Source organism: Corynebacterium sp. MSK218, from assembly GCF_030232655.1.
Lineage (GTDB): Bacteria > Actinomycetota > Actinomycetes > Mycobacteriales > Mycobacteriaceae > Corynebacterium.
The window spans coordinates 115,343-163,069 of record NZ_JASPGN010000008.1 but is presented as its reverse complement, the minus strand read 5'-3'; the positions used below and the strand labels follow the sequence as shown (position 1 = coordinate 163,069).

General features: G+C 61.4%; 47 protein-coding genes, 2 rRNA genes and 1 pseudogene. 30 read left to right on the top strand and 20 right to left on the bottom strand.

All coding sequences use genetic code 11. The annotated features are described in order from the left end of the window. Window positions 1-131 (top strand): 23S ribosomal RNA (locus QP922_RS08430); the annotation flags it as partial. Between the two features lie 134 nt (window positions 132-265). Further along, window positions 266-383 (top strand): 5S ribosomal RNA (gene rrf, locus QP922_RS08425). 393 nt (window positions 384-776) lie between these two features. On the opposite strand, the gene QP922_RS08420 is transcribed toward rrf, so the two are convergent. Both QP922_RS08420 and QP922_RS08415 read right to left on the bottom strand, forming a co-directional pair. Then, window positions 777-1,025, bottom strand: a complete 249-nt coding sequence (locus QP922_RS08420; RefSeq protein WP_284808876.1) for a hypothetical protein — start codon at window positions 1,023-1,025, stop codon at window positions 777-779. Between the two features lie 124 nt (window positions 1,026-1,149). Then, window positions 1,150-2,202, bottom strand: a complete 1,053-nt coding sequence (locus QP922_RS08415) for a pseudouridine synthase (RefSeq protein WP_284808874.1) — start codon at window positions 2,200-2,202, stop codon at window positions 1,150-1,152. On the opposite strand from QP922_RS08415, the gene QP922_RS08410 reads away from it, so the two are divergent. The 4 genes from QP922_RS08410 to QP922_RS08395 all read left to right on the top strand — a co-directional run bounded on the left by QP922_RS08410 (window position 2,138) and on the right by QP922_RS08395 (window position 4,304). Continuing rightward, entirely contained in the window at window positions 2,138-2,284 is a 147-nt protein-coding gene (locus QP922_RS08410) for a hypothetical protein (RefSeq protein ID WP_168165583.1), read from the top strand. The genes QP922_RS08415 and QP922_RS08410 overlap by 65 nt on opposite strands. Before the next feature lie 41 nt (window positions 2,285-2,325). Next, a complete protein-coding gene (locus QP922_RS08405; RefSeq protein WP_039672662.1) occupies window positions 2,326-3,222 on the top strand; it encodes a universal stress protein in 897 nt (298 codons plus the stop codon). Between the two features lie 144 nt (window positions 3,223-3,366). Beyond that, window positions 3,367-3,627: a GlsB/YeaQ/YmgE family stress response membrane protein gene (locus QP922_RS08400; RefSeq protein ID WP_039672661.1), complete on the top strand. Its 261-nt coding sequence runs from the start codon at window positions 3,367-3,369 to the stop codon at window positions 3,625-3,627. A 68-nt stretch (window positions 3,628-3,695) separates the two neighbouring features. Next, the gene (locus QP922_RS08395; RefSeq protein ID WP_284808871.1) at window positions 3,696-4,304 is read left to right on the top strand and encodes a TetR/AcrR family transcriptional regulator; all 609 of its coding nucleotides are present in this window, start codon (window positions 3,696-3,698) and stop codon (window positions 4,302-4,304) included. Here the strand turns inward: QP922_RS08395 and yidC are convergent. Continuing rightward, window positions 4,261-5,247 carry a membrane protein insertase YidC gene (gene yidC / locus QP922_RS08390; protein ID WP_284808870.1) on the bottom strand — a complete coding sequence of 329 codons (987 nt, stop codon included), beginning with the start codon at window positions 5,245-5,247 and terminating at the stop codon, window positions 4,261-4,263. The two genes, QP922_RS08395 and yidC, sit on opposite strands and share 44 nt — an antisense overlap. 63 nt (window positions 5,248-5,310) lie before the next feature. Between yidC and QP922_RS08385 the strand changes: the two genes are divergently transcribed. Both QP922_RS08385 and QP922_RS08380 read left to right on the top strand, forming a co-directional pair. After that, on the top strand, window positions 5,311-6,078 hold the full coding sequence (locus tag QP922_RS08385; protein WP_284808867.1) for a class E sortase: 768 nt from the start codon (window positions 5,311-5,313) through the stop codon (window positions 6,076-6,078). Beyond that, window positions 6,078-6,230, top strand: coding sequence for a hypothetical protein (locus QP922_RS08380; protein WP_181815411.1), 153 nt, complete (start codon window positions 6,078-6,080; stop codon window positions 6,228-6,230). Before QP922_RS08385 ends, QP922_RS08380 begins: the two co-directional genes overlap by 1 nt. Before the next feature lie 14 nt (window positions 6,231-6,244). Here the strand turns inward: QP922_RS08380 and QP922_RS08375 are convergent, their stop codons facing one another. After that, complete coding sequence (locus tag QP922_RS08375) at window positions 6,245-6,841, bottom strand: DUF2020 domain-containing protein (RefSeq protein WP_284808864.1); 597 nt, start codon at window positions 6,839-6,841, stop codon at window positions 6,245-6,247. Between QP922_RS08375 and QP922_RS08370 the strand changes: the two genes are divergently transcribed. Beyond that, window positions 6,840-8,012: a sensor histidine kinase gene (locus QP922_RS08370; protein WP_284808862.1), complete on the top strand. Its 1,173-nt coding sequence runs from the start codon at window positions 6,840-6,842 to the stop codon at window positions 8,010-8,012. The genes QP922_RS08375 and QP922_RS08370 overlap by 2 nt on opposite strands. A gap of 36 nt (window positions 8,013-8,048) precedes the next feature. Then, the gene (locus QP922_RS08365; protein WP_070673399.1) at window positions 8,049-8,687 is read left to right on the top strand and encodes a LuxR C-terminal-related transcriptional regulator; all 639 of its coding nucleotides are present in this window, start codon (window positions 8,049-8,051) and stop codon (window positions 8,685-8,687) included. Here QP922_RS08365 and QP922_RS08360 read toward each other — a convergent pair. After that, window positions 8,684-9,001 (bottom strand): histone-like nucleoid-structuring protein Lsr2, encoded by a 318-nt coding sequence (locus QP922_RS08360; RefSeq protein ID WP_039672644.1) that lies wholly within the window; start codon window positions 8,999-9,001, stop codon window positions 8,684-8,686. The two genes, QP922_RS08365 and QP922_RS08360, sit on opposite strands and share 4 nt — an antisense overlap. A gap of 353 nt (window positions 9,002-9,354) precedes the next feature. Further along, complete coding sequence (locus QP922_RS08355) at window positions 9,355-9,987, bottom strand: DUF6474 family protein (RefSeq protein WP_039672640.1); 633 nt, start codon at window positions 9,985-9,987, stop codon at window positions 9,355-9,357. A 74-nt stretch (window positions 9,988-10,061) separates the two neighbouring features. Here QP922_RS08355 and QP922_RS08350 point away from each other — a divergent pair, with 74 nt between their 5' ends. Next, window positions 10,062-11,498, top strand: coding sequence for a TM0106 family RecB-like putative nuclease (locus tag QP922_RS08350; RefSeq protein WP_284808857.1), 1,437 nt, complete (start codon window positions 10,062-10,064; stop codon window positions 11,496-11,498). Between the two features lie 126 nt (window positions 11,499-11,624). Here QP922_RS08350 and QP922_RS08345 read toward each other — a convergent pair whose 3' ends face one another. Together QP922_RS08345 and QP922_RS08340 are read right to left on the bottom strand one after the other, a co-directional pair. After that, window positions 11,625-12,917 (bottom strand): copper oxidase, encoded by a 1,293-nt coding sequence (locus QP922_RS08345; protein ID WP_284808856.1) that lies wholly within the window; start codon window positions 12,915-12,917, stop codon window positions 11,625-11,627. An 11-nt stretch (window positions 12,918-12,928) separates the two neighbouring features. Next, entirely contained in the window at window positions 12,929-14,080 is a 1,152-nt protein-coding gene (locus QP922_RS08340; protein ID WP_284808855.1) for an MFS transporter, read from the bottom strand. Between the two features lie 71 nt (window positions 14,081-14,151). Here QP922_RS08340 and QP922_RS08335 point away from each other — a divergent pair, with 71 nt between their 5' ends. Continuing rightward, complete coding sequence (locus QP922_RS08335; protein WP_284808854.1) at window positions 14,152-15,042, top strand: LysR family transcriptional regulator; 891 nt, start codon at window positions 14,152-14,154, stop codon at window positions 15,040-15,042. Here the strand turns inward: QP922_RS08335 and QP922_RS08330 are convergent. From QP922_RS08330 to QP922_RS08315, 3 genes are all read right to left on the bottom strand, one after another. Beyond that, entirely contained in the window at window positions 14,990-15,655 is a 666-nt protein-coding gene (locus tag QP922_RS08330; protein ID WP_284808853.1) for an ArsA family ATPase, read from the bottom strand. The genes QP922_RS08335 and QP922_RS08330 overlap by 53 nt on opposite strands. A 204-nt stretch (window positions 15,656-15,859) precedes the next feature. After that, window positions 15,860-16,114: a replication protein RepA gene (locus tag QP922_RS08325; protein WP_284808880.1), complete on the bottom strand. Its 255-nt coding sequence runs from the start codon at window positions 16,112-16,114 to the stop codon at window positions 15,860-15,862. Window positions 16,115-16,404: 290 nt separating this feature from the next. Next, window positions 16,405-17,007, bottom strand: coding sequence for a superoxide dismutase (locus QP922_RS08315; RefSeq protein ID WP_284808850.1), 603 nt, complete (start codon window positions 17,005-17,007; stop codon window positions 16,405-16,407). A gap of 186 nt (window positions 17,008-17,193) precedes the next feature. Between QP922_RS08315 and msrA the strand changes: the two genes are divergently transcribed. Next, window positions 17,194-17,844 (top strand): peptide-methionine (S)-S-oxide reductase MsrA, encoded by a 651-nt coding sequence (msrA, locus tag QP922_RS08310; protein WP_284808848.1) that lies wholly within the window; start codon window positions 17,194-17,196, stop codon window positions 17,842-17,844. Here the strand turns inward: msrA and QP922_RS08305 are convergent. Then, window positions 17,841-19,682 (bottom strand): alpha/beta-hydrolase family protein, encoded by a 1,842-nt coding sequence (locus tag QP922_RS08305; protein WP_502869596.1) that lies wholly within the window; start codon window positions 19,680-19,682, stop codon window positions 17,841-17,843. The genes msrA and QP922_RS08305 overlap by 4 nt on opposite strands. Window positions 19,683-19,822: 140 nt before the next feature. On the opposite strand from QP922_RS08305, the gene QP922_RS08300 reads away from it, so the two are divergent. The 3 genes from QP922_RS08300 to QP922_RS08290 are packed head-to-tail and all read left to right on the top strand — an operon-like array spanning window position 19,823 to window position 22,425. After that, a complete protein-coding gene (locus QP922_RS08300) occupies window positions 19,823-20,770 on the top strand; it encodes an L-lactate dehydrogenase (protein WP_284808845.1) in 948 nt (315 codons plus the stop codon). After that, the gene (locus QP922_RS08295; RefSeq protein ID WP_284808844.1) at window positions 20,770-21,474 is read left to right on the top strand and encodes a glycerophosphodiester phosphodiesterase family protein; all 705 of its coding nucleotides are present in this window, start codon (window positions 20,770-20,772) and stop codon (window positions 21,472-21,474) included. The genes QP922_RS08300 and QP922_RS08295 overlap by 1 nt, the downstream gene beginning before the upstream one ends. A 21-nt stretch (window positions 21,475-21,495) precedes the next feature. After that, window positions 21,496-22,425: a DUF5926 family protein gene (locus QP922_RS08290; protein ID WP_284808842.1), complete on the top strand. Its 930-nt coding sequence runs from the start codon at window positions 21,496-21,498 to the stop codon at window positions 22,423-22,425. A gap of 18 nt (window positions 22,426-22,443) precedes the next feature. Here QP922_RS08290 and QP922_RS08285 read toward each other — a convergent pair whose 3' ends face one another. From QP922_RS08285 to QP922_RS08275, 3 genes are all read right to left on the bottom strand, one after another. Beyond that, window positions 22,444-23,796: an LCP family glycopolymer transferase gene (locus QP922_RS08285; RefSeq protein WP_284808841.1), complete on the bottom strand. Its 1,353-nt coding sequence runs from the start codon at window positions 23,794-23,796 to the stop codon at window positions 22,444-22,446. A gap of 75 nt (window positions 23,797-23,871) precedes the next feature. Next, the gene (locus tag QP922_RS08280) at window positions 23,872-24,567 is read right to left on the bottom strand and encodes a CPBP family intramembrane glutamic endopeptidase (RefSeq protein ID WP_284808878.1); all 696 of its coding nucleotides are present in this window, start codon (window positions 24,565-24,567) and stop codon (window positions 23,872-23,874) included. Between the two features lie 2 nt (window positions 24,568-24,569). After that, on the bottom strand, window positions 24,570-25,715 hold the full coding sequence (locus QP922_RS08275) for an amidase (protein ID WP_284808840.1): 1,146 nt from the start codon (window positions 25,713-25,715) through the stop codon (window positions 24,570-24,572). 33 nt (window positions 25,716-25,748) lie between these two features. Between QP922_RS08275 and pheA the strand changes: the two genes are divergently transcribed. Beyond that, a complete protein-coding gene (pheA, locus tag QP922_RS08270) occupies window positions 25,749-26,657 on the top strand; it encodes a prephenate dehydratase (RefSeq protein ID WP_284808839.1) in 909 nt (302 codons plus the stop codon). A gap of 10 nt (window positions 26,658-26,667) precedes the next feature. After that, the gene (locus QP922_RS08265; protein ID WP_284808837.1) at window positions 26,668-27,315 is read left to right on the top strand and encodes a histidine phosphatase family protein; all 648 of its coding nucleotides are present in this window, start codon (window positions 26,668-26,670) and stop codon (window positions 27,313-27,315) included. A gap of 33 nt (window positions 27,316-27,348) precedes the next feature. Here QP922_RS08265 and QP922_RS08260 read toward each other — a convergent pair whose 3' ends face one another. Genes QP922_RS08260 through QP922_RS08250 form a run of 3 tightly spaced genes read right to left on the bottom strand, consistent with a single transcriptional unit; the run spans window position 27,349 to window position 29,621 of the window. Next, window positions 27,349-27,696 carry a metallopeptidase family protein gene (locus tag QP922_RS08260; protein WP_284808836.1) on the bottom strand — a complete coding sequence of 116 codons (348 nt, stop codon included), beginning with the start codon at window positions 27,694-27,696 and terminating at the stop codon, window positions 27,349-27,351. Between the two features lie 26 nt (window positions 27,697-27,722). Further along, the gene (locus tag QP922_RS08255; protein WP_284808835.1) at window positions 27,723-28,820 is read right to left on the bottom strand and encodes a septum formation family protein; all 1,098 of its coding nucleotides are present in this window, start codon (window positions 28,818-28,820) and stop codon (window positions 27,723-27,725) included. Between the two features lie 57 nt (window positions 28,821-28,877). After that, window positions 28,878-29,621 carry a GntR family transcriptional regulator gene (locus QP922_RS08250; protein ID WP_284808833.1) on the bottom strand — a complete coding sequence of 248 codons (744 nt, stop codon included), beginning with the start codon at window positions 29,619-29,621 and terminating at the stop codon, window positions 28,878-28,880. Window positions 29,622-29,686: 65 nt separating this feature from the next. Between QP922_RS08250 and serS the strand changes: the two genes are divergently transcribed. The 7 genes from serS (at window position 29,687) to QP922_RS08215 (ending at window position 39,301) form a co-directional block, all read left to right on the top strand. After that, window positions 29,687-30,952 (top strand): serine--tRNA ligase, encoded by a 1,266-nt coding sequence (gene serS, locus QP922_RS08245; RefSeq protein WP_284808832.1) that lies wholly within the window; start codon window positions 29,687-29,689, stop codon window positions 30,950-30,952. 94 nt (window positions 30,953-31,046) lie between these two features. Further along, window positions 31,047-32,807 carry a lysophospholipid acyltransferase family protein gene (locus QP922_RS08240; protein ID WP_284808831.1) on the top strand — a complete coding sequence of 587 codons (1,761 nt, stop codon included), beginning with the start codon at window positions 31,047-31,049 and terminating at the stop codon, window positions 32,805-32,807. A 350-nt stretch (window positions 32,808-33,157) separates the two neighbouring features. Beyond that, complete coding sequence (locus tag QP922_RS08235) at window positions 33,158-34,882, top strand: glycerol-3-phosphate dehydrogenase/oxidase (RefSeq protein ID WP_284808830.1); 1,725 nt, start codon at window positions 33,158-33,160, stop codon at window positions 34,880-34,882. Window positions 34,883-34,957: 75 nt separating this feature from the next. Continuing rightward, entirely contained in the window at window positions 34,958-35,695 is a 738-nt protein-coding gene (locus QP922_RS08230) for an MIP/aquaporin family protein (protein WP_070673360.1), read from the top strand. Window positions 35,696-35,719: 24 nt separating this feature from the next. Beyond that, entirely contained in the window at window positions 35,720-37,267 is a 1,548-nt protein-coding gene (gene glpK, locus QP922_RS08225) for a glycerol kinase GlpK (protein WP_284808829.1), read from the top strand. An 84-nt stretch (window positions 37,268-37,351) separates the two neighbouring features. After that, on the top strand, window positions 37,352-38,188 hold the full coding sequence (locus tag QP922_RS08220; RefSeq protein WP_204099389.1) for an HAD family hydrolase: 837 nt from the start codon (window positions 37,352-37,354) through the stop codon (window positions 38,186-38,188). 45 nt (window positions 38,189-38,233) lie between these two features. Further along, on the top strand, window positions 38,234-39,301 hold the full coding sequence (locus QP922_RS08215) for an HNH endonuclease signature motif containing protein (protein ID WP_284808827.1): 1,068 nt from the start codon (window positions 38,234-38,236) through the stop codon (window positions 39,299-39,301). Between the two features lie 116 nt (window positions 39,302-39,417). On the opposite strand, the gene QP922_RS08210 is transcribed toward QP922_RS08215, so the two are convergent. Continuing rightward, window positions 39,418-41,409 carry an N-acetylmuramoyl-L-alanine amidase gene (locus QP922_RS08210; RefSeq protein WP_284808825.1) on the bottom strand — a complete coding sequence of 664 codons (1,992 nt, stop codon included), beginning with the start codon at window positions 41,407-41,409 and terminating at the stop codon, window positions 39,418-39,420. A 155-nt stretch (window positions 41,410-41,564) separates the two neighbouring features. Between QP922_RS08210 and glf the strand changes: the two genes are divergently transcribed. From glf to QP922_RS08195, 3 genes are all read left to right on the top strand, one after another. After that, the gene (gene glf / locus QP922_RS08205) at window positions 41,565-42,761 is read left to right on the top strand and encodes a UDP-galactopyranose mutase (RefSeq protein WP_284808824.1); all 1,197 of its coding nucleotides are present in this window, start codon (window positions 41,565-41,567) and stop codon (window positions 42,759-42,761) included. An 82-nt stretch (window positions 42,762-42,843) separates the two neighbouring features. Further along, window positions 42,844-43,104: a hypothetical protein gene (locus QP922_RS08200; protein ID WP_284808822.1), complete on the top strand. Its 261-nt coding sequence runs from the start codon at window positions 42,844-42,846 to the stop codon at window positions 43,102-43,104. Window positions 43,105-43,149: 45 nt separating this feature from the next. Continuing rightward, window positions 43,150-43,758: a three-helix bundle dimerization domain-containing protein gene (locus tag QP922_RS08195; protein ID WP_284808820.1), complete on the top strand. Its 609-nt coding sequence runs from the start codon at window positions 43,150-43,152 to the stop codon at window positions 43,756-43,758. A gap of 2 nt (window positions 43,759-43,760) precedes the next feature. Here QP922_RS08195 and QP922_RS08190 read toward each other — a convergent pair. Continuing rightward, window positions 43,761-44,146, bottom strand: a pseudogene (locus tag QP922_RS08190) (IS110 family transposase); the annotation flags it as partial. A gap of 629 nt (window positions 44,147-44,775) precedes the next feature. Between QP922_RS08190 and QP922_RS08185 the strand changes: the two are divergent. Together QP922_RS08185 and QP922_RS08180 are read left to right on the top strand one after the other, a co-directional pair. Next, window positions 44,776-45,279: an ECF transporter S component gene (locus tag QP922_RS08185; RefSeq protein ID WP_284808818.1), complete on the top strand. Its 504-nt coding sequence runs from the start codon at window positions 44,776-44,778 to the stop codon at window positions 45,277-45,279. Window positions 45,280-45,386: 107 nt separating this feature from the next. Next, the gene (locus tag QP922_RS08180) at window positions 45,387-47,633 is read left to right on the top strand and encodes an ATP-binding cassette domain-containing protein (RefSeq protein WP_284808816.1); all 2,247 of its coding nucleotides are present in this window, start codon (window positions 45,387-45,389) and stop codon (window positions 47,631-47,633) included. The last annotated feature ends 94 nt before the right edge of the window (window positions 47,634-47,727 follow it).

Below are 47,727 nucleotides of genomic sequence, written 5' to 3'. Positions count from 1 at the left end.
AAGCGGGAAGCCTGTTTTAAGATGAGGTTTCATTTGAGGTCCCCTACAGACGATGGGGTTGATAGGCCAGACCTGGACGCACCGCAAGGTGTGAAGGCTACTGGTACTAATAGACCAAAACAAACACACCAAACCCAAACAACAAGCAGGGTTTGGAGAAACAACACAAACAACAAAGCAACAGACACGTCACTGTCACTCGCGTCCACTACACAGTATCTGACACAACACACACGACCAGGCACACACAATGCCTCGTGTGTTTGTCGGTGGCCTATAGCAGCAGGGAAACGCCCGGACCCATTCCGAACCCGGAAGCTAAGCCTGCCCGCGCTGATGGTACTGCAACCGGGAGGTTGTGGGAGAGTAAGAAACCGCCGACACCAAACAACAACAAACAACTCAATAAACAACAAAGAGAGACCGTTAAAGCACAACTGCTTTATGGTCTCTTTTTTGGCTTTCCACCACCCCCGCACCCCGCAAGCCCTAACAGGCCGAAAAGACCCGAGCCTAACAGTCCAGACCTGAAAACCGAACGGCGCAGCTGGCGTACCACCCACCCAAAACCCCGGGAAACCCTGACCTGCGGGTCTGGACTTCCACCTCTGGACACATACAAAAGCCAGCCGCCACCGTGAACAGGAATCAGGTTGCGCCTAGAGCTGACCCGAGAGAAGTGGCAAAGCGCGGCAAATGGATACCCGCCAACCCAAAAACGCTGGGCTGGCGGGCTTTTTATATTGAGGTAAAAGCTGGCGATTGGCCTTCGGCTCTTAACCCTTCTTGCATCCGCGGGTGTCATGCAAACCGCACTGAGGAATACCAATGAGCGAAAGTACCATTGATGAGAGCGTGACTGGGATGGCGATGATGTCGTAAATGGGGGAATCGACGACGAGCTCATTGAGATCGGTGGACGAGCCCTGGTTGGTATTGTGGGCTGTGCTGTCTTCAGCGTTCGCAGTGGGGGCTGCTGTCAAAAGCAGTGCGGCGGCGCCGATGATAGCTAGGGGCTTCTTCATCGAGTCAGGTCCTTTCGGATAGGGAAATATAGGGGATTTCCAGGCTATCGGACCGAAAAGTTTAAGGCAATGGGTTGTCGTCGCTATTCCATCGACGCTGAGTGTAGTGGTCTTGTGGCGGAAATTAATGGTCAATCAATCTATGGGTATAGAGGGGCAATTGTGAGGTGAACTCACGGGTGTCGCCGGTAACGGGGTCAATGAAAGAAATGTTAGTCGCCGTTAAGTGCATCGGAACTCGCATGTCTTCGGCCTCGGCGGGGTAGATGACGGGGTAGATGGGGTCGCCAATAATGGGGATGCCCGCTTGAAGCATGTGAAGTCTCAGTTGATGTGTCTTGCCCGTGTGGGGTTTGAGGGTGTACTTCGCTAGATCGGGTAGTGGTCCGTGGATGGCTTCGTAGGGGGCCTTGTCGATTGGTTCGACTGCGGCGACTTCGGTGATGGCGTTGACTTCGCCCTCGACAATGCGCCCTTGTAGTTCGCCCGGGGTCTTCTCCATGCGGGAGCGCCAGAGGGTGCCGGGGTAGACGTCGGCAAGCGGGGCGATGGCTTCGTACGTCTTGGTGACGCGGCGCTCGGCGAAGAGCGTTTGGTAAGCTCCCCGAACGGAGCGGTCTTTGGTGAAGACGAGTATGCCGGAGGTAAGGCGATCGAGGCGATGCGCGGGGGAAAGTTCGTTGTTGCCTGTCTTTCGGCGTAAACGTACGGTGGCTGTCTCCGTAATGTGGCGGGCGCGGGGCATCGTGGCCATGAAGGGAGGTTTGTCCGCGACGAGAAGGTGGTTGTCCTCAAAGAGGATGGGAATGTCGTATGGGACGGGAGTTTCCGGTGCCGGCATGCGGTAGAAGTAAAGGACTGTGTTGGTGGCCAGGATGGAATGAGGGCTTAAGTGGGTGCCATCTTGGCGCACAACCTCCCCGGCATCAAAACGTGCTTGAAGCGCACCCTCGTTGTCTTCGGGGTGGCGATGGCGCTGCGTGAGGATGAGATTCTGCACGAAGTCCCATGCTGATACCGGACCTTCGGTGACGCGAGCCTGGGTGGGATTTAGACCATCACGGATAGGAAGTGGGGTTGCGCCACGCCTTTTTTGGACTATTCTTTCTCCCATGGATTTTAACTCTATTCTCGCGCCCGTCATTGACTTCTTTTCCAATGGTATCGGTGCAGTCATTCGTGACATTGCGGTGACCCTGTACAACGTCCTCTTCCCCGCTAATGCGGATGCTGCTACCACCCCACAGGCCGGCCTATAGGTATTAGACTGGAGGTGTAAGCACGTCGAAAGGATAAGGTCATGGCCAAGGAAGACATTGTCGTCGTAGCCGTTGATGGTTCGGAGGCGTCGAAGAACGCCGTCCGTTGGGCTGCTAACACTGCAATGAAGCGCGGGATCCCGCTTCGCATCGCATCGAGCTACACGATGCCGCAGTTCCTCTACGCCGAAGGCATGGTTCCGCCGAAGGAGCTTTTCGACGACCTCCAGGCAGAAACCCTTGAGAAGATTGAGGCTGCCCGCGCTGAAGCCCACAAGGTAGCGCCAGAGCTGAAGATTGGCCACACCGTGGCTGAGGGTTCCCCGATTGACATGCTGCTGGAGATGTCCAAGGACGTCACCATGATTGTGATGGGCTCCCGCGGCATGGGCGGCCTGTCCGGCATGGTCATGGGCTCGGTCTCTGCGTCGGTGGTTTCCCACGCGTCCTGCCCGGTTGTGGTTGTGCGTGAAGACAACCACGTCACTGATTCCACCAAGTACGGCCCGGTTGTCGTGGGTGTCGATGGCTCTGAGGTCTCCCAGAAGGCTACGGACTACGCCTTCAAGGAAGCGGATGCGCGTGGCGCTGAACTCATCGCGGTGCACACCTGGATGGACATGCAGGTCCAGGCTTCCCTCGCTGGTCTGTCCGCGGCTCAGGCTGAGTGGGCAGAGGTTGAGAAGGAGCAGGCAGAGCTGCTGACTGAACGCCTTGCTGACCTTCAGAAAGAGTACCCGGATGTACCGGTCAAGAAGGTCATCGCCCGCGACCGCCCGGTCCGTGCGCTGACGGATGCCTCTGAAGGTGCCCAGCTGCTGGTCGTCGGTTCCCACGGCCGTGGTGGTTTCAAGGGCATGCTCCTTGGCTCCACCTCCCGTGCCCTTCTGCAGTCGGCTCCGTGCCCGATGATGGTGGTTCGCCCAGACTCTGAGTAACCGTTCTATTACTCCGCAATAACGATTCGGCTGCAGCAGCCTGTGAATGGCCCTGCAGCCGGATCGTTTCGTCGTTTTGTGCGTACACTTGTGGACGTACGCAACAAAATTTCATTAACAAGGACTAACAAGGAGTAGTACATCATGGGACTTGGTCTCGGTTTCTTTAGCTCGATCATCGTCGGTATCATTGCCGGTTGGCTCGCAGAGAAGATTATGAAGCGCGATCAGGGTCTGTTTACCAACCTCATCGTCGGTGTTATCGGCGGTGTTATCGGCGGTGGCCTGCTGGCCCTCTTCAATAAGAACGTGGGCGATAGCTGGTTCCTTATGATCATTACCGCCACGGTCGGTGCATGTATCTTGCTGTGGATCGTGGGCGCAGTGACTGGCCGCAAGAAGTAAAATTTCACATACATACCGGTTTGTCTATATTGTGTAGATGAACCGGTTTTGTCATGTGAGGAGAAGAAATGGCTGAGAAGAAGTCGCGACGCAATCGCCCGAGCCCGCGCAGCCGACTGCTCGATTCAGCAACGCGGCTCTTTACCACTGAGGGTATTCGCGTCATCGGCATCGACCGTATCCTGCGCGAGGCCGACGTAGCCAAGGCTTCGCTGTACTCGCTTTTCGGCTCTAAGGATGCTCTCGTCATTGCCTATGTTGAGGCGCTTGATGAGCAGTACCGTGCCGATTGGCAGGAACGTACCGAGGGCGCTACCGATGCGGAAAGCAAGATCCTCGCCTTCTTTGATAAAGCCATTGAGGAACAGCCCACCATCGAATACCGCGGCTCGCACTTCCTCAACGCAGCGGGTGAGTATCCGCGCCCAGAGACCGATGCCGAGAGGGGTATTGTAGCTGCCTGCGTGGAGCACCGCTCCTGGATGCACTCCACCATTACAGCGCTCCTCAACGCTAAGAATGGCTACCCCTCAGAGGATCAGGCCAGCCAGCTCCTCATCTTCTTGGATGGTGGTCTTGCCGGTGCACGGTTGACCCGGGAATCGGCACCGCTGGTCACCGCGAAGCAGCTGGCTATTCAGCTGTTGTCGGCTCCTCCCGCTGACTATTCGATTTAACAATCTTCCGTGCCTCAGCAAGGATTGCTGAGTGGCGCTTTCGGGAAACGTCGTATTCTTCCTTCTGCTCCGGATTAGCCTTGAATTGAGCCTTCAGGGCCTTCTTGTTTTTCTTGGCTTCCTTCGTACGCCAGCGCTGAATGCTTGCGCGGCGCTGCTCGTGAACGGCCTCCGGAAGTGGATAACGTCGGCGCAAGATTGACTCATAGACAACGGTCTGCACTAGCGAGAAGAGGTAGGAACAACCCCAGTAGAAGATGATGGTCACGGGGATGGGGCCGTGCCACGCCACATTCCACAGCATCCAGGGGATCAGCACCACCATGAGCGCCATGAACCACAGCAGCCGGCGTGGAATCTTCTGATCAAACTGCGTGGTGAGGAAACCGCGGTAGAGCATGATGAGGGTGCTCAAAGAGGTAAACACGAGCGCAGCCACGAGCATGGGTAGCACCAAGTCACGGTGGTCGCGGGCGAAATCCGTGAGGGGGACGCCAAAGACGGTGGAGGTGCGGAAGGAGGAGACGTCGGAAAGCGTCAGCATCCCCACCTCTTCCTGGGTAGAACCGGAGACCCTCAGAACCACCTGGTAGAGGCCAATAAACGCGGGAACAATGATGAAGGACGGGAAACAGCCGAGCATAGGGTTGTGCTTGTAGCGCCGCTTCAACTCGCGCTGCTCGGTGAGGAGAGCTACCGCCTCTTCGACGTCCGTGACGTGGCGCAGCTGTTGATTGAGCTCCGTCATCTCCGGGCGCATAAGCGCACCAATACGCCCCTGCTTGACTGACTGCCAGTTCAGTGGGGCAATGATGCCGCGTACTGTCAGCACGAGGAAGACGATCGTGAGGATCCATGCCATCGAGCCGTCAAGGAACGAGCTAAACAGCAGATGCCACAGCTTCATGATCCCGGAGACGGGGTACATGAAAATCTCGAGCATCGTGGACTCCTCTCCGTCCTCTGAGTGGGGTACTTATACGGTACAGGGGCTAGGGTAGAGAACATGCCACAGCCCACAACGCGACGAAGAACAACGGTGAGCACCGTCATTGGAGAGCTCATGTTGACAGCCGGCGTGCTGCTTTTGCTTTTCGCGTTTTATGAGTCCTATTGGACCAATATCGCATCCGGCCACCTGCAGGAGGAAGCCAACGAAACCCTGCAGGAGGAGTGGCACAATCCGCGTGGACAGGGCCAGGCGCCGAAGCTGGGTGAGGCTTTTGCGCGCCTTTACATCCCGGCGTTTGGTTCTGACTTCGCTTTCGCGGTGTTGGAAGGCACGAATGAAGATGACCTTCTGCGCGGCCCCGGACGGTATACGGATACACAGATGCCCGGTGAGCTGGGGAATTTAGCCGTCGCGGGACATCGTGTGGGCAAAGGCGCGCCGTTTAATGACCTGGGTAACCTGCAGACCTGCGATGCCATCGTGATTGAGACATCTACGGAGTGGATTACCTACCGCGTGCTGCCCATTGACGGAGCACCAGCAGACTGTCTCACGCCTGAGCAGCGTGAGAAGCCGGAGTACCAGCAGATTCAGGGACGCCACATTACGCTTCCGGGTGATGTCAGCGTGCTGGATCCGATACCGGGCACCCCGCCGGACGCAGGCGTTGAGGCTAGTGAGGGGCTGCTCACGCTCACCACGTGCCACCCGCAATTCTCCAATGCGGAGCGCATGATTATCCATGCCATGGAGACCGAACGGGAAGAGAAATCCCCCGACTCTCACGAGAATGACCGCCCCGCCGTCTTGGAGGAGAACTAATGTATCGCGCGCTCTGGAACCTTTTGCCCGGCCCGACTGTGGTGAAAGCTGTGCTGGCGGTGGCCCTCATCGTCGCCGTGTTCTTCCTGCTCATGGAGGTTGTGTTCCCGTGGGTCTCGACCTTGATGCCCTACAACGACGTCGCCGTGTAGCAGCGCTGGGCGCTTTAGAGCCCAAGGTGTGCAATAGTCTCCTGCGCAATGAGCTGCGGCTTCAGGGTTTGTAACTGGTTTGACCACACGAGCACCGCGTGGGTGTCCTTCTGCACGGCGAAGACGGAGTGATCCTCAAATACTCCACGCCCGCCTGACCAGCCGTCGAATTCCGCCAGCTCGGTGTCGTTGATGGGGGCGGCGGCATCGACAACCGCGCGCGCCTCCTCCACGCTGGGCATCTCCCGTACGATGACGGTGGCCTGCGGCTCCTCCGGGTAGGACCAGAATACGCAGGCAGGGGTGCTAAAGCGCTTGTCGACGCCCCACCGGGTCATCCTCTGCCCATTCGTATCTGCGACCCACTGGGTATCCAGGTAAGGGCAGTCTTCCCAGTCGGTGACCTCAGCCGAGGCGTCGACGGGCAGTCCATCGCCGCTGGCGGCAGGGCTCTCCGGAGAGCCAGCTAGGGAACTGTCCGTAGCGGGGGCGCTGTCGTGAGTGTCGTTCGGTGTGGGGTTTGCGGGCTGACCGGAGTCTGCGCAGCCGGTGGTGAGAAGGCCGATACTGATCAGACAGGCAGCAAGAGGGGGAAGTAGGCTGAGGCGCATGACCTCCACACTAGACCAGCGTTCAGTTGACTCGGATGCAATGCGCAACGGGATCCACATCCTGACCGCGACGCTTCTGGTGGTGGCTATCTTCACCACGGTGCGCCTGCCCTTGTGGCAGGGCGTGCTCAATCTGCTGCTGCTCGTGTCCTTCGCCGTGGTCTACTTCGGTGGAACCGCCTACGTCGAGTCGTTGCCCCGCATCGCGCAATATGGTTGGTTGGCTATCCTCACGGTGCTATGGCTGGCGGATATGGCGGTGGCCCCGGCGGCCATCTACCTCGTCTTTTCTTTGTATTTTGTGTATCTCTACGTGTTGGAGATGATTCCTGGCATTATCTGCGTGCTCGTGGCCACGGTGGTGACCGTCGTTGTGCAGATACCAGGCGGGCTGACTTTTGGTGGCATCATGGGGCCGGCAGTCTCAGCTTTGGTGACTATCGCTATCACCTATGCTTTCTCTGCCTTGAGCAGAATGAACCGCGAACTTATGGAAACCCGCTCGCAGTTAGTGGAGTCCGAGCGCGAGGCTGGCATGACCGCCGAACGCCAGCGCATTGCGCACGAGATTCACGACACCTTGGCCCAAGGGCTGTCCTCGATTCAAATGCTGCTCCATGCTGCTGACCGTGACCTCGCCACGGAGAATATCCCCAAGGCGCAAGAACGCATTGAGCTTGCGCGCCGCACTGCAGCGGATAACCTCCATGAAGCCCGCGCCATGATTGCGGCACTGCAGCCGGCCGCACTGTCCGAAACGTCCCTCGGGGCAGCGCTGACCCGCATGGCGGATAATTTTGCGGCCACCGGGGACGTGGACGTTTCAGTGGATGTGGAAGGCGAAGCGCAGCAGCTTCCTATGAAGGTGGAGGCGGCGTTGTTGAGGATTGCGCAGGGCGCGGTGGGCAACGTCGTCAAGCATGCCCACGCCTCCAAGGCCCGAGTGACCGTCACGTATGCGCCGGACGAGGTGCGCGTGGACGTGGTGGATAACGGTCAGGGCTTTGATGTGGAGGCGGTGGAGAATAAACCCGCCGGACTAGGCCATATTGGGCTGGCGGCTATGCGTCGCCGTGCGGAAGAGCTCGGGGGCGAGGTCGTGATTGAATCCACACCAGGCATGGGTGCGGCGGTCTCAGTTAGTGTGCCCTTAAATAACGATGTAGATTAAGAATTTGTCCACACCGTACCAATGAGGAGGAAGCCCGTGATTAGGGTCTTGCTTGCCGATGACCACGAGATCGTGCGCTTGGGTCTACGCTCGGTGCTCGAGGGCGCCGAGGACATCGAGGTAGTAGGTGAGGTTGCCACGGCTGAAGCCGCGGTATCTGCCGCACAAGCAGGCGGAATCGATGTCCTCCTCATGGACCTGCGCTTTGGCGCCGGTATTGAAGGCACTCGCGTCATGACCGGTGCGGAAGCCACCGCGGCTATCCGCTTTTCCATGGATAATCCCCCCAAGGTCCTCGTGGTGACCAACTATGACACCGATGCGGATATTCTCGGTGCTATCGAATCCGGTGCGGTCGGCTACTTGCTCAAAGATGCGCCACCGGCCGAGTTGCTTGCCGCGGTGCGTTCCGCTGCCGAAGGTGACTCGGCGCTGTCCCCCGTCGTGGCGGACAAGCTCATGACCCGCGTGCGCACCCCGCGTACGTCGCTTACGCCGCGCGAGCTGGAAGTTCTCAAGCTCGTCGCCGCTGGTTCGTCCAACCGTGAAATTGGCGTGGAGCTTATGCTCTCAGAAGCCACGGTGAAATCCCACCTTGTCCACATTTACGACAAGCTGGGCGTGCGCTCGCGCACCTCTGCCGTGGCTGCTGCCCGCGAGCAGGGAGTGCTCTAAAGGTTGTTGGCGTCGCGGTAGGCCAAAATGACGTCGTTGCGGATCTTGCCGCGCTCAGCTACCTCGTAGCCGTGCTTGGCTGCCCACTCGCGGACATCAGCGGGCCTGTAGCTGCGCGTTTCCTTCTTGATGGGGTGGCGAGCAGCCTTCACAAAAGGTTCCATTGCGGCGTGAAACTTCTCTGCATTCTCCTTGGAAACATCCAGGAGATAATCCTTCCCGTCAACGCTAAAACGGATGACGGTAAGTTCTTCTTCAGTAAGCGGGCTATTGTCAAGGTCATCAAAGAACTGCGTTACTTCGCGGCGAGCCATGATTCTCCATACGGTAGTGGTGTGTTCCTTCCGGCCTTGTGTGCTGGGCGGGAAGGCGATTGACAAAAGAAGCTATCTTTTGAGGGATGGCTTTAGGGACTATTTATCCTCGCCCCCGACTATATATGAGAAATAGTTTTATCTACACCGGAGAACACTAAAGAATTAGAGCTGTGCGGCAAAACGGGGCGATATTCCGCGCTAGATTCGCCACGTGACTTTTGGGGAATCGGTGAAGAAACTGATTCTCTTTTTAAATCCGTTTTAAAAGGTCTAGGGCGTGGAGGTAAAAATAGCGGTGAAAACACGAAAGCCGCGACCATGGAGGCCGCGGCACAGGCAAGCTGGGTAGATTAAGCGCGCAGCTTGGCCTGGATATCGGCGTTGATGGAGTCAATCTCACCGGAGATGGAGCGGTGTGCACGCTGACGCTGCTGCTCGGTCATGTACTCAGCGTTCTCGATAGCAGCATCGAGCTCATTGAGGCGCTCCTTGACGTCACGCTTGAAGCCGACCGGCACGTTGGCGTCCTTCAGGGAGTTGCGGATGCCGGCGGTGCGGGCCTTCAGCGGTGCGCCGTGGCCAGCAAAGGACGCGAGCTGGTCAGCGGAAACACCCGCCTTCTGGGCGCGATTCTTTTCTACCTCTCGCTGCGCGGCGGTAATACCGCGGTAAATCAGCGGCAGCAGCAACGGGGCCGCGGTGCGCAGGGCGCCAGCGTAACGCTTGACGTTGTTCTTGTTAAAACGGCCTTCCTTGATGCGCTCGAGTTCTTTCTGCGCCATCTTGTACTCGTGCTTGCGGCGCTTCTTCAGACCTTTTTCTTCGGACTTGATGAGGGCCTTCTCTTGCTTGGCCAGCAGCTTCTGCTGACGGTGCCGTGCCTTATCTGCTGCTTTGACCTCGGCCTTTGCGCGGGTCTTGGCGGCCTTGATCTCGGCGCGGGCTTCGCGGCGGGCCTTGCGGATCTTCTTGATCAAGCTCATTGAAACGTCCTTTATTTTTTATCGGTAGGGTCTCGCTACAACTTTAGCAAGGTGGTCTACTAAGCTCACCTGGTGTGAAAGATGTGCTCGTCGCCACGGACCTCGTGGGCTGCCGCTATCGCCTCGTGCAGCGCCGCGCACATCCAGACATCCCGCGCACCCCGACGGGCCAGGCTCGCGCGGAGCGCCATGCCGCAGCCATTGAGGCTGCCCTGGCTCTCGTTCCCCGCAAAGGCCCCGGTCGTTTTCGCCGCATCGACCTTGAAGGCGATGACTTCGAACGCGCCATGGCTACGCTTGAGGCTTTGGCTTACGGTTATACCCACATCACTAACGCGGTTTTCTCTACCAACGAGTGGATGGTTCGGGTGGAGCTCCTCATTCGCGAGAGCGAGAACTACACCCCAGTCATCGTCTCTGATCACCGCGTCGCCCGTCCGAATGACAACGCACGCGCCGTGGTCGTGCCTACGCATCGCCTGGGACTAAGCGAGCCTTTGCCGGCGAAGTACAAAATTAAGCATCATGCCGTCGACGGCTACCGGCTCGCCCTAGCCGCGCGGGGCCTAGAGGAGGTGGGCCTCAACTCGGGGCGCGGGGCGACGATTGGTCAGGATCGAACCCAGGCTTTTGTTACCGATACCGCGCGTTATCCCATCGATGCTGCGCTTGCCCAGCCTCTCCCGGAAGGCCCGCGCCGCGTCAAAGAGTGCGCGTCGTGTCGCTTCTGGCATCTGTGCGAGCCCCAGCTTGAGGCCCGCGATGACATTTCCCTCTTCCTACCGGGCGACCGTGCGAACCCTTACCGGGAGCGCGGGATTGAGACGGTGCAGGCGCTTATCGACGCCTCCCTCGGCTCCCCCTCCACCCTCGCCGCCGCCTGGCGCGAAGGTATTCCGTTGCTGCGCCGTAGCCAGGTCAGCGTGCCTCGCGCCGACGTCGAAGTGGATGTCGATATGGAGGCGTACCTCGACCAAGGCGCCTACTTGTGGGGCGCGCGGCTCAACGGTGAGTACATCCCTTTCGCGACGTGGGAGCCGTTGGGCGGCCGCGCGGAGGCGGAGAATTTCGCCGAGTTCTGGGAATGGCTGATGACCGTGCGTGCCCAGGCACACGAGGAGGGCAAGACCTTCGCCGCCTACTGCTACTCTGCCCACGGCGAAAACCACTGGATGCGCCGCTCCGCCGAGCGCTTCCACCAGCCTGCGCTCCAGGAAGTCGAGGAGTTTATTTCCTCTGAGGAGTGGGTCGACATGTTCGTCCATGTCAAACGCAGCTTCGCCGGGACGTCAGGCTTGAGCCTCAAGACCGTCGCGCCCGTTGCGGGTTTTGAGTGGCCGGAGGACTTCGACGGCGAGGAATCCGTTAACGCTCGCCGCGCCGCATTGGCAGGCGATGTTACTGCCCGCGAGCAGATCCTGCGCTATAACGCCGGCGATGTCACCGCCACCCACGTGGTCCGCGAATGGATGTCTGCCGGCGCGCCGGGCATCCCGCCGTTGGACCCCTAACCGACGGCAGCGTCATCGCCTCGTTCCATTTCCCCAGACCTGGAACACGAAACTCCCTGGTGGGTGGTGGGGCGTCGGCAAGCGCTTGGCGACGCCCTGTAGGTTTCGGGTTCCAGGTCTGGGGGTTTAGATAAAGAAGCTGAGGGCGCCCACGAGGACGAGGAGAGCAAGGGCAATCAGCGCTTGGTTCCAGTCCGTGGTGGTCTCCGGAGCTGGGCCCTCGGCCTTCTTTTGGATCACTGCCTTCTGGGCCTTGACTGCGCGGGCGGTGAGGACCGGGAAGAGTGCCATGGAGCCGAGGCTGAGCAAAGAAGCGACAACCATGGTGAGGGAGCTGGATGTGGCGAGCCACAGCGCGAGGCCGCCGTTGATGAAGACGGAGCGCCCGATTCCCCAGCGGTTGTATTCGCGCAGGCCTGCCCGCACTGCGGAAGGGCCACCGCCCATGGTTGTGGGCATGAGGTAGCTCATGACGCCGGTGAGCAGTTGAGCGGCAAAGCCGACGACGAGCGCGAGCATAGGAATCTTCGGCTCCTCGGTGAAGAAGTGCTGCGCGGTGTAGTAGGTCAGGCCGCCAACCAGCCAGAACGCTGAAAAGAGGGCGGAGAGCGCAGGGAAGGTGATGCGCCCGCGGGGATCCTCGGCCACGGTGAGCACATTGACCAACCAGCCTTGTAGGCTCGCCAACCAGCCCACGCAGTAGACGATGAGCCCCGCTTCAGGGACGTTCCACGCGGAACCGATGAGGGTGGCCAGCACGCCGATGCCCAGCAGCGTGAAGCTGAGGCGCATGCGTGGGTTGACGCCCTTGGTCCGCCAAATGGAGGGGAACAAGATAGTAAGTGACCCTGCCGCGGCAAGGCCTACGAAGCCGCCCACATTGGCGGCTACATGAGCGATGAGCAGACGCGGATGCGCGGGGAAGACCGCGAGCAGCGCGCCGAGGGCCGCGCCCACGGCGAGGGAGACCGCCGAGGCCACGTAGGCGGCGACGACCGGCCGGAAGCGTTTCGATTCCGCCAGGCGCCACAAACCGAAGAGCACTGCGCCGTGCCAGAGCACCGCGGCGCCAACGAAGGTAGCGCCCACCTGCGTCAGAATCCAGTGAGGCTCCCATGCCTCAACGAGCAGCTGACCAATCAGCACGCAGATGACGCCGACGTTGAGCAGATAGATGCGTGCAAGTTGTTGTGGCCGCGCAGAATCCGGGAGCTTGAGCTGCACAAACTTCTCGGTGAGGTGCTGGGACCACACCACGATGCTGTTGGTGAGAATACCCAGCGTAAAGAGGTGGATGAGTACCCAGCGGTAATTAGGGATAAGAATGTGGGAGACACCGGCGAGGAGGAAGACCATCATCCAGATGCTGACTGGGCGGGAGGCTTTCCTATGCCATGTACGTGCTGACCACTTGTCCATAAAACACGATTTTATCCGGTTTTTCTCACAACCCAACTCATGCCCGCAATACCCACGGCCAGCAAGGCGTAGGTGGCGATGAAACCGGGCCAGGGGAGGGCGTCGAAAAGCATGCCGGACACCGCGCCCAATACGGAACTGCCCAGGTAATAGAAGAAGACATACAGGCTCGAGGCCTCTGCGCGGTCATGCGTTGCGATGTGGCCTACCCAGCCTGAGGCCGTCGAATGCGCGGCGAAGAAGCCAATAGTGAGCAGGACGATCCCAAGCAAGGTGGGGATGAGGGAACCTGCGCACAGCGCGATGCCCACGGCAAACAACGCACAGGACAACAGCAACGTGTTGGCATGGCCTACCTGAGTGACGAGCCGACCCGCGCGGGCAGAGGACCACGTGCCCGTGAGATAGAAGAGGAACACTAGGCCAGCCAGGCCGGGCGAGAGGTGGAAATGGTGGATAAGCCTGAATCCCAAAAAGTTATAGAGGGACACGAAGGTGCCCATGGCCACAAAAGCCACGATGAACAGCGGGATGAGGCGGGTATCGCGCCCGTGGCGGAAGATGGCGCTGAGCTCTGAGCGGAAGTGAATTTCCTTCGGTGTGAAATTCTGCTGGTAGGGCAGCAGGATCGCCGCAATGATGGCCAGGATAAGAGTGACCAAGCTGGAGCCGAAAAGCGCCCAGCGCCAGGAGGTGAGCTCGAGCAAGCCAGTGGGGATGAGGCGTCCGGTAAGGCCACCAATGGTGGTGCCGGCAATGTAGAGGCCCATGGCGCGGGCAACGTAGTTGGATTCCAGTTCCTCCGAAATCCAGGCCATGGCGGTGGCAGGTGCGCCGGCAATAACGGCGCCCTGAAGCGCGCGGATGGCAATGAGGAGCTCCGGATTCGGAGCGAGTGGTACGAGCATGCCGATGAGCGTGGCGGCAATGGTGGAAACGAGCAGGAGCTTTCCGCGTCCAATGCGTTCGGAAATGATGGAGACCGGGATGACGCAGACGGCCAGCGCGCCCGTGGCGGCGGAAATGGTCATGGCGGCCTGGGTGGACGACATGCCCATGTCCTCCACCAACGTGGGCAGCATGGCTTGGGTGGGGTAGAGGCAGGAAAAAATCGCCAGGCCCACGAAGAGCATGGCGATGGTGGCGCGCCGGGTTCTCGTCATGCCTATAAGCATGGCCTGCCCGCGGTTATGTGTAAAATGTTCAGAAATGACGTAAACCATGCGAGGTGTGCATGAACCTGGAGGATGTACGCGGTGTCGTCGCCGTGGCCGACCACGGACTGGTGGGAGCGGCGGCAGATTCCCTTGGACTTTCCCAGCCCGCCTTGACCCGCCGCGTACAGCGCATAGAGACCGACATCGGCGCGAGCCTATTCCAACGAAGTGGTCGGCGCCTGCGGCTCAACTCACGTGGCCGCGTCTTCATTGAGCAGGCTCGCCGCATGCTCACCGCCGAAACTGCGGCACGCGATGCCGTGGCGCGCCTCATGGATCCAGAGCGCGGGACGGTGCGGCTCGACTTTATGCATTCCCTAGGAACCTGGATGGTCCCAGAGCTGCTCAAGGCCTATCGCGCCGAGCACCCCCACGTGGATATTCGCCTGCATCAGGGAGCTGCGCGCGTACTGGTGGACCGTGTGCTGGCAGGCGAATCGGACTTGGCCCTTGTGGGTCCGCGCCCAGACCCCGACGCCGCGGTGGGCTGGCACCAGCTCAAACTGCAGCGCCTTGGCCTAGCGGTGCCGGAGGGCCACTGGGCAGCGGGCCGAGACAACGTGCGGCTCGAAGATTTTGCTGATGAGCCCTTTATCGGCATGTTGCCGGGGTACGGAACGCGCATGCTTCTCGATGATCTCGCAGCCCACGCCGGGTTTAGCCCGCGCCTCGTCTTCGAGTCGATGGAGCTCACAACCGTCGCGGGGCTCGTCGCGGCTGGGCTCGGCTCGGCGCTGCTGCCGCTTGATGATCCGTACCTGCAAACCAGCAACCTCATCCCGCTACAGCCCGCGGCCTACCGTGAGCTGGGGCTGGTGTGGCGCATCGGCGATGAGGCACCACCCGTGGAGCGCTTCAAAGACTTTGTGGTAGGGAATCCGCCAGTGCAGTCAGCGCCTCCGGCGTAGAGACTTCATGTGGCAGCCAAGGGATCTCCACGATTGGCTGACCAGGCAACGCCTGTGCCAAGAGTGCGAGTGCCTCGTCCTCGGAGGCGCGGCGCTGTGCTAAGAACGCATCCTGGCTGTCCGGCGTGCGGCGGTTGACCACGAGCCCGCCTACATGTACTCCGTTGGCGGTAAGCTCCTCGAAGAACTCGGATGTTTCCAGCACCGGGGTGCGGTCAGCGGTGAGGACGAGATAGAAGGTGGTCGTCGAGGCGCTCGTCAGTGCTGTGCGCAGGTGCTCAAAGCGGCGGCGGCGCTTCAACAGCGTGGAGCGAATCTCCTGGTTGCGGCGGTCGACCGGGTCCATGGAGCTGGCGGATACCGACTTCTCCGCCGAGGTCATCCCCCTCACCACGGCACCGAACTTATCGGATTTTTCGCGCCGCGCCAGCAGCCCATCGGTATAGGCCGCCATGATGTCCGGCAGCGCCATGAGCCGCGAGGTATGCCCAGAAGGCGCGGTATCGAAAACAATGTGATCGTAGTTCGCACGGTCCTCGATGAGCTCCGCGATGCGCTCCAGCATCGCCGCTTCGTGCGTGCCTGGCGAATGCCGGGCAAGCTCAGAGGCCAATGGCTAGGGTAAAAGCGGATTCCGTACTTTCCACCCTGCAAAATGGAAATCTCCATCCTAATACATGATTCTGCTGTTGAATCTGCCAAATAGAAGGGCTGATCAGGTTCGTAATACCACGTTTCAGGCCCTCCAGCGATGCACTCACCAGTGGAGCGCCCTCATATGGGAAAACAGAAAGACAAAAGCATCAAACGTTGAGTACTAGTTCAACACTTGATGGGTGCACCAGACGTAGATGTCCATTGAGCGAGGTCTGTTGAGCTGGCGCAATACATTGAGGTCGATAGGGATGGGGGATTCAGCTACATGGCGGAAGAACCGGTTCGTTAAAACCAACTCTGATTCCATGAAGCTGCCTTGGTTCGGGTCGCGTGCGTCAAACCAAAGGTTCCAGTCATCCAAGATTTGAGTGTTTGCACCTCGAGCGTGCACTCCATCATCGCTTTGGACGGTGATAATCGAGCTGGCTAGTCGTTTGATTTGCTCACGCAGTAGAGTGACGTTCCCTCGTTTTCCCCGTTAGCGCGGTTATCAATTCCAATTGCTTGGAGGAAGTGACTCATAGAGTGGCCGAGTGGAATGGCGGGCTGAGATTTTCCGTCAGTTAGGGCCCTTGTGGTCAGGCACGGGCCCATATTGCTCAGTCGCAGGCACCTGAAAAACGGCGAAACCGCGCCGGGCCCTCAGAAAATCCGAGGGGCATCGGCGCGGTGTAGCGCTAGCTGGCCCTAAGGCCGGTGAGCTGCTTACTTGGTGGCAGCAGCGTAACGCTCAGCAACGTCCTCCCAGTTGAAGACGTTCCATACAGCCTTAACGTAGTCAGCCTTCACGTTCTTGTACTGGAGGTAGAAAGCGTGCTCCCACATATCCAGCATGAGCAGCGGGGTGAAGTTCACGGAGATGTTGCCCTGCTGATCGGTGAGCTGCTCAATAACCAGGCGGCCAGCAATGTGGTCGTAGCCCAGAACTGCCCAGCCGGAGCCCTGCAGGCCGGTAGCAACAGCGGAGAAGTGAGCCTTGAACTTCTCGAAGGAGCCGAAGGCACGGTTAATAGCCTCAGCCAGCTCGCCAGTCGGCTCGCCGCCACCGTTCGGGGAAAGGTTCTTCCAGAAGATGGAGTGGTTGGTGTGGCCACCCAGGTTGAAGGCCAGGTTCTTGGACAGCGCGCGGATGGCGTCAGCGTTAGCCTCGCCGTTGCGCTGCTCCTCCAGAGCCTCGAGTGCAGCGTTAGCGCCAGCAACGTAGCCAGCGTGGTGCTTGGAGTGGTGCAGCTCCATGATCTCAGCGGAGATGTGCGGCTCCAGTGCGTCGTATGCGTAGTCGAGTTCCGGAAGTTCGTAAACAGCCATTGTTAAAGTCCTTTCTTTCGGGTTCGCGGCCCATGGTAGGGGCAGATTGAGAATTTGGCCACAAAATTTTCTACGGTGCTGACCCTGCAGTGTTGTCCGAGCGCGGACCTCCCTAAACAAAAACTGGCTCCTCCGCAGAAGGGAGGAGTATAAGAGGGTGCATCGACACGTAAAGGAGAATCTTGCATGTTCCTCTACAAGCCAGAACCCGTGCTCGTTTCGAAGGACGACGCACTCCCCGGACGAGCGGAGCCCGTCCTGGCCAACCCGCAGCCTCATGCCGTTCTTGGTACGCCGATTACTGGCCCATGGAAGGAGGGGCAGAAGTCCCTCCTTATAGCCATCGGATGCTTCTGGGGTGCTGAGAAGATGTACTGGGAAACCGAAGGAGTGGAGTCCACCTCTGTGGGCTACGCCGGTGGAATCACCCCGAATCCCACTTATTACGAAGTCTGCCGCGGCTTGACCAACCATGCGGAGGTTGTTCAGATTACGTATGACCCGGAGCGCATCAGCCTGCGTGACCTCGTGGTTAAGGCGCTTGAGGCCCATGACCCTACCCAGGGATTCCGCCAAGGCAATGACGTGGGCACCCAGTACCGCTCCGCCTTCTATCCAGAGACAGAGGAGGAGCGCGAGGAGATTCAGCAGCTGGTGGATTCCTACGCCGAGAAACTTGCCGCGGCCAACTTCGGTGACACCACCACTGAAGTCACCCTCCTCAGTGAGACTGATGCTGGGCAGTACTACCTTGCTGAAGATGAGCACCAGCAGTACCTGCACAAGGTGCCCAACGGCTACTGCCCGCACCACAGCACGGGCGTGAAGTGCGACTAGAGCTGCGCGCGTACCTGCGTCCGGAAGTCGGACGGTTTATTGAGCTGGTCGCGCTCAACAAAGGCGCGCATGCGCTCGGCTAGCTCGGGCGTGAGCTGGGCACGCGTTTGTGAACCGAGGACGGCATCCCAGTACCAGAAGGTTTCCTCAAAATAGTTGTGGCCGTGGCCGCCGGGCACGTTGAGTGAATTGATCTGGTCAAGGGCTACTTGCCAGAAGGTAATGAAGGGATGCCAGTGTAGGTTCTTAAAGGTATCGGCATGCAGCGCCTTCGGGGTGGGCTCGTGAATCCAGTTGGGGCGGGCGTAGATGAGTTTGCTATCCCACCAGACGATGGGGTCGGAGGCATGCTGGCCCACTGCCACGCGCGGGCGCTCCCACGGGCCGTAGGGCTTCCCGAAAGCATCGTGTTCCATGTGTTCGGGTACGGCAGCGAAGCGGAGGTGGCGGCCGCCGTCGATAAGCGGCAGGCGCTCTAGGGAACCACGCTCACGGTGAAGACGACGCATAAAGCTGGTCATGCGGGGCGGTCCGGTGAAGACCGCGCCGTCACACTCGGCGAGGAGATCCTCGAGGTTCTCGTAGTTTTCCACAATGGCATAGCAGCCCAGGGATTCACCGCTGAGGTAGAACCTCGGGCGGTTGTCCTCCGGGAGGAGCTCAAGGCGCTCCCGCACAGCGGTGATGAGCTCGCGGGCAAAGGTAGTGGAGAGGTCTTTGTCCACGAGATAGGAAAACATCGAGGGCAAATAATCGAACTGCAGCGCTACCGTGGCGCAGTTGCCGCGGGTGAGGAATTCGTAGCCGGTTACAGAGTAGTTGTTGATCCAGCCCGAACCGGAGGGTAGCTGCACCACGATGGTGTTGCGGTGGAAGGCTCCCGTGCGGTCCATTTCCGCCACGGCTTGGCGGGCAGCTGCCTGAGGGCCGCGGCCACGAATCAGGCCAATATAGATGCGGATCGGCTCGCGGGCTCGCTCAAAGTGCATGACCTCCCGGATGTCGTCGGCGCGCGGGCCGCGGTCAAGGAAAGCTCTGCCCTGTGAGCCGACGGCCGTCCACGGCTCATGGGACCACGGGCTTCCGGAACGTTCCGGCTCCCACGGCATGGAGGAGCCCGGGTAGACCAGCCTGTTGAGCTCCAACGCGTTGATAGAGGCTGAGCTCAGCATCCGGCGCCACACCATGCGGTCACTGAGGATGGCAGCAGCAAAACCCACCACGCCGCCCGCCAGTGGCCAGGCAATCCACCGGGGAAGCCAACGCTGGACCTGATAGGAGAGCTGCGTGACGGTGAGCTGGGTAGCTTCGCCAAGAATCAAGAGCGCGCCATACCCGGCGGTACCCACAATCATGCCGAGTGCCGCGGTTTGGGGACCGCGGTCATTGAGCTTACTGACCAAACGGGCCTGCTCCGTCTGGTTGCGCAGCGACCGTATTCCCGCCACGAAGGTGCCCAGCCCGAGGACGTAGTAGGAATAGCGGCGAGTGGTAGGGCCGACGTGGTCCTGCGGTCGGCGTCCTGCCAGGCGGAGTGCTTGCTTTGTAGCGAAGGCTGCGGTCGTTGCAGCGAGGTGCCCCGCGCCTTGGCCGATGGCCACATTGGCCGCCGTGACCCACCACGGGCGCGGAAGAAGCGACGGGGAGACAGCCGCCCACGTGGCAACCTCAGCGCCAAAGAGACCGGGCCACATGTTTTGTGGCAGACGTCTCCTCCCCGTCATGCGCACGCCTGGCGTAAGATCGCTGACTAACTCCAAGCCAAAAATTGCAGCGTGGAGGCCATTTTGGGCGGTCTTTAGGGTGATGCGGCGAAGGATTTTGCGCATGGTCGCCATTGAACCAGCTTTAACGCTGCCGTGCAGATATCTGCCAAGAGGTGTCCGATCGGGCATAAAAATGTGAGATCGGACTACTGATTCTGTGAATTCGGGCGCATAACGAGCAAAATTCGGACATTGGGGGCAGAATAGGAGTCATGGGAAATCATGTTGGAAACAAAGTAGTACTCATCGGCGCCGGCGATGTTGGAGTCGCTTACGCCTACGCTCTGGTAAACCAGGGCACTGTTGATCACCTGGCCGTCATCGACATCGACGAGAAGAAGCTCGAAGGCAACGTCATGGACCTCAACCATGGTGTCGTCTGGGCCCCGTCCCGCACCCGCGTGACCAAGGGCACCTACGAGGACTGCAAGGACGCCGCCATGGTCGTCATCTGCGCCGGCGCTGCGCAGAAGCCGGGCGAGACCCGCCTGCAGCTCGTGGACAAGAACGTCAAGATCATGAACTCCATCGTGGGCGACGTCATGAAGAACGGCTTCGACGGCATCTTCCTCGTTGCCTCCAACCCGGTGGACCTGCTGACCTATGCCGTGTGGAAGGCCTCCGGCTTCCCGCACCAGCGCGTCATCGGCTCCGGTACCGTTCTGGACTCCGCTCGCTACCGCTACATGCTCTCCGAGATGGATGACGTGGCTCCGACCTCCGTCCACGCCTACATCATCGGCGAGCACGGCGACTCCGAGCTGCCGGTCGTCTCCTCCGCTAACATCGCAGGTGTGTCCCTGTCCCACCGCTCTGAGAAGGACCCGGGCTACAACGAGCGCATCGAGAAGATCTTCGAGGATACCCGCGACGCCGCCTACCACATCATTGACGCCAAGGGTTCTACCTCCTATGGCATCGGCATGGCCCTGGCCCGCATCACCCGTGCGGTCATCCAGAACCAGGCAGTGGCACTTCCGGTCTCTGCTTACCTGCAGGGCGAGTACGGCAAGGAAGATGTCTTCATCGGTACTCCGGCCATCGTTGATCGCAACGGTGTCAACCGTGTTATCGAGCTGCAGCTGGATGAGCACGAGCAGGAGCGCTTCGAGAACTCCTACAACACGCTGAACACGATTAAGGAAGAAATCTTCGGCTAGTGAAGATTGTCGCCCATAGGGGATACTCCGGGAGATATCCGGAGTTATCCCCTCTTGCCTTTGAAAAGGCGCTCGAGTTGCCCATCCATGGCATTGAGTGCGATATTCGCCTGAGCAGCGATGGCAAAGTGGTGGTCCACCATGATCCCACGCTGGACCGCACCACAAATGGTTCGGGCCGTGTGTCCCGCCAGACGTGGGAAGACCTGCGCCGTCTCAACATTGGGGGCGGCCAACGCATGCTGCTTTTCGACGAACTTCTGGAGATGCTCGACGGCAAGAGCCACCACCTCTACGTCGAAACCAAACACCCCTCGGGGCAGGGCGACATCCTTGAGGAGCAGATGGTGCTGCGGCTGCGCTACGCGGGGCTTATCGACGACCCCCGTATCCACATGATTTCCTTCTCTCACCGCGCCATCCGCCGTATGACCGCTCTTGCTCCCCAGATCGACCGCATTTATTTGCGCCGCGATTGGGAGCGTCACGTCAACCGGCCTGATGTCCTGTTATCCCAGCCCACGGGCTTGGGCATGTCGATTCTCCGCGGCAAGATCCAACCTAATGCCATCGGCGCGCATGGCCTGCCGACGTACATGTGGACCATCGATAAGCCGGAAGACATGAAGTGGGCATGGGCCAACGGGGTAGATATTCTCGCCACGAATGAACCTGTAGTGGCCCTGCACGCCATTGAGCTCTAGCGAACAGGTAAGTTGTTGGGTATGGCCAAGAAGAATAAGAAGAACGAACAGCTCCCGGAGGGCATGTCCCGCCGCCAAGCTAAGCTCGCTGCCCGCGCCGCTGAGCGCGCTGCCCTGGAAAAGGATCCCCGCCCGTTTGGTGGTCTCGCCGCTGAGGCTAGCCTCGTTGCTCTGCAGGAATTCGTTCCTTCCGCAACGGCGAAGCTCTCCGTCAAGGGCTTTGACAAGGACGTCTACGTTGCGACCGTGCTGCCGGGTGCCTCTGCAGCGCTCATCCGTGATGAGGAGTCTGGCGGAGATGCCTTCGTGGGTCTGCAGGTGCAGTCCCATACCCATAACCCGGGCCGCGATCTGGCATTCGCCCTCAACTGGGTAAAGAACAACGCGCCGGGCTCCACCCTGGAGTCCACCGCTGCCGACGGATCTCAGCCGGAGCTCTCTGAGCTTCTCGACGAATCCGCTGAGCTCGACATCACCGTCTACCAGGACTTCTCCTGGTGGATGCCGGAAGGTGCACAGGTCCCGCCGCACATGGCACAGGCTCTGCAGCGCGCCAATGATTCCGTCATCGAGTCCTACCAGGTAGGCCAGGACGCTGAGGGCCTCATCGGCACTGCCTTCTGGGCTAATGCCGGTGGCGGCAAGGCGCATATCCGCTGGGTCCGTCCGTGCGATGATGAGAATGCTTTCCTCAACGCCCTGTCCCGTGTCGCCGCACGCGGTGAGCTCAACCTGGGTGAAGGTACCAAGTTCGCTGGTGTCTTCCGTACCCACGGTCTTATTGCCCCAGTCTTCGACCTTGACCCGGACGTTGCGCACGACTCTTACGAGGCCGAGCTCTCTCGCGTGAACAAGGCTCTGGAGGAAGAAATCTCCAACGATGCCAACCTCAACGCTGACGAGCGCAAGCAGCTGCAGAACATCAAGTCCCGTCAGGTGACCCTGCGCTAGAAACGACCAGTCGAAGTCCTAGCGCATAGAGTCCCATAGGGCCTGTGCGCCGGCGTCATCCCAAAGGACGACGTTGCCCACCACGGTGTCCTGGAAACCGCCAATCGGTACAGTCTCCGTCTCCACTCCAGAGGACATGGATAGCGCCACGCGTGCCAAGTGCCAGACGTGGTCCTTGCGGCCCACGATGAAGGAGTCCGCAGTGTGGTTGACCAAAGAGATGGCCTTAAAAGGGTTCGCGATGGTCGTCGGGGAGGTTGTCTTTTCCAACAGGGCAGCGAAGAATTCGCGCTGTCGCTGCACACGGTCAAGGTCACCCATCGCGGTAGCGCGGGTACGCACATAGCCCAAGGCATCCGGCCCGCGGAGCTTCTGGCAGCCGGCCTGCAAGTCAATACCGGCGAGCGGATCGTTGATGGGCTCCTGCACGCAGATCTCGACGCCGCCGACGGAATCCACCACGTTGGCAAGGCCGCCCATGCCGATCTCTGCATAGTGATCGATGTGCAGGCCTGTGGACTGCTCCACGGTCTGAGCAAGCAGTTGAGGGCCGCCGTAGGTAAACGCGGAGTTGATCTTGTCCATGCCGAAGCCGGGGATATCAACGTAGCTATCGCGCGGGATGGAGACAAGCTTGGCCTTGCCAGACGTCGGGATGTGCAGGAGCATGATGGTGTCCGTGCGGCCCGCGCCTACGTCACCACCGGTGCCCAACTCTGCCTGCTGTTCCTCGGTGAGCCCCTGACGGGAGTCGGAGCCCACGAGTAGCCAGTTAGTGCCGGAAGTCGACGCCACCTGTTCTTCAGGTAGCGCATCGATGCGGGTCAAGCGACTATCCGTCCACAAGGTGAACACCACGGTGAAGACGAGCGCGATGGCAACGAGCCAGCCCGCGCAGCCGAAAACCTGCTTGAGCGGGTTGACCTTCTTGCGGCGGCTGTGCGGGCGGCCTTCAGCACGACGACGAGAGACGCGCTTAGGCGCATCTGGGTTATAGCTGCGTGGCGGCTGCGCAGTGCGGTCCGCGTAGGGGCGAGGTTGTTGGCGCGGCGGGTTCTGGGCCATATAGGCATCGACGTCGAAACGAGTTTCCTCGCGGCGCGACGCTGCTGGGCGGCCGCGGTAGGGCTCTGCGGACCGCGCGCCGGGGCGGCGTGCTTGGGAGGACTGGGGGCGGCGGCGCACTGGGCGGCCATAGCGGTCACGCAGGGGCTGGCCATCGGCACCGAGGACAAACTCGCCCAGATCGGCATCGCTGGCATGGGCGCCAGCAGACTGAGCCGAGCTGCCGGAACCCGCGCGGCGGTAATCGCCGGGGGACTCGCCCGCGCGGCGCGCCTCGCGCTCTGGATCGCGTCCTTGATAGGTCATGGGGAACACTGTACCGCCTAATCACTCCTGCCCCAGAGTTCACAGGGCGTGCGCGGAGCCTTTTCCAGCTACTTTTTAAGCGCCAAAGAGAGCGGCGTAACCGACGAACGCGACAGCGTCGATAAGAAAGTGCGCGATGACCAGCGGCCATACCCGTCCAGTGCGGTGAAAATACCAGCCATAGAGTAGCCCCATGACGATATTGCCACACCCAGCCGAGATTCCTTGATAGAGGTGGTAGGAGCCACGAAGGAGGGACGTCGCCGCCAGCGAGGCGGGAAGAGCCCAGCCGCACTGCTTGAGCCTGGTCATGAGCCAATAAACCACGACGAGCTCCTCCGCCCAGGCGTTAGCGAAGGACTTGAGCAGCAAGACGGGGATTTCAATCCAGGTATCAAAAGCACCCGGAATGACTTCCTTGGTCCAGCCCCAGTGCAGCGCCGTGTAGTAAAGCACCAGCCCCGGCAGGCCAATAACAGCGGCTAACGCCGCGCCATGGAGGCCATCGTGCCAACGAGGTCGCGGCGGCCACGCAAGGAGATAGAGCACGAGCGCGCCCCACGCCACCAAGATGGCGGTGCTGCACAGCTGGAAGGCGAGGTCGAGCAGCGTCGTCGTGGACTGCGAGGAGTTGATGGTGACGGATTGCTCGTTGAGCGGGGCAGGGTTGAGGAGGGAATCCGTAAGTCGGAGGATCGCGCGTACCCCGGAGATGCCGAACGTGATGGTGAGGACGATGAGAATTTCCGCCCGGAGGCGAGAGCGCGTCATGGTCATGGGTGGAGCACCTGGGCTAGGCCGAGAAGGGAGGCGTCGTCAAGCGTGATGCCGCCTAGATGAACGCCGACCGGCGGATGGTCGGGCACCGGCCACGGCACGGAGATAGCCGGAAGCTTGGCCACATTGAACAGTGAGCCCCACGGCGACCAGCGGGTTTGTTCGTCGAAATTCTCCTGATGGTCGCGGGCAAGGAAGTGCCCACGGCGCGGCGGATCGAAGGCCAGCGTGGGGGAGAGGATGGCATCGACCTGCCAGAACTTCCGTAGAACGCCAGGCAGAACGATGGCGTGACTGCGCGCGAGCAAGAGTTCCATCTCCGTGACACGGCGGCCCTGGGCCCGAATCCATTCGGCGTAGCCTTCTGCGAACTCCAGATCCGCCAGACGGTGGGTAAAGATGTGCTGGAAGGCCTCAAACGTTGCGGCCGCCTGCGGGTAAGGCGAGATGGCGACGGTCTCGAACCCGGCGCCCTCCAACCGGGCAGTGGCTTCCCTAACGGCGCGCAGCATGTGTGGAGCCACCTCTACCTCAGCGAAAAGAGGATCAGTGAGCACTCCAACGCGGGCGCGCGGTGTGCGCGGAGTTAGCCCGTGGAGGGTAGCGCTATCAGCCACGGAGCGGGTAATAAAACCGGGCACGGAGAGATCCTCGCCGGCAGGTTTGAAGCCCACGACACCGCAGGCAGCAGCCGGAACGCGGATTGAACCGCCGCCATCGGAGGCATGGGCCGCGCGCAGCAAACCCCGTGCTACCTGCACGGCCGCACCTCCGGAGGAACCGCCCGGTGTATGGCCTGGGTAAAGCGGATTATCTGGATGAGGAAGGCCCACGGGTTCCGTATCGACGCGCAAGCCCAGTTCGGGGGCGGCGGATTTGCCGATGATGACCGCGCCGGCGTCGATAAGCTCCTGCAGAAAGGGATCTGTCTCCTCGGCCAGGTAGGTGCGCTCAGCGTGGCCGTGGGTAGTGGGCATACCGGCGACGTCATTGAGATCCTTGGCAGAGAGAATCCACCCGCTCAAGCGCCCGTGGCGCTGCGGCCGGCGCTCCAGATCGATGTGCGTGAAGCCATGCTCCTCGGGGCTTAGCCCCGCAAGATCCTCGCGTAGCTTCTCCAGGGTGAACTCGCTAACGTCCATGGCGGCCCAGTCTAGTGGGCTAAGGTTGCCTGCATGAGCACCACCATCGCATTCTTGGGACCGGCCGGAACGTTTACGGAGGCGGCAATACAACGTTTCGCCGCAGATCTGGGCGAAACGACGCCCCTTCCTGTCGGTTCGCCGAAGGAAGCGCTGGCCGCGGTGCGCTCGGGAGACGCCGATTATGCCTGCGTGGCCATTGAAAACTCCGTGGACGGGCCAGTCACGGCCACGTTCGATGCGCTGGCTGATGGTTCCCCGGTCCAGATTTACCGCGAAGTGGACCTGCCGGTGTCCTTCTCCATCCTGACCCGGGGAAAGAGTGCGCAGGAGATTCGGACTTTCTCGACTCATCCGGTGGCTTACCAGCAGGTTCGCGGCTGGCTGGAGGAGAACCTGCCGGGCGTGGAGTATGTCCCGGCGGCGTCGAATGGCGCGGCTGCCCAGGCTGTGGCGCGCGGCGAGGTGGATGCAGCAGCAGCCCCTGCCCGCGCCGGGGAGGTCTTTGAGCTGGACACACTAGCGGACAACGTCGCCGACGTCGACGGTGCCACCACTCGTTTCGTCCTGGTGGGCCCCGCAGGCAAGCCCACCGCCCGTACCGGCCACGACCGCACCTCCGTTATCTTTACCCTGCCCAACGAACCGGGCTCACTCGTGGGTGCTCTGCAGGAATTTGCGCACCGCGGCGTGGACCTTACCCGCATCGAATCGCGCCCGCTGCGCACCGTCTTTGGCAATTACCGTTTCCACGCGGATCTCATCGGGCACATCGATGACCAGCCGGTGGCCGAGGCCCTGCGGGCACTGTGGCTGCGCGCAGAAGAGGTGGTCTTCGTAGGCTCGTGGCCCTCCGCTGCGGCGACGCCAAAGGCCCAGTTGGATCTTGACCGTCTTAACCAGGCTGATGAATGGGTAGCGAAGGTGCGCACCGGGCAATAATGTGTGAAGCATGACCGGAAGAATCATTCTCCTGCGCCACGGCCAGACCTTCTCCAATATTGACCGCATCATGGATACCCGCCCGCCGGGAGCCGAGCTCACCGAGCGCGGCCGCGGTCAGGCAGAGGACGTGGGCCGGGAGCTGGCCGAGCTGTGCGAAGGCCGCCGCGTGCGCTTCGTTTGCTCCATTGCGCTGCGCGCCCAGCAGACGGCCATGCTGGCGTCCAAGGCGTATGCCGAGGCTGCCGATGAACGCAACGTCCCCGTCGAGGTCCGCGTAGGTCTGCACGAGGTCTTCGCCGGTGAGCATGAGATGAGCGGCAGCGAGGATACCCACCGCGAATACATGGTGGCCCTGCGCGGCTGGGTCGATGGTGATCCGGAAGCCCGCATGCCGGGCGGCGAGTGCTACACGGACGTGCTGGAGCGCTACCAGCCGGTGTTGGAGGACATTGCCGCGGAGATTGGCGACGACGAAGATGTCATCGTCGTCAGCCACGGCGCGGCAATCCGCGTAGTCACGACCCATGCCTGCGGCGTGGACCCAGACTTTGCCTATACCGGTTACATGCCGAATTGCCGCTTTACCCTCATGGAACCGCACGGCCAGCCCTTTGGCCAGTGGACCCTGAAGCGCTGGGCCGATACCGACGTCTAATTCGTTACAGCCAGCGTAGGCGTCTCGGGGCACCTACCCCCAGCCCAGCTCGTGGAGGCGGTCTTCTTCGAAGCCAAAGTAGTGACCCACCTCGTGGAAGACGGTCACCATGACCTCGTGGGCCAGCTCCTCCTCTGAGTTGCAGATGGACTGCAGCGGCTTGCGGTAGATAGAGATGGCATCCGGCAGATAGCCGGTGTGTGAGGCGGTGCGTTCCGTCAGCATGACTCCCTCGTAGAGGCCCAGCAGATGGGGGTTGTCTGGGTTCTGGTCCTCGACGAGGATGACGACGTTGCGCATCTGCTCGACGAACCTGTCCGGAATTTTGTCTAGGGCTTCGCCGACGAGCTCCTCAAAACGCTCTTCGCTGACCTCGTACATTGCTGCTCCTCGTTGTGATCGGGCGCCTATTGTGCTGGCGCAGCAGCCGGGTCTTCGGTAGGAGCAGCAGGCGTTTCGCTGCCGTCCTGTGCATTCGGATCGCGCAATGGGTTGCGCTTGGGCTGCTCGGTGGGCGCGGCACCATCAATCATCAGACCATCACGCCCGTCCTTTGCCGAGCCCGTCACGGTGGAGAAGAATCCTTTATTGACGTGGATCAAGGAGCAGTTCACTGAACGTGAGCCACCTTCCCACGACTCGCGGGTTAGTGCGTCCCAGAAGGGCTGCAGCGTGGACTGGTAGAGATTCTCCTCGCCGCCCAGGTAGTCCATGGCGTCTTGGGTACAGGTCTCCGAAAGGTGCTTGTCCAGTTCCTCATCGCTGGGGTAGCCATCGGGGAAACGCTCCGCCAGGTTAATGACGGAGACGGTCTCCATCTGGTGCGGCTCAGTACACGGCACGGTGCTGACCACCTGCGCGTCATCGACCTTGCGGCATTCGCCTGGCTTGGCGACGACCGCCTGGTCCACCTCCGATACCTTTCCCGTTGATTCCTGCGGCACGCCCGCAGAGTCCGTGGTCTGCAGACCACACAGCAGGGTACGGTCGCCCTTCTCCCACGAGGCGGCCGGCGGCAGGATGGAGGCGATGTCGTAGCGCCCTTGGGGATCCCACTTGCCGTCGAGGTAGCTCACCGTCGGTGCCTCACAGAGCTCATCGCGCAGCGCATTCTGGCGGGTAATGTCTGGGCGCTCGGCATTGCGGCCGAATTCACTGGTGGGGTAGGTGCTCAAGTCCTCGCGCGCGGAGATTTCAAAGCGGTGCGGCTTATCGCAGCTGGTTTGCTCGAATCCGGTGGCGGTGCCATCCGGCGCAATATCCCACGTCACGCAGGCTCCCGCGGAGGCGGATGTGAAGGATGCTGCCGCTGCGTCCGGGGCAGAGGGGTCGGCGGCTTGGCTACCGTCGACGCTGGGGGCGGTGGACTCGTCCGCGGCCGTGTCACTGCTGGAAGAATCGCCGCTGAACACACCGTAGGCAGCCATGAAGGCAGCCGCGGCCAAGGCGGCAACGAGGACGACGCGGATGGCGGAGGCGGAGCGCCATGCAGAAGTAGTGCTCATAGAACTCCTTATAGTACCCCCTCAGCCTGAGCGGCTCCTAGGCGCTTCCCCCATGACCTACCGTGATGGTTCCTGAGAAGCTCGGGCGACGCGGGAGGTCAGCCGGTAGCGGTCAGTGCGATAGACCGAGGAACACCATTCCACTGGTCGGTCCCCAGAACGGGCGAAACGGGTGATGTGGAGGAGGGGGGTTCCTGGGGGGACGTCGAGAAGCGCGGCGATCTCTTCCTCTGCCGCTACGGCCGTCACGGTTTGTTCGGCCTCTGTAATGGGGACGTCGAAGGTCGAGCCCAAAATGGCATAGACAGACTTGTAAATGTCATTTTCCAGCAGCGTCGGCGCGAAGGTGGAGTTGTACCAGCCATCATCGATGGAATAGGGTTCACCATCGCCCAAACGCAGGCGCCGCAGGTGGGTATGCGCCACGGTGGGAGCGGTATTAAAGAATTCGCACACCTCATCCGGCGCGGTACTGCGCTCACCGAGCAAGATCTTGGAGGATGCCGTGACCTTCTGGATCCCCATCTCATCAGAGAATGACGCTAGGTGCAGGCGGCTCACCAGTGGGTTCGGCGCCACGAACGTGCCCTTGCCGCGCACGCGGCGCAGGCGGCCCTCCGCCACCAAATCCCCGATGGCGCGACGAACCGTGATGCGGGAAACGCCATAGGTTTCTTCCAAAATGCGCTCGCCAGGCAGGATATCGCCAGGCTTGAGCGTGGTGCGGCAGAGCTCCGAGAGGATATCCCGCAGCTGCGCGTGCTTAGGCACGGGGCCGTCGGTGATGATGTGAGGCGCCATAACACTATGATAGGCCGCTGGTTATTACCACCGCAAAGGGTAGTACATGCGCTAGACTATGAGGCGTGATTGATCTCAAGTTTCTTCGCGAAAACCCCGATGTAGTCCGCGCTTCCCAGGTTAACCGTGGGGAGGATCCCCAGTTGGTGGACCAGCTGCTTGCCGCCGATGAGCAGCGCCGCGCGGCGATTGTGAAGGCGGACGAACTGCGCTCTGAGCAGAACGCCTTTGGCAAGAAGATTGGCCAAGCCTCCCCGGAGGAGCGCCCGGCACTTCTGGAAGGCTCGAATGAGCTCAAGGAGAAGGTGAAGGCAGCTAGCGAGGAAGCGGCTGCCGCTGAGGCCAAGGTGGAGGAGCTGCAGTACCAGCTCTCCAACGTGGTCGAAGGCGCGCCGGCTGGTGGCGAAGATGACTTCGTGGTGCTCGAGGAAGTAGGCGAGAAGCCGGAGTTCGACTTCGAACCGAAGGATCACCTGGAGTTGGGCGAGACGCTGGGGCTTATCGACGTCAAACGCGGCGCCAAGGTCGGCGGTGCCCGCTTCTACTACCTCACTGGTGACGGCGCCTTCCTGCAGTTGGGCATGCTCATGTTGGCTGCACAGAAGGCCCGTGAGGCCGGCTTTACACTCATGGTCCCGCCGGTGCTTGTGCGCCCGGACGTCATGCAGGGCACGGGCTTCTTGGGCCAGCACTCCGATGAGGTCTACTACCTGCAGGAAGATGACCTTTATCTCGTCGGTACCTCTGAGGTGGCCTTGGCGGGTTATCACAAGGACGAGATCATTGACCTGTCCAACGGCCCGATTCAGTACGCTGGCTGGTCCTCCTGCTTCCGCCGCGAGGCCGGTTCGCACGGCAAGGACACCCGCGGCATTCTGCGCGTGCACCAGTTCGACAAGCTGGAGATGTTCATCTACTGCAAGCCGGAAGATGCTGAGGAGATGCACCAGAAGCTGCTCGCTATGGAGAAGGACATGCTGGCCGCTATGGAACTGCCGTACCGCACCATTGATATCGCCGGTGGTGACCTGGGCTCCTCTGCTGCCCGCAAGTTCGACAACGAGGCATGGGTTCCCACCCAGGGCACCTACCGCGAGCTGACCTCGACCTCCAACTGCACAACCTTCCAAGCCCGCCGCCTTTCCACGCGCTACCGCGATGAGAACGGCAAGACGCAGTACGCCGCTACCCTCAACGGCACCCTCGCTACCACCCGCTGGCTCGTGGCCATCTTGGAAAACCACCAGCAGGCGGACGGTTCTGTTGTGGTTCCAGAAGCTCTTCGTCCTTTCGTGGGCAAGGATGTGCTTTACCCCGTAAACTCCCAGTAGAACGCTGCGCGTAGGGTTTCGCCCGCGTCGCCCTCCCATGTCCCTCCTCGCCGCCTCCTTCAGGCGGCGGGGTTTCTTACCTGTTTGGAGCACCATGAGCGCTGTGACCAATTTTGTCTACCGGCAGATCACACACGTAGGCCGTGCGGTCACCGTGGCCCAAGGTTTGAAGATGCGCCTATCGGGCGTGGAGAACATCCCGGATGAGGGCGGCGCGGTCATCGTGTGCAATCACACGGGCTATATGGACTTCCTTTTCGGTGCGTACTTGGCGTATCAGAAGAAGCGCCTTGTGCGTTACCTGGCCAAGGCCTCAGTGTTCAAGGCTCCGGTGGTGGGGCGCCTCTTCGAAATGATGGGGCACGTTCCGGTGGATCGCATTGATGGTGGGGCGTCGATTGTGAAGGGCACCGAGTTGGCCAAGAGTGGCGAGCTGGTCGGCGTCTTTGCCGAGGGCACCATTTCCCGCAGTTTCGAAATCCGGTCCATGCGCAATGGTGCTGCGCGCATTGCCCACGCGGCGGGTGTGCCGATTATCCCGCAGATTGTGTTTGGCTCCCAGCGCCTCTGGACCAAGGGGCAGAAGAAGCACTTGGGCCGCACGAATACTCCGATCCTCATCACGGCGCTGGAGCCCTACTACACCACAGGTGACCCCGATGCCGATATCGCGGAAGTGCGTCGCCGCATGCAGGAAGCACTCGAGGAGCTGTGGAAGCAGTATGAGTCCGAGTTCGGGCCGATGCCCGCGGGCGAGTATTGGGTACCTGCCCGCAAGGGCGGCGGTGCGCCGACCTTGGAGGAGGCTGAGGCTCAGGACGCCGTGGTGGAGGATGAGCGCTACCGCGTGCGTCGTTTGCGCGATGACCTAACCCACCTCAAGGACCATGTCTCTGCCGCCACCATTGAGCTGGTGCGCGACCGGATGACGCTCAAAAAGACTGCCGCGCCGGAGGATGACGCAGTGCTTGCCGACGTCCCCTCTGACGCCACCCCCGACAACACCACAGACAGTAACGCCGATAGCACCACCGAGAGCACAACTGCCGACCAAGCCAAGGAGCGTCCCCGCACAGCGCCGGAGACCCTGGAGTGGATCAAAGAGAACCTCAACTCCGTGGTGGAAGAGGCGACCCGTGGCCTCGAGGAGGGTCGTGACAAGGTGACAGAGGTTATGGCGCAGCTTAAGTCGGACGTCGCCGAGGCGCAGGCCTCGATGACGGCGAGCGGTAAAGAGATTTTTGCCGGGTCTGTTGTGGAACAGGGCCTGCTCACGGCGGCCACGCAGTCTCGTCTCATCGTTTCCCGTCTGCCGCACCGCATCAAGGCGGAGTACTCCGCTGTGCCACGCATTGTTGTGGCGGATCAGAGCGCGATGAGCATGGAGGGCGGCGAAGTGTCGAAGCGCCTCCAGGAGGCGTTGGCGCAGTTGCACCCGCAGGTCGAAGAGTTGGTGATCATCTCGCAGCAAGGCACAGTGCTCGATGCCGCTGCCGTGGAGGATATCCCGCAGAACGTGTGGCGTATTGCCTGTGCCGAAGGTGCTGAAGACGTGCAGTTTAACGACGCCCCCGGTGGCCCCGTCGCGACCGCCTCCTCCCCGGCCGAGGGGCTCGCCGCGGTGGTGAAGAAGATTGGAGCCGAACCAAAGGACCTCCTCCTCTTCGCAAATGAACCCGGTGATGAGACGTTTGCCGAAGGTGACGAGGATGTTGCCGTGCATATGGTGGCCCTAGAGACCGCCCCCATCGAGGTGGTTAAGGCCGCCCAGGCTGTGACGTATTCCGCGGAGCGCTTCGGCATGGCGGAAGTGCTGGAGGCGATGGCCCGCCTACAAAAGTCGAAGAAGAAATAAGTCGCTACATCTCCCACTTTTGGGAGATTCCCCATGCCTCTTTGCTGCCCCCTGATGGGGGTAGTTTTCTTTTTGTGCACCTACTGAGTGGTGCGAAAAAGTCCTGCTTACCCCTCCGGAACTTACGTGTGAGTAGCGTCTCCAGAACGAAAAAGGCGTGACCTATAGCATGGGGTTTGGGAGATAACTTCTTCTTCATCTCAGCCGCACGGCAACGTCCGTGGTGAACAACGCCGAGGCAACGTCGTTCGCGCGGCGGGTGAGCAACATTTGCTTGAGCTGCGCCTTTGTCATGTGAACAAGTCTTTTCCGCGCAGTGGTAAGCAGCGAGAGAGGAGATTCGGTCAACCATGACCACGACGAGTAATCACAGCTTTAACCCCGAGTACTTTGAACAGACCTGGAACGACTACTCCACTGAAGACTATGACGTCGTCATTATCGGCGGCGGCTCAGTAGGTGCTGGTGCTGCGGTGGATGCAGCCACCCGCGGTTTGAAGACGGCCGTGCTGGAATCCCAAGACTTTGCGGCAGGAACGTCCTCGCGTTCCTCCAAGATGTTCCACGGTGGCCTGCGCTACCTCGCCATGTTTGACTTCCGCCTCGTTGCGGAGTCCCTCAAGGAGCGCGAGCTCAACATGTCGACCTTGGCCCCGCACTTGGTCAAGCCGCTGAAGTTCATCTTCCCCCTGACCCACCGCGGTTGGGAGCGCGTCATGATGTTCGGCGGCTTTACTCTTTATGACCTGATGGGTGGCGCCAAGAGCGTCCCGATGCAGAAGCACCTCACCCGCAAGGGCGTGCTTAAGGTGACCCCGGGCCTCAAGGAGGATGCCGTTGTTGGTGGTGTGCGCTACTACGACACGCTTGTCGACGACGCACGCCACACCATGACCGTCCTGCGCACCGCTGCTGAATACGGCGCAAGCGTGCGCACCGGTACCGAGGTCATCGGTTTCGAAAAGGACAACCGTGGCCGCATCACCGCCGCGAAGGTCCGTGACCTCGAGACCGGCCGCGAGACCACCGTCAAGGGCAAGGTCTTCATCAACGCCACTGGTGTCTGGAACGACAAGATTCAGGAGATGGCCGGCGCGGAGGGCAAGTTTACGGTTCATGCCTCCAAGGGCGTGCACATCGTTGTCCCGAAGGATGCCCTCGATGCCGACGCCGCTCTGTGCTTCGTCACCGAAAAGTCCGTGCTCTTCGTCATCCCGTGGGGTGAGTACTGGATCATCGGTACCACCGATACTGACTGGGAAAAGGGCCTGTCCCTGCCGGACCCGGCCCCGACCAAGGCAGATATCGACTACATCCTGGACCAGGTCAACCAGCGCGTGCGCAACAAGATTACCCGCGAGGACATCGTCGGTGTCTACTCCGGTCTGCGCCCGCTGCTGTCCGGTAAGTCCGACTCCACCACCAACCTCTCGCGCAACCACGCCGTTGCCCGCGTAGCCCCGGGCCTCGTCTCCGTTGCTGGTGGTAAGTACACGACCTACCGCGTTATCGGTAAGGACGCAGTGGACCTGGCCGCTAAGGAACTCGGCTTTAAGGTGGCGGAGTCCGTCACCGAGCGCACCCCAATCTTGGGCGCGGACGGCTACCACGCCCTGGCTAACCAGGTTCCGGCGCTCGCTCGCCGCTACAACCTCAGCGAGGATCGCATCGAGCATCTGCTCGGTCGTTACGGTTCCCTCATCAGTGAGGTTCTAGCTCCTGCCGCCGAGGATGCCTCCCTCCTTGAGCCGGTTCCGGGCGCGGAGAGCTACATCTGGGCTGAGGTTCGCTACGCCGTCACCCACGAGGGCGCTCTCCATATTGACGACATCGTGTCCCGTCGCCTGCGCGTGGCCATCGAGTTCGCCGACCGAGGCGTCGCCGCTGCTCAGCCTGTTGCTGAGTTCGTCGCACCGCTGCTGGGTTGGGACCAGAGTGACATCGAGCGCGAGGTTTCCCACTTCAAGCAGCACACCGAGGCGGAACTTGCCGCCGAGGCTGCCCTCACCGACCGTGAGGCAAATGACATTCTCGAGCGCGCTGGCAGCGCACGAGCCACTAAGGAAGAAGCCTAAGCGTCACGGGCCCAGCGAGGACGTTTGCTGTCTCTCGCTGGGCCTTTGGCCTAGGTAAAAGAGAAAGGACAACAAATGACCGGAATGGATGCATTCCTGTGGGAGTTCATCGGCACTGCGCTGCTGCTCCTGCTGGGTAACGGCGTGTGCGCCGTAGTGAACCTGCGCACCTCAGGCGCGCGTGGATCTGATTGGATTGTGATCGCGCTGGGCTGGGGCATGGCAGTTTTCGTGGGCGCCAGCGTTGCGGACCCATCTGGTGGGCACCTTAACCCCGCGGTCACCATCATGCTGGCGGTGAACGGTTCCCTTGAATGGAGCCTGGTGCCTTATTACCTCCTGGGCCAGATTCTGGGCGCGATGGTCGGTGCATTCCTTGCCTGGGCCGCATTCAAGCAGCTTTTCGACGCCAACAATGTCGACGAAGCCGGCAACTCCACCGGCGCCAACGCCTCGACCGGCGGCATCTTCTTCACCAACCCAGCGCATCCGAACAATGGGTGGAACGCGGTCACCGAGTTCATCGCTACCTGCGTGCTCCTCATGTTCATCGCCTTCGGCCCCACCGGCGGCGAGCTAGGCCCGCTGAGCTACTTCGGTGTCGCCTTCGTCGTCGTCGCCGTGGGCCTCTCGCTGGGCACCCCCACCGGCTACGCCATCAACCCGGTCCGTGACTTGGGCCCGCGCCTGATGTACGCCTTCGTCCTGCCCATCAAGGACAAGGGCACCGCCAACTGGAGCTACGCCTGGGTCCCGGTCGTCGCGCCCCTGCTGGCAGCAGTGGCAGTTGGCCTGTTGTCCATGGCCCTGTAAAACCACCCCGACAAGGAGAAAACAATGTCAACCAAGAGCTACGTTGCAGCGATTGACCAGGGCACCACGTCCACGCGCTGCATCATCTTCGACCACGACGGCGAACAGGTGGCTGTCGGCCAGTTCGAGCACGAGCAGATCTTCCCAGAGAAGGGCTGGGTTGAGCACGATCCGGAGGAGATCTGGAGCAACACCCGCCGCGCCGTCGGTGAGGCCCTGGCGAACGCCGACATCAACGTCGAAGACATCGCTGCTTTGGGTATCACCAACCAGCGTGAGACCACCGTTGTGTGGGACAAGAAGACCGGTAAGCCGGTCTACAACGCCATCGTGTGGCAGGACACCCGCACCACCGAAATCTGTAAGGAACTGGCTGGTGATGAGGGTGCCGACAAGTGGCGTCGTCGCACCGGTCTGATCATCAACTCCTACCCAGCTGGCCCGAAGGTGAAGTGGATCCTCGATAACGTCGAGGGCGCTCGCGAGCGCGCTGAGGCCGGCGAGCTTCTCTTCGGCACCATCGATACCTGGCTGCTGTGGAACCTCACCGGCGGTGCCGACGGCGACAACGGCCAAGAAGCCCTCCACGCCACCGACGTCACCAACGCTTCCCGTACGCTGCTCATGGACATTGAGAAGCTCGAGTGGGATGAGGATCTGTGCAAGGAGATGGGTATTCCTACCTCCATGCTTCCGGAGATTCGTCCCTCCCTCGGTGACTTCCGCACCGTCCGTGAGCGCGGCTCCCTGTCTGGCGTGCCGATTCGCGCCATCCTTGGTGACCAGCAGGCCGCCATGTTCGGCCAGGGCTGCTTCCGCCCGGGTTCTGCGAAGAACACCTACGGCACCGGCTTGTTCCTCCTCCTCAATACCGGTACCACCCCGAAGTTCTCCGACAACGGCTTGCTCACCACCGTGTGCTTCCAGCGCGAGGGCGAGCGTCCGGTCTACGCGCTCGAGGGCTCCGTGTCCATGGGTGGTTCCCTGGTGCAGTGGCTGCGCGATAACCTGCAACTCATCCCGAACTCCGCGTCCATCGAGAACCTGGCCCGCGAGGTCAAGGACAACGGCGGCGTCTACATCGTGCCGGCTTTCTCCGGCCTCTTCGCTCCGTACTGGCGCCCAGACGCTCGTGGTGTCATCGTGGGCCTGACCCGCTACGCTAACCGCAAGCACCTAGCCCGCGCGGTGCTTGAGTCTACCGCGTACCAGACTCGCGACGTCGCTGATGCCATGGTCGCCGACTCCGGCGTGGAGATCACCGAGCTGCGTGTCGACGGCGGCATGACCATGAACGAGCTGCTCATGCAGTTCCAGGCAGACATGCTCGGCGTCGAGGTCCACCGCCCGAAGAACGTGGAGACCACCGCCACCGGTGCGGCTTTCGCCGCAGGCCTAGATGCCGGCTTCTGGGATGACCTCAGCGTGCTGGGCTCCCAGCAGGGAGACTTCAAGGTCTGGAAGCCGCAGCGCGAAAAGGAGGAGGTCGAGGCTCTGTACCGCGACTGGAAGCGCGCCATCAAGCGCTCCCTCAACTGGGAAGATGTCGACGATGATGACGTCATCGCTTAAGCTCTAACGTCTTCCCCACGGCGGCCGTGACAACATGTGTTGCGGCCGCCTTTTTGCTGCAGCCCCTGACGTAGACTCAAGGTTATGACTTTCCCGGAGCACGCCCCGCGCCTCATCGTGAGCGATATCGACGGAACCTTGTTGGACCGCAATCACCGCGTGCCTAAGCGCAATCGGGAGGTCATTTCCCGGGCTGTCAACACCGGAGCCGAGTTTGCCTTGGCCACGGGTCGGCCTTTCCGCTGGATTATGCCGGTGCTGGAGCAGCTTACGGTGCGTCCGGTGTGCGTGACCTCGAATGGCGCGGTGATTTATGATTCTGCCGAGGACCGCGTCCTTTCTACCCACGAGTTGTCCCCGGAGGCTTTGGCCGAAACTGTCGACGTCGCCTCCAGAGCCCTCCAGCCCCTAGGTGGCGCGGGTTTCGGTGCAGAGCGCGCTGGCGGCTCGCTGCTGGATCCCGTGGACGAACTCTTCGTGGTGGAATCGCATTATTCGGAGAACGCGATGTTTGAGGGATTCGGCCTGGTCAGCGTGGGGGAATTGGTGTCGAAACCAGCCGTGAAACTGCTGATCCGCAATACTGATTATTCGGCCCCGGAGCTCTATGAGTTGGTTGCCCCGCACATCGATCCAGAGCTTGCCCACGTCACGTACTCGATGTCGGAGGGCGTGCTCGAGGTCGCTGCGCCGAACGTGACCAAGCGCCGCGGGGTTCAGTGGTTGGCGGAACATCACGGTATTTCACGCGAAGACATCATCGCCTTCGGCGATATGCCCAATGACCTCGAAATGCTGGAGTGGGCAGGCTGCGGCGTCGCAATGGGAAACGCACACCCCGCGCTTGCCGACGTCTCCGATGCCACCACCCTGCCCCATCACCAGGCCGGCGTGGCTAAAGTGCTTGAGCACTGGTTTTAATCTTCCGGTTGCGGGGTTTTCCGGGGTGTTTTAGGGTTCTGGGTCATGGGGGATTTAGAAACCTATTTCTCCTACCGCAACTCGGGGATCACATTGGTGAAACAAGCGGTAGGAGGCGAGAAACGTTTACGCACACTCGGCGCTTCGCTAGCCGATGCCACCGAACTAGCACGCCTAAACCACATTTACTTCGGCACCACGAAATTCACGGGCAAACAACGCCAAGCCCGCCACCGGGCCGCAGAGCAAGGCCACGACTTAGCCACGCTCAGCCTCATTGAGTCCTACACCAAGAAGCTGAAAAATCAGCTGCATGCCTGGAACCTGCGTGTAAAGCTCGCCGGCACGCCCGCCCACAACATCCCAGCCGTGGCAGCCAAGCGCTTAAAAGAGCTCAAGCCCAAACGTATTCCCACGCCCGGGGTGCGCATGACCTACCGCTCGGAAGGCCCGCACTCGCTGACCATTACCGATGACCCCATGACCGTCACCGAGATGCGCGGCGTTCTAGAATCTCTCAACCAGAACAACCTGCTGGAAGCAACCAAACAGGTCTTCTTCAACAAGTCCCACGGCGGAACCAAACCCGCCGTATTCACCAGCGTGGTCGTAACCTTGGACAAGCTCGACAAGATTATCTCCGGCGACGGGGATGACATCATCCTCGAGCTCACCAACGGTGGCCGGATGACCGGCACGCAGTTTTTGAACTACAAGTTTGCTGAGATCGGCTACGTCACCCTCATCCACCCCACCATCGGGCCGGTATGGCTGCACCGCATGAAACGCCTCGCCGGGTTCGAGCAACGCATCATGGCCAGTGCCGAGCACCCCACCTGCGCCAGGAAAGGCTGTAATAAACCGGCTGATTATGCCCACGTGCATCACCTAGTGCCGTGGAAAGCAGGCGGTACCACCGACCCGCCGAATCTAACCATGTTGTGTGCCTACCACAACGGTATTAACGATGATGACCCGGAGAAACCCACCGGTGCCGGCTACGTCTTCCGCCTCCGCGGCGAAGTAGGCTACATCCCACCCTGGGCAGAACCGATCACTGCCCAAGCGGCGTATCAAGCCGCGCAACGCGCACTCGAACCACCTGGCGGGTAGACCGCCACGCAAAGCACACGCACCACCACGCGGACGCCCCCCCACAGGGCCTCCGCGGCGTTGGCGATCCTCAACGCGGCGCCCTGCGCTGTGCAGAGCCTCACTCGAGCTGAGGATTAGTTCGTAAAGACCTGAATCTGCTCGGTATCTGGGTTGTAGACGATGGAACCACCCTGGAAGTGAACGCGGACTTCCTTGCCATTGCCGGTGAGTATTTCGTCGGACGTCGGCAAACCAAGCTTGGCGGCGTTAGCGCCGGTTGCCCACTCCTTGGCAATCTGGCCCACCAGTGCGTGGGCGCCAGTCTCCTCGGAGTAGAGGACCACGCCGTTCTGGAAGAGCTGCGAGATGATACCCGATGTCTCATCCGGGCCGCCCACGGCTAGCCCCAGGACCGGTCCGAAGTTGTTGAGCACTGCGGTCCACGTCTCCCTGAGGCCCTCATTCTTGCTCAAGGACACCACCTTGGTCACAATGCCCGGAATCTGCTCGACCGGCAGTCCGCCGACCTTTTGGTCCATGTCAATCTGCTTATCGGAGCGGCTGTACATGATGCCGAAGACCGTGGCAGCTAGGCCGAGGAGTGCCGTGATGGTGCTGAGCGGAATCTCGGAATCACCAATCGAGGACATCGGCTCTTGCGCTGCCGGTTTGTTCGGGCGCGGTGCTGGTGCATCGGTGACTGTCGCTGTGTCGGTTGCAGTGGACCCTTCGAAGTCATCAGACCAATCGATTGAGCCAGATGCCCCAGACCTGATGGCCTTGTACTTCTTATGCGCTGCTGCACGAATCTGCGGCCAGAGCGCAATGGTGTAGCGGCCCGGGCATGCAGTGAAGTGAACGTCACTGTGGCCGAAGAAGCCGTAGACCGGGGCATAAGCACCGGCCGGGTACCTCGAACCGGAGAAGCCCTGCGAGCGAAGGTTCACGCGGGATTCCGGATCGACACCAGAGATAGCGGCCTTCCAGCCCGCCAGGTCCGTGACTGACTTCAGCAGGGCAGCGGTCGGCTGAGTCTTCTCGTAATTACCAATCATCGAGATGCCCCACGTGTTTTCGTTGAAGCCACCGATGTGGGCGCCCTGCACGGCCTCGTCGAGGCCACCATAGCGGCCTTCGTAAATCGTGCCGTACTTGTCCACCAAGGCGTTGTAGCCGATATCGCACCAGCCCAGGTTTTGCGCGTGGTATTGGTATGCCGCGCGGACCTGTGCAGCTGCCTGCGCGCGGGTGTAATCATTGGAACCTGCAGTGTGGTGCAGCGCGATGGCCTTCACGCCATCATCGTAATCAGCGTCCTTACAACGCAGGCTCTCATCCGCGCCCCAACGAGCACGAGATACCACGCGCGGCATACCGTCAGTATCGGCAGTGGGTTCGATAACCTCGCCCTCCTGAGCATTGCCGTCCATAAACACGGCCTCAAGGCCCTCCACGCTGGCGGTGTTCTCGACGTCCGCGACTGGCGCAATGTCACCGACATTGGACGCAATAGGCGCCGGCAGCGGGTTCGCGGAGCGCTCCGCGGCAGCATTGGCGGCGGCGAGGGAGGGGGAGACGTCGTCAAGCGCGGCGTCCTCCTCAACCTCCGTCTCCTCGAAGGATTCATCGAGGTTGGACCCCGTCACGAGATCGACGTTGTTGATGGAAACCTGCACATCGTTAGTGTCGCCCACGAAGATGAGCTCAGTACCGTTCGTGGCAGAGGGGTCATCGCCGGAGTAGGACATCGCGTCCATGTCGTACCACTCGGACCAGGACCCGTCCGGCTGCTTCGCGCGCACGAAGGCGGCGACATCGCGCGGGCCCTTCCACGTCACGGCGAAGGAGGAAAAGGTTTCGTCACGGTGGAACTGCTTCACCGCGCGCGGCCCGGAGCCGTCACCTTGGGAGGCGATGGCAGGGTCATCGACGACGACCGTTTCGCCCGAACCGAAGGACTCGCTGTGGGACGAAACTTCAATCGGCCCGTTGCCAGCCTCCTGGGTCTGGAGAATGGTATGCCCTCCGAAGGCGGCGGTGGTGACCACGGCGATGGAGGTGACCGCGGCGATAATCGGCGTGGACCACCGAGATTTCGCGGGGACGAGACGACGTTTCTGTTGCACTGTTACTCCCTAGGGGCTATCTGCAGGTTAAAAAGAGCGCAAAAAGTTAGCTAACGGGACACATGTTACGACAGTTGCGTGTGGGGTCGGAGGTGTGACACGCGCGTGTTCGTCATCCGCGGCACCAGGGGTAGCGCTGTTTTAAGCTGGAGTCCATGACTGCATATGACCTCATCGTTGTTGGATCTGGATTCTTTGGCCTGACCGTGGCCGAGCGCGCAGCCTCCCAGCTGGGCAAGAAGGTGCTCATCGTCGAGCGCCGCGAGCATTTGGGTGGCAACGCCTACTCGGAGGCCGAGCCGGAGACCGGCATCGAGGTCCACAAGTACGGCGCGCACCTCTTCCACACGTCGAATAAGCGCGTGTGGGAGTACTGCAACCAGTTCACGGAGTTCACCGACTACCAGCACCGCGTCTTCGCCATGCACGACGGCACGGCCTACCAGTTCCCTATGGGGCTGGGCCTGATTAACCAGTTCTTTGGCCGCTACTACTCCCCGGATGAGGCGCGTGAGCTCATCAAGGAGCAGGCCGGCGAGTTTGCGGTGGATGAGGCGCAGAACTTGGAGGAGAAGGCGATCGCGCTCATTGGTCGCCCGCTGTACGAGGCCTTCATCCGCGATTACACGGCCAAGCAGTGGCAGACCGACCCGAAGGAGCTGCCGGCCGGCAACATCACGCGCCTGCCGGTGCGCTATACCTTCAACAACCGCTACTTCAACGACACCTACGAGGGCCTGCCCGTCGACGGCTACGCGGCCTGGCTGGAGAAGATGGCGGAGCACGAGCTTATCGACGTCCGCCTCAACACCGACTGGTTCGACGTGCGCGAGGAGGTGCGGGGGGCGTCGCCAAGCGCGCCGGTGGTCTACACCGGCCCACTGGATCGCTACTTCGATTTCGCCGAGGGTGAGCTGGGCTGGCGCACGCTGGACTTCGACCTGGAGGTGCTGGAAACCGGTGACTTCCAGGGCACCCCGGTGATGAACTACAACGATGCTGACGTGGACTACACCCGCATCCATGAGTTCCGCCACTTCCACCCGGAACGGCAGGATAAATATCCTGCCGATAAGACGGTCATCATGAAGGAGTACTCGCGCTTTGCCGAGAAGGGCGATGAGCCGTACTACCCGATTAACACCCCGGAGGACCGCTCCAAGCTGGAGGCTTACCGCAAGCTCGCCGCTGCGGAGGCCCGTGAGAACCACGTCCTCTTCGGTGGCCGCCTGGGCACTTACCAGTACCTGGACATGCACATGGCCATCGCCTCCGCGCTGAGCATGTTCGACAACAAGCTGGCTCCGTTCTGGAACGAGGGCAAGGCCCTAGAGCAGGAGCGCGGCCACTAGGCCGCAGTGCTGCCCCCGGCCGCTCCCTATAGTGCGGCACGGCGCGCTATGCTGAAACACCTCGATGGAAGGAGGTGACGGCATGGCCCAGCGCAAGAAGAGGAAGCACGCGCCCGGGGCTGCGGACCGCAGCATGTGGAAGATGTCCCCGGAGCGGCTTGAGGAACATCTCAAGCTTCGGAATCGGGCAACGCAGATTCCCGATAAGAAGAAGCAGCAAGCAAAGAAGGCCTGCCGGAACACCCGGCAGGCCTTTGGCCTTTGTGGGCCCCGAAGACCATCGCCGGCGCCAATCATGAGCGGTGTGAAAGTAAAACTTGAGGTCGGGACAACAACTCGCTAAAGTTAATTACAGGTTAACAATAGGCGAACAGAAAGTGAGTTTAAAATGACCTCCCCGAATTCCCGTCGTTTCGATGCTCTGCGCCAGGATCTTCAGGCCGACTACGGTCACGAATACAGCACCGACGAGATCAACTCTGTCTTGGATGCTGCCATTAAGCGCCATGAGGAAGGCGCTACTCTCGAGGACTTTGTGCCCGTCATGGTGGAACGTGAAGTGCGTGAGCACTTTGGTGGCCACCGTATCCACGTGCGTTTTGCTGCCGGCGCCGACCATGCGCTGGCCCAGGCAGCCGTGGCGTTGACGAAGAAGTACGCCGGCGATGCCCTGCTGGTGGACGCTGCCGTGGCTCACCCGGAGAACGAGTCCGATTCCCACATGGCCCACGTGCTCCAGGAGCGCGGTATGGCTGAGCATCCGGACCGTTACCTTGAGGACCTGCGTCTGCTGACCATCCCGGATTTCATTGTGTACCTTGGCCGCGACCTCCCACGCGATGAGGCAGGCAAGGACATCAAGATTTGGGATATTGCTACCGCTGAAACGGTGGAAGAGACCCGCGAGTTGGCCGATGACCTCGGCGCCCGCGTGCTCTACATGCTCAACCGCCTGGGTATCGAGCCTATCTCGGAGGATGCCGCTGCCACGGCCTAAATCAGCTGGATAAAGACTTCCTCAACGCGGTCGACACTGCGCAGGGAATCTGGAAGGTTAAGACCGGCATGGGCGATGACGTAGGCGTCGCGTACATCGGTCTTGGAGTTGCCGACGTGGATGCGAGAGAGCTGTCGCATCGCAAGCCCTGGTAGATAGCGAACATCTGCCCCATGTCTTGGGCGACTGCGACGGTCAACCGGCCGATGTTGTTGGGAATAACAAGGACCGAGGCGTTGTCGGCGAGGAATTGGCCGAAGAGCTTGCGTAGCGAGCCTTCATGCTGATTGATGCGTTTGGACAGGACTTGCCTGCCTTGGGGATCGAGGACGCAGGCGTGGTGGAAGTATTTGCCGACGTCTACGCCAATGACGAAGTCATAGGCCATGGGTGTATGCCTCCTAGCGATGAATTAGAAGTTGGACTATTTAAGCTTCATCGCTGGGGTTGTCGGACATGCTTGCGCTGGCATCCACATTACTGTGAGACCTCATACCACCTGGGCTGGGTCAGGTTCCTATTAGCAGTTTGAGTGTGTCACTGTCTTCGGCGGCATCACCCCCGGATCATTTTCAGACAGGGGCGGGAATAAGCCATACCGAAGCCAGCGACTAGTTCCACTGTCCTTTCAGACGGAGGGAACGGAAATAAACATAACCAGCCCAATCGGGTGGACAGACTATGAATCTTCGGTGCCCTGAGGTGGAACTGCTAACAACGAAATGGGGGGGGAACGGGGGCAAAGTCAATAATTCGAGTCCGGCATAAGTGGCTAAGGATTGCCTAACCTAATACTGTTTCAAGTTATGTTCCCGATCGGGAATCGGCAACGGAAGCGAGGCGGCGACGATGAACAGAAAACGTGGATCGACCAGAGAACCCCTCTCCGGAGGGGGAGTCGGGGACGCGGGCCCGGACGGGACGGGCGACGGCGACGCGGTGGCGTCGCAGACGGACGACGGGCGGTTGGTACACGTCGCACCGGTCGCAGCGGGTGGCCGACCATCCACCCGCGATATGCTCGTCGCCGCCGCGATCGGCGTCGCGGGGTCTCTCGTCGTCGTGCCCCTGACCTACCTGCAGGTGTTCGCCGGCATCGCCCACGTTTATCTCGTCGCGGCGACGCTCGGGTTGTGGTTCCTGCAGTGCGTCGTTCCCCTCATCGTCGTCCGCAAGCCTGGCGCGAGCCTCATCGCGTGCCTTGCCATGGGCGTCGTGTCCGCGGCGACCACCCCGTTCGGCGTCGCCGCGATCGGGGCGCTGATCATGGAAGGATTGCTCATCGAGCTTCCGTTCATGGTCACCCTGTACCGGCGGTGGACGCGTCCCCAGTTCGTGGCGTCGGCGATGTTGTTCTCCGCGATGATGGGAACGATGGCCCCGCGCGCAGTTGGCGTCGACTCGCCGACCACGCCCATGACCCTGATCAGCTTCGCCGTAGCCTTGGCATCGAGCCTGGTGTTTTTGGTCCTGGGCTTTGCCGTCGCAAAGGGGCTTCGCAGCCGCGGGGTCACCCGGTGACCGCCGGAGCACCCGCGTGCGCCGGTGCGACACGCGGGACGGCCCCGGCCCGGTTACGGGTTAGTGGCGCGGGCGTGCGGCACGCCGATGGGCGATGGGCACCCGACATGGTGGATCTCTCCTTCGACTTCGGCACGATCAATGTCATCACGGGACCCGTGGGATGCGGAAAGACGAGCCTGGCCCACCTCATCGCTGGACTGATCCCCTCGCACATCCCCATCGACCATGCCGGATCCGTGCACATCGTTGATGTCGACGGCACCGAATGCCCCGTGGACGGGGACCGGGTCACCTTCGTCGGGCAAGACCCGGCGACGCAGGTGCTCACGCTTCGAGTCGTCGATGACGTGGCCATGGCCCTCGAGTTTTCCCTCGTGGAAGCCGACATCGTCGCCAAGCGATCAGCCGCGGCCCTATCAGAGCTCGGGCTGTCAGAGCTCGCGGAGAAGGATCCGTGGGCTTTGTCGGGCGGGCAACGCCAGCGGATGGCCATCGCCGGTGCGGTGGCCAGGGCGCCGGAGGTCATGATCTTCGACGAGCCCGCGGCCCACGTCGACGAGGATGGTCGCCGGTCGCTGTTCGCCGCCATCCGTGATTTGCGGGCTCCGGGTCGCGTCATCCTGCTCATCGAGCACGACCTCCGCCCGTTCGACGGGTGGGTCGACACGGTGACAATCCTCGATGTGGACGGGAGCGTCGCCGCGCACGGAGCGCCGGAGGGCATCGCGGTGAAGGGCATTGCGACGTCGGCCGCGACCGCCGGAGCGCCGGACGCCAGTACGCCGGGCACGGGGGCACCGGACCGTCTCAGTCCGGACCGGCGGCGAAGGCCCCGGGGAGCCGGGGATGGCGCCGATCCGGAATTGGAGGCGGATGCCGTTCCACTGCTGGCCTTGACCGGAGCCCATGTGGCCCGGGGCAGGGAGCGGATCCTGAACGGGGCCGATCTGACACTGGAACGGGGCGAGATCCATGCCCTGGTCGGCACCAACGGAGCCGGTAAGTCCACCTTGCTGGCGGTGCTGTCGGGCCAGATGAAGGCGGGAGCGGACATACGGATCGACGGCAAGTCCGCCCGGCGCGCCCCCGACGCCTTCGCGTCGTGGGCGTTCCAGAACCCCGAGCACCAGTTCACCCGTGCGACCGTCGCCGCGGAAATCGCCTCCGCGCTGGCCGGCACGGACCCGCACGGACCACTCGGCGCCGATGAGCTGAGGAAACTGCGGGAAGCCTTGTGCCCCCGGGCACTTGACCCTGTCTCGCCGTTCGTCCTGTCGGGCGGACAGAAAAGACGGTTGGGCATCTTCCTGGCGGTGGCGGCCAATCGCCGTTTGCTGCTTCTCGACGAGCCGTTGGCGCACCTGGATTCGCCGAGCTCGCGCATCGTACTGGATACGCTGGCGGAATACGCCGGGGCCGGCGGAACCGTTGTGTTCACGTGCCACGACCGCCGTGCCGCGCGAACGTGGGCGGATCGGGCGAGCATCGTCGCCGAAGGGAAGGTCGCCTGGTCTGGTCCCGCGGCCGACGTGCCGGCTGCCCCGGAGTCGTCCCGGCGGGATCGCGCACTGCCCGCGGCCGGCGCAGGGACGTCCGGGAATGAAAGCCCCTGGACCAGTGAATCCGCCTCTCGAAGGCGCGCAGGGTTGAACACCATCACGATTGTCGGGGCGGTGATGCTCGTCCTCGTCGCCGGGCTGCTCTCCGGCGGAGACGCCGTTCTCGCGCTGACTGGGGTTGCGTTCCTCGCACTCGCTGCGATCGCGGAACGCGACGTTCGGGCGACGGCGGGGAAGGTTCTCCTCGTCCTGTTGATCGGGGTGTTCTTCGGCCTGATCGGGTGGCGCTCCGAGTTCTACGGAGGTGGGGATACGGCGGAGGCCGTCCGCCACGGCATCCATCACGGACTGCTGCTGACGGCCGTGTTCGCGGGGACGGTCCTGGTCTCCGCGTGCATGCGCGTCGAGGAGCTTTTCGACGCCATGGTGCAACGCCTCTGGGTGCCCTACACATGGTGCACCATAGCGATTTCCGGGGTGAGCATCGCGGCGTTCCTGCGCAGCGAAATCCCCCAGCTGACATGGGCGATTAGATTGCGCTCGATGCAACCAGGGCAGTTTTTCCGCTCCGGTTTCATTCGCGCGACGACGCCCGCGCGCATCGCCTTCCCCTTGTTCGTCAGCGCCGTGCGCGGCGCCGAAAAGCTGTCCCTGACCCTGGCGATGCGCAACTTCGGCCGCCATCCGCGGCGTACCTTCCGCACCGATCACCCCTGGCGAGTGCGTGACGGTTTCGCGGCCGCAGCGTCCGCCGCGGCCTTCGTTGCCGCCCTGGTGTCCGCAGTGACTTGACGGGCACCCAGAACCGGCGGGCCCCGAGCCCGCGAGCGTTTCCGAGCCTGTACGGAGACGCGCCCCACCCAGTTGCTTCAACCCTTCAGACACA

What these genes read in the sequence shown, in the direction of transcription:
- QP922_RS08305 (WP_502869596.1), bottom strand. Translation starts at nt 19,682, where the DNA reads ATGGCGACCATGCGCAAAATCCTTCGCCGCATCACCCTAAAGACCGCC.
- QP922_RS08415 (WP_284808874.1), bottom strand. Translation starts at nt 2,202, where the DNA reads ATGACTGCACCGATACCATTGGAAAAGAAGTCAATGACGGGCGCGAGA.
- QP922_RS08315 (WP_284808850.1), bottom strand. Translation starts at nt 17,007, where the DNA reads ATGGCTGTTTACGAACTTCCGGAACTCGACTACGCATACGACGCACTG.
- QP922_RS08380 (WP_181815411.1), top strand. Translation starts at nt 6,078, where the DNA reads ATGTATCGCGCGCTCTGGAACCTTTTGCCCGGCCCGACTGTGGTGAAA.
- QP922_RS08420 (WP_284808876.1), bottom strand. Translation starts at nt 1,025, where the DNA reads ATGAAGAAGCCCCTAGCTATCATCGGCGCCGCCGCACTGCTTTTGACA.
- QP922_RS08400 (WP_039672661.1), top strand. Translation starts at nt 3,367, where the DNA reads ATGGGACTTGGTCTCGGTTTCTTTAGCTCGATCATCGTCGGTATCATT.
- pheA (WP_284808839.1), top strand. Translation starts at nt 25,749, where the DNA reads ATGAGCACCACCATCGCATTCTTGGGACCGGCCGGAACGTTTACGGAG.
- QP922_RS08340 (WP_284808855.1), bottom strand. Translation starts at nt 14,080, where the DNA reads ATGACGAGAACCCGGCGCGCCACCATCGCCATGCTCTTCGTGGGCCTG.
- QP922_RS08385 (WP_284808867.1), top strand. Translation starts at nt 5,311, where the DNA reads ATGCCACAGCCCACAACGCGACGAAGAACAACGGTGAGCACCGTCATT.
- QP922_RS08395 (WP_284808871.1), top strand. Translation starts at nt 3,696, where the DNA reads ATGGCTGAGAAGAAGTCGCGACGCAATCGCCCGAGCCCGCGCAGCCGA.
- QP922_RS08185 (WP_284808818.1), top strand. Translation starts at nt 44,776, where the DNA reads ATGCTCGTCGCCGCCGCGATCGGCGTCGCGGGGTCTCTCGTCGTCGTG.
- QP922_RS08195 (WP_284808820.1), top strand. Translation starts at nt 43,150, where the DNA reads ATGACCTCCCCGAATTCCCGTCGTTTCGATGCTCTGCGCCAGGATCTT.
- yidC (WP_284808870.1), bottom strand. Translation starts at nt 5,247, where the DNA reads ATGCTCGAGATTTTCATGTACCCCGTCTCCGGGATCATGAAGCTGTGG.
- QP922_RS08360 (WP_039672644.1), bottom strand. Translation starts at nt 9,001, where the DNA reads ATGGCTCGCCGCGAAGTAACGCAGTTCTTTGATGACCTTGACAATAGC.
- QP922_RS08235 (WP_284808830.1), top strand. Translation starts at nt 33,158, where the DNA reads ATGACCACGACGAGTAATCACAGCTTTAACCCCGAGTACTTTGAACAG.
- QP922_RS08260 (WP_284808836.1), bottom strand. Translation starts at nt 27,696, where the DNA reads ATGTACGAGGTCAGCGAAGAGCGTTTTGAGGAGCTCGTCGGCGAAGCC.
- QP922_RS08290 (WP_284808842.1), top strand. Translation starts at nt 21,496, where the DNA reads ATGGCCAAGAAGAATAAGAAGAACGAACAGCTCCCGGAGGGCATGTCC.
- QP922_RS08265 (WP_284808837.1), top strand. Translation starts at nt 26,668, where the DNA reads ATGACCGGAAGAATCATTCTCCTGCGCCACGGCCAGACCTTCTCCAAT.
- QP922_RS08335 (WP_284808854.1), top strand. Translation starts at nt 14,152, where the DNA reads ATGAACCTGGAGGATGTACGCGGTGTCGTCGCCGTGGCCGACCACGGA.
- QP922_RS08280 (WP_284808878.1), bottom strand. Translation starts at nt 24,567, where the DNA reads ATGACGCGCTCTCGCCTCCGGGCGGAAATTCTCATCGTCCTCACCATC.
- QP922_RS08345 (WP_284808856.1), bottom strand. Translation starts at nt 12,917, where the DNA reads ATGGACAAGTGGTCAGCACGTACATGGCATAGGAAAGCCTCCCGCCCA.
- QP922_RS08255 (WP_284808835.1), bottom strand. Translation starts at nt 28,820, where the DNA reads ATGAGCACTACTTCTGCATGGCGCTCCGCCTCCGCCATCCGCGTCGTC.
- glf (WP_284808824.1), top strand. Translation starts at nt 41,565, where the DNA reads ATGACTGCATATGACCTCATCGTTGTTGGATCTGGATTCTTTGGCCTG.
- QP922_RS08285 (WP_284808841.1), bottom strand. Translation starts at nt 23,796, where the DNA reads ATGACCTATCAAGGACGCGATCCAGAGCGCGAGGCGCGCCGCGCGGGC.
- QP922_RS08220 (WP_204099389.1), top strand. Translation starts at nt 37,352, where the DNA reads ATGACTTTCCCGGAGCACGCCCCGCGCCTCATCGTGAGCGATATCGAC.
- QP922_RS08200 (WP_284808822.1), top strand. Translation starts at nt 42,844, where the DNA reads ATGGCCCAGCGCAAGAAGAGGAAGCACGCGCCCGGGGCTGCGGACCGC.
- QP922_RS08215 (WP_284808827.1), top strand. Translation starts at nt 38,234, where the DNA reads ATGGGGGATTTAGAAACCTATTTCTCCTACCGCAACTCGGGGATCACA.
- QP922_RS08230 (WP_070673360.1), top strand. Translation starts at nt 34,958, where the DNA reads ATGACCGGAATGGATGCATTCCTGTGGGAGTTCATCGGCACTGCGCTG.
- QP922_RS08355 (WP_039672640.1), bottom strand. Translation starts at nt 9,987, where the DNA reads ATGAGCTTGATCAAGAAGATCCGCAAGGCCCGCCGCGAAGCCCGCGCC.
- QP922_RS08240 (WP_284808831.1), top strand. Translation starts at nt 31,047, where the DNA reads ATGAGCGCTGTGACCAATTTTGTCTACCGGCAGATCACACACGTAGGC.
- QP922_RS08405 (WP_039672662.1), top strand. Translation starts at nt 2,326, where the DNA reads ATGGCCAAGGAAGACATTGTCGTCGTAGCCGTTGATGGTTCGGAGGCG.
- QP922_RS08180 (WP_284808816.1), top strand. Translation starts at nt 45,387, where the DNA reads ATGGTGGATCTCTCCTTCGACTTCGGCACGATCAATGTCATCACGGGA.
- QP922_RS08375 (WP_284808864.1), bottom strand. Translation starts at nt 6,841, where the DNA reads ATGCGCCTCAGCCTACTTCCCCCTCTTGCTGCCTGTCTGATCAGTATC.
- QP922_RS08410 (WP_168165583.1), top strand. Translation starts at nt 2,138, where the DNA reads ATGGATTTTAACTCTATTCTCGCGCCCGTCATTGACTTCTTTTCCAAT.
- msrA (WP_284808848.1), top strand. Translation starts at nt 17,194, where the DNA reads ATGTTCCTCTACAAGCCAGAACCCGTGCTCGTTTCGAAGGACGACGCA.
- QP922_RS08275 (WP_284808840.1), bottom strand. Translation starts at nt 25,715, where the DNA reads ATGGACGTTAGCGAGTTCACCCTGGAGAAGCTACGCGAGGATCTTGCG.
- QP922_RS08250 (WP_284808833.1), bottom strand. Translation starts at nt 29,621, where the DNA reads ATGGCGCCTCACATCATCACCGACGGCCCCGTGCCTAAGCACGCGCAG.
- QP922_RS08370 (WP_284808862.1), top strand. Translation starts at nt 6,840, where the DNA reads ATGACCTCCACACTAGACCAGCGTTCAGTTGACTCGGATGCAATGCGC.
- glpK (WP_284808829.1), top strand. Translation starts at nt 35,720, where the DNA reads ATGTCAACCAAGAGCTACGTTGCAGCGATTGACCAGGGCACCACGTCC.
- QP922_RS08300 (WP_284808845.1), top strand. Translation starts at nt 19,823, where the DNA reads ATGGGAAATCATGTTGGAAACAAAGTAGTACTCATCGGCGCCGGCGAT.